Here is a 57671-nt window from a genome sequence, read left to right on the forward strand (position 1 = left end):
GAGGAGGTCGTAGTAGTACACCCGACGCCGTCGCGCGAGGAGCGGGGCGATGCGCCGCCACACGACGGAGGAGAACGGGGTGCCGTGCAGCAGCACCAGCGGTTCGCCCGTGCCGATCGCGTGCCAGCGCACGGGCTGTCCCTCGTACTCGAATACCTCCGGCAGCTCCCAGGAGTCGTCACCGAGCCGGTCCATGTGCATTGATCCTTTCGCGTGGGCGTCGATTTCACCCTGACACAGCCCCTGGGCTCATTCAACGAAGAATCATCCGGCCAGGTCGGCGTCCTCGAGCTGCCGGACGGCCATCGCCGTCTCGACGCCGTCGTCGTGCAGCACCTGGCGCATCCGGGAGAAGTCGACGTAGGCGGCGTCGAGGGGATACGTCGTCAGGCGGGACATCGCGGTGGCGAACTTGGCCATCGAGCTCTTGCCCGGAAGGAAGATCGCCAGCTCCTCGCGGGCCTCGAAGGTGTGCACCACCACGTCGTCAGGCAGGGCTGCCAGCGCCACCGCGGTGGCCTCGACGGGCACGGTCACCAGCCAGGGCGGCCCGTCGGCACCCTGCCGCTGCTCCTCGGTCCCGCGCGTCCAGCCACGCCAGGGCGTTCCGGAGACGACGCCGCCGCCCGACTCGACGGTCGCGACCAGATCGTCGAGGGCGGCGGCGAGCGTGGCCTCGGCCGCCGCCCAGTCGTACCGGTCGGGCCCGGCCTCGACCGTCACCAGCCGCGACACCACGGTGGCCTCAGGGACCTGCCGCAGGCGCGCCTCCGGCCGCGAGCCGACGAGCTCTCGCGCGTCGCTGATCGCCTCGTCCTGGAGCTGCCGCTGGGCCGCCACCTCGGCGGCGTGCTCCCGCAGCAGCGCGGGTGCCTCGCCCGGCTCGTCGAGGGCCCGCCGCACGAGCTTGACGCTCATCCCCGTGCCGCGCAGGATCGTGACCAGCATCGCCTGTTCGACCTGGTCGAACGTGTACGAGCGGTAGCCGGTCTGCGGGTCGACGTCGGCCGGGACCAGCAGTCCCTCGGAGTGGTAGTAGCGCAGGGTCTGGGGCGACAGGTAGCACATCTCGCTGAAGTCGCTGATGGTGAGCATGACTCCAGGATCGAGGTTGCAGCAGCCACAAGGTCAAGCGGGGGGCTCGAACCCGCTCACGGAACCAGCTCAGGGGACGTTGAACGTCACCGTCCGCACCGGGTTGTCGAACTCCGTCGTGCGCAGGGACACCTGCACCTCCCACTCGCCCCCGGTCGGCAGCACCACCTCGCCGGCGTAGACGCCCGGCCCGAGCGAGGCGACCTGCACCTCTCCGAGGTCCACCTCGCCGGACTTCAGGCTGAGCCGCGGCGCCTCGTAGCCCTCGGCGGGCTCCCCGAGCGCGTCGGTCATCGTGATGGTGAGGGTGGCCGGCCCGACGGCCGGCGGGTCCAGGGCGATCCGCGCCGAGATCTGGCCCAGCACCACCGGTTCCCCGGCGCTCGCGGCGGACTCCTCGGCGGACGTGACAGCCGTGGCGCTCTCCGGGCTCCGGTCCACCAGGAAGCCGGTGACCAGCAGGACCACGACCAGCACCCCTGCCTCCGCGAGCGCCGTCCTGACCAGCGGGGTGGAACGCGTCCGGACGCGCGGCATCAAGGCGAACCTGTTCCACGCGGCGATGCCGACGGCGACCAGCGCGGCGAGGACCTTCACGAGGAGCAGGGCACCGTAACCGGAGTCGAGGAGCGCGTCCCAGGACCCGGCGATCCGCCAGGCCAGGACCGTCCCGGCGACCACGAGCACCGCGAGCAGCCCGGCGGCCCAGGCCGAGAACCTGCCGAGCACGACGGCGCCGGAGTCGCCGCGCGCGAGGTCCCCGAGCACGAGGGCGATCGCCACGAGGCCGCCGAGCCACAGGGTTCCCGCGGCCAGGTGCAGCACGTCCACGCCGATCACCAGGGCCTCTGGCGTGGCGGCACGCGTGTGCCCGGTGAACGCGGGCGCGGTGACCGCGAGGGCGCTGCCGGCCAGCACGAGGCCCGCCCGGGTCCTGCCGGGGGCGGCGGACGCCGGGAGCGCCCCGGCAGCCAGCGCGAGCCCCGCCACGACAACCGCGGGGACGACGTACTCGGCGGGCGCGAGCGCCGACCAGGTGGAGCCCTCGGTGATCGCCGAGGCCGGCACGCCCAGCTGGTACAGCGCGACCAGCGGCACGGCCAGCCCCCAGCCGAGCGCGGCGACGCCGGCCGCGACGCGGGCGACCGGACGAAGCCGGGAGCGCGAGCGGTCGGCTCCGCCGTCGCGCGGCAGGAACAGGACCGTGAAGGCCGCCACCCCGGCGGCCACGAGGAGGCCCACGTAGCCCAGGCCGCGGACCAGGCCGAGCGCGAAGGGCGCGTCGGTGACCGCGTCGGCGTCGGCCGACGGCACGTCCACGACGTCGCTGGGGGCACCGACGGAGAAGCTCAGGGAGCCGCCGATCGGGTGCCCGTCCTCCGACACGAGGCGCCAGACGACCACCAGCGTGCCGTCGCCGACCTTCTCGTCGAGGTCCACGAAGAGCTCCGACCCGTGCACCGAGGCGGTGGAGGCGACCTCCTCCCCGGTCGCGTCGAACACCTTGATCCCCGTCGGGACGCCGATCACGGACTCGTTGAAGCCGAACGTGATCCGCTCGGGCGCGGTCTCCAGCACCGCGCCGTGCGCCGGGTCGGTGCGCACCAGGGTCGCGTGGGCGGAGGCGCTGACCGCCGGGCCGAGCAGCAGCGCGCAGACGACGGCGAGCAGGAGCAGCCAGCCGCCGGTGCGCCGCCCCACGCCCGGGGACGTCATGGGCGTCGCCGACGGCGCAGCAGGACCGCCCCGCCCGCCAGGACGCCCGCGGCCAGGACGCCGGCCGCACCGTAGGTGATCACGGGACTCCGCACCTCGGCGTCGGCGCTCTCGGTCCCCGGTTCGCCGGGCGTCACGACGAGGACGGGCGCCGGTCTCTCGAGCCCGTCGTGGCCCTCCCCGTGCTCGGCGACCTCGGTCCAGGCCGCCTCGCCCTGCTCGCACTGCTGGATGACCGGGAAGACGAGCGTCGCGCCCTCGTCGTCGGGCAGGCGCACGGAGAACTCGACCTCTGCGTGCTCGGTGTCCGGGAGCGGCTCGTCGGTCGTCCAGGTCAGGGCGTCCGCTGCCTGCTCGACCGTCCAGCGGTCGGTACCGGAGGCGGTCACGTCCGAGACGCCGTCGGGCATCCGGATGGAGATCGCCGTCGTCGCCGACCCGACGCACCCGTGCGGGATCTCGACCCGGAGCTCGGCCGTCGCGCCCGCCGCGGTGGTGGACGGGGTGATGGTCACGTGCGCCATCGCCGACGTCGCCCCGAGGGCCACAAGGCCGACGGCGGCGAGCCCGGACAGGGTCACGCGGCGAACGACCGTCGTGCGATTCATGGTGACTCCCGAGAGGTGGAGGGGCCCCCACACCAAACCAGCGGGTCGAACCACTGTCAAGAGTGTGAACTGAGGGCCAGAAATCATGGACTGCACTGCATGGTGCGCGTACCTTGGTTCATGTCAATGAACCAAGGTCGCACCCGTGAACACGTTGTGGTGTGCGGGGCGACCACCTCCGGAGGGAAGACATGCCCAACATCACCGTCGAGCTGCTGGCCGGCCGCACCCTCGAGCAGCGCCGCGAGTTCGCCAAGGCAGTCGCCGAGAACGCCGTCGAGATCCTGGGCGCCCGCCGCCAGGACGTCCGCATGGTCTTCAGCGAGATCACCCCCGACATCGTCGCCAACGGCGGCGTGCTCGCCAGCGAGGACGAGAGCCGCGCGGGCGTGGTCGCCGCCCTCGCGGACGACTGACGTCCGACTCGAAGAGAAGTAGGACAGCGTGGGCCCGGAGGATTCGTCCTCCGGGCCCACGCTGCTTCTACTTCAGCCTGAGCGTCACCCTGGTCTCCGCCGCGAGCACGAGCTCGCTGCCGAGGTAGGTCGCCGTCAGTGTCAGGTCCTTGCCCTTGGGCTGGGGCGTCTCGAGACGGACCTTCCCGTTCTCGAGCGTCCCGAGGAGTGTCTGACCGCCCTGGATCGCCACCCGCACCTGCCCGGTCACCCGGACGTCGTGCGGCGCGGTGAGCGACACGTCGATGACCGCCTTCTTCTTCGAGCCCTTCTTCGCCGTGATCTCCATGGTGGGCATCACCTTCTCCACCACTACCCGGACCTTCGACGACGACGCGCGGTGGTCGGCGTCGCCCCCGTAGCTCAGCGTCAGGTCGTAGACCCCCGGCCGGAGCGAGGTGGCCGGCAGGACGAGGGTTGCCCGTCCGTCCCCGATCGTGGCCGTCGCGAGCTCGGTGTCGCCGTTGCGCAGCTCGACCGAGCCCGTGGCCGTGTCCGGTGAGACCGCCACCGAGACCGTGCCCGCCGTGCCGTAGGTGATGGGCAGGGCCACCCCGGCCACCGCCGTCACCGCGGGTGACTTCACCGTGATGGTCACCGTGGCCGCCGCGGAGAGGTCTTCCCCGTCGTCGGCCCGGTAGGTGAAGACGTCCTTGCCGGAGAACCCGGCGTCGGAGGTGTAGGTGAAGGACCCGTCCGCCTCCAGCGTGACCTCGCCGTTGGCGGGCTGGGTCACCCCGGTGGCGGTCAGCACGTTGCCGTCGGCATCGGTGTCGTTGGCCAGCACGCCCGGCGCCGGGAGCGTGAGCGGTTGCCCGCCCACCGCCGCGTAGGCGTCGTTCGCCGCCTCCGGTGCCGTGTTGACCGGCGGCTGCTCACCCTCTTCGACGGTGATGGTCACGGTCGTCGCCGCCGACGTCGCCGCGCCGTCGGACGCCTTGTAGGTGAACGTGTCCGTCCCGAAGTACCCGCTGTCGGGCGTATAGGTGAACGAGCCGTCGGCCTCCAGCGCGACCTCACCGTTGGCCGGCTGCGTGAGCCCGGTAGCGGTCAGGTCGTCGCCGTCGACGTCGGTGTCGTTCGCCAGGAGCCCCGGCGCCTCCACGGACAGCGGCTCGTCCTCGACGGTGCCGTAGGCGTCTGCGGCGCCCACCGGCGCCGTGTTCGACGCCGGGCCGGCGTGCAGGTCGCCCACCTGTTCGGCGGTCAGCTCGTACCCGAACATCCGGAAGTCGTCGACCAGGCCGTCCCAGCGGGCGTCCGGCCAGCTCGTGCCGCCGATGAGGTTCGTCGTCGTCTGCCCGCCAACGCCGATGTCACCGATGCTGACGGTGAAGTCGTCGCGCGTGGCCTGCAGCTCGCCGTCGAAGTAGATCTTCCCGACCGACCCGCTCTGGGTGAACACCACGTGCGTCCACTCGTTGAGCGGGAGGTCGTTGCCCTGGCCCAGCACCAGACGCTCCTGGGCGCTGCCCGGGGTGCCCGGCGCCTTGAACGTCGCGGCGAAGCCGGTGGCCCCGCTGGTCTGGGTGTTGGACTGCAGCAGGAAGAACGTGTCGGTGCTGCTGCCGATCTGCAGCAGCGGCACCCACGTGGGCAGGGCGTCCGGACGGGCCCAGATCGACACGCTGAACTGGTCGTCCATGCCCGCGTCGATGTTGTCCGGCAGCTCTACCTGGTTGCCCGTACCCGACGCGCCGCCGGGCAGGTTGATGCCCGTACCGAACCGCCCGTCCGGGGTCCAGCCGGCAGACCCGCCGAGCGTCGCCGCCCCCACGGAGCTGTCCAGGCCGGTGTTGGCCGCCGTCGTGCCCTGGCCCTCGTCGAAGGCGTAGTGGATCGGCGTCCCCTCACCGGGCGGCGGTCGCTCGACCGTGTGCTTGACGGTCTGCGCGGAGTCGCGCCACCCGTCGTCGGCGAGGAAGCGGACCTGCACGTCGTGCTCACCCGGGGAGAGCGCGACGTCGGCGAACGACACCGCCCCGGCGGCCACGTCGGCCTGACCGCCCACGCGGGCCCCGTCGACCCACAGCTCGGCGACGCCCGCCGGGGCTCCGCCGCTCGCGGCCGCGAAGGCTCCGGTGACGGTCACCGGCTCGGCGAACGGCGACGGGGAGACCGGCTCGACCGTGACCGTGGTGGTCGTGGCGAGCGCGGTGCCGTCGTCGTACAGGGCGGCGATCTCGGCGTCGCCGAGCGTCGAGGTGTAGACGCGGACGTCGTCCATGAGGCCGTCGTACGCCGGGTCCGGGAACCCGTTGCGGCCCAGCCAGTTGTTGGCCGTCGGCCCGACGTCGGACATGTCGATCGTCAGGTCGTCGCGCGACGCGATCGGGTCGCCGTTGAGGTAGAGCGTGCCGGTCGCACCCTGCCGGGTGAACGCGACGTGGTTCCACTCGCCGGCCACCACGTCACGGGTCGGCGTGGCGTAGACCCGTTCCTGCAGCGCGGCGCCCTTGGCCTTGAACGTCGCCGCGAGCCCGGTCGCCCCTGCGGCGTTGGTCTGCATCTGGATCTGGAAGAAGCTGCCCGCGTCCGCGAGCCCGTCCCCGAGGTGGAACAGACCGATCCAGCTCGCCTTGGTGTCGGGCCGCACCCAGAACGAGGTGGTGAAGTCCGTCTCGCCCTGGAGCAGGTTGTCCGGCAGGTCCGCCGCGTTGGCGTTGGTGCCGCCCGTCAGATCGAGCGCGTCGCCGAAGACGCCGTTCTCGCTCCAGCCGGTAGCGCCGGTCAGGGTGGCGGCGCCCACCGCCGTGTCGGTCCCGCTGTTGGCGGCCCGGGTCCCGGTGCCCTCCTCGAACTCGTAGTGGACCGGGACGTCGGAGGCACCCGGGTCGGAGCCCACGATCACCACGTCGTCGATCATGACCCCCGCGCCGGAGTCCCCGGCGGCGATGGTCAGGTCCTGCGACCGGGCCCCCGCGGTGAAGGTGCCGACGTACGTGCCGAACTTGCTCTGCGACGACAGGTCCGGCGCTGCCGACAGGGTCGTCGACAGGTCGCCGATAGTGAGGTCCGCCGTGCCGGGTGCGGTGCCGGCGGACCGGCTGTCGCGGGCGTAGCGCAGCGAGAGGCGGTACTCACGCCCCGGGTCGAGACCCTTGACCGTGCGCGTCAGGCTGCCCTCGCTGCCCACACCGAGGTGATAGCCCGTGGCGCCGAGGCCGCCCTGGCTGGAGGCCGCGGCGCGGACCAGCTGGACCTCGCTGTCGACCTCCCACGGGGACATCCGGCCGTTGCCGGGCTCGACGTCCACCACTGCCGGCGGGTTGGCGGAGCGCCACTCGGCCGGGATGCGCGGGTACTCGAGCTGGTCGACCAGGTGCGGGGCGCGGGCGTCCATCTCGACGGTCGGGTCGATCTGGACGATGTCGGCCACCGACGGCGTGCCGTCCTCGTCGAAGACGAACAGCATGTACGCGCCGGGCGGGGCGTAGGTGCCGTCGACCGGCGTCTCGATGGTGAGGTCGCCGCCCTCCTGGGCGAACGCCAGGTCCTGGAAGTTCTGGTCGTTGTTGAACCCGTGCGTCACCGAGCCGTTGCGGACCAGCGTGACGCGGGAGACCCCGGCGTCGGCCTGCACGTCGAAGGTGCCGTCGTAGCCCACCTTCTTCGGGACGCCCGAGACCTGAGGACGCTCCGCCGGCTGGTTGCCGTCGAAGAGGTAGGACGGCGAGTAGAACTCCACGTCCGTGTAGTTGCGCGGGCCCGGCGTGCCGCCGCCGCCCACCATCAGGCGGCCGTCGGGCAGGAGCAGAGCCGTCGAGTGGTAGAGCCGGGCGTGCTCGTAGGGCACGTCCACCACCGTCCACTCACCGGTGTCGGGGTCCCAGATCTCGGCGGTGGTGACGTAGCCGCCGTTGCCGTTGTTGTCCCGCGAGCCGCCCGTGACGATCACGTCGCCGTCGGGCAGCACCGTGGAGGTGGCCCAGTGCCGCTGGTGCTTCATCGGCTCGGTCGCCTCGACCACCGGGGCGTCGGTGCCGCCGGTGATGTCGACGGTGAGGCCGGCGCGAGCACCGGCCGGTCCCCCGCCGTTGGCCCACCAGCCGCCGCCCACCTGCAGGATCTTGCCCGGGCGGTACATGGTCGCCGTCGACGTGGCGCCCACCGGGTTGCCGAGCCCGCCCTGGTTGGCGACGTCCGCGGGCAGGGTGCCCCGGAGCGTGATCTCGCCGTCGCCCGAGGGGTCGAGCTCGTACATCTGGGTGCCGGTGATGTTGAAGACGTTGCCGCTGCCCGGCGCGACGAACGCGCGCGGGTACCACCAGCGGTTCTCGTCGGGTCCGTTGCCGTTGCCGCCGTCGCCGTACGCGGCGGCGCTGGTGGCGCCCTCCAGCAGCTTCCAGGAGCTGCCCTCGTCCGGGGTGTAGATCTCCGGGGTCAGCACGCCGGGGCCACCGGGGCCGCCCTTGAGGCTGCCGCCCTGGACGACGACGGAGCCGTCGGGCAGCGTGGTCCCCGTGGGGTACCAGCGCGGGAAGTTCATCGGGGCCTCGGTGCGCAGGCCCTGGTTCGTCGTGTAGCTGGTGACACCGAGCGACCCGTCGTTGGGCGCGTTGCCGCCCAGGCTGTCGTCGCCGCCGACGGTCATCGTGGCCCGCCGGTGCGGCATCTGCACCTGCATCGAGCAGAACAGGTCGGTGTAGGTCGAGTTCGTGACGACGTTGTCGCTCACGTTCGCGGTGGTGCGCGGCTCCGCCGGGTCCCAGACGTCGATCTCCATCTGGCCGCCCTGCGTGACGCACGAGTTGCCGCCGAAGTCGTAGGGCGTGCTGTCGGTGCAGCCCGACGAGACGCTGCCGAACGACTGGACCTTGCCGTCGGACGTCAGCGCCGCGTTGATCGGGACCAGCGGCCAGGGCGTGACGCCGCTCCAGGAGCCCTGCTCGGACTTGTCCGGGGGCGAGCAGTCGGCCGGCAGCAGGCCCGAGGAGTAGGCCAGGCCGTTCTTCATCTGCGTGCGGATCGGGGCCTCGGAGTACGCCGAGCCCTCGTGTCCCATCCCGGAGTACCAGGAGCGGCCCTCGTCGATCTCCTGACACCAGGTGATCGGGTGGTTGGTGCCGTTGTTGCCGCCGCCGTACGACGACTCGTCGGCGTTCAGCAGGGTGCGCACGTTGGGCGCGGGGTTGACCAGCCAGTCGTACCATTCGTCGCTGCGCGTGAAGTCGGCGGGCAGCCCCTGGGTCAGCGGGTGCGCGGCGTCCTTGACCACCACCCGGCCCGGGCGGACCGCGGGGTTCTCGGGGTGTCCCTCGGACATCGCGCCCACGAGCCGGGCGTAGAACGGGTTCACGTCGTGCTCGCTCTGCCCGACCGACCAGCCCGCGTAGTGCAGGCCCATGTACCCGCCGCCGCCGCGGATGTAGGCCTCGAGCGCCGCACGCTGGGCCACGTTGAACAGGACGCCTCCGGTCTGGGCGAAGGCGACCGTGTCCTTGGTCGCGAGGTTCTCCGTGGTGAAGGCGGCGGGGTCCTCGGTCTCCTGGATCTCGACCGGCTGGTCGTACTCGACGCCCAGGTCCGTGACGAGGTCGCGGATGGCCTGGCGGGCCTGGACGTGGGAGGCGTGGAAGTTGGGCTTGTAGAACAGCAGGACGCGCAGGACTCCATCGTCGACGGAGCCGACGGCGGCCTGCGCGGACGTGTCGGGGGCGGCCTGCGCCACGCCGCTCGCGAGGGGTAGGGCCACCGCGAGGGCGGCCAGCATGGCCGTCAGGCGCGCGGGCGCCCGGCGGGGGCGGCGCGCGGGGCGCCGCAGGTCAGGTCTGCGCAACAGGTTCATCGTTGAATCCCTTTTCGCACGTGGTTGTGTGGGGGTATGACGGCGACCCGGGCGGCCGGCCCGTGGAAGGCCGGCCGCCCGGACCGCGACGCACGGTCAGCGCAGCTCTGCGATGACCGTCTTCAGCTCCGTGTAGTCGTCCAGGCCGAACGACCCCAGCTCGCGGCCCCAGCCGGACTGCTTGAAGCCGCCCCGCGGGAGGGTGACGTCGTCCGCGTGCCAGGTGTTGAGCCAGACCGTGCCGGCCCGCAGCTTGCTCCCGACCCGGTGGGCGGTGCTGAGGTCGCGCGACCACACGCCTGCCGCCAGGCCGTAGACCGTGTTGTTGGCCGCCGCGACGACCTCGTCCTCGGTGTCGAACGGGATGGCGGTGATGACGGGTCCGAAGATCTCGTCGGTCTGGACGGCCATCTGCTCGGTGACACCGGTGATGAGGGTCGGCGCGAAGAAGTAGCCGTTCTCGGCGGCCGGGTCGGCGCTGCCCGCGGCGAGCGTGGCGCCGTCGGCCACCGCCCCGCGGACGTAGCCCATGACCTTCTCGTGCTGCTCCTGCGAGACGAGCGGCCCCATCGTGGTCGCCGGGTCGAACGCGTCTCCGACCTTGATGGCCCTGGCCGCCGCGGCGACACCCTCGATCACCTGGTCGAACACCTCACGCTGGACGTACAGGCGCGAGCCGTTGACGCAGCACTGGCCCTCGTTGAAGTAGCCGGCCAGCGCGGCGCCGGCGATCGCGGCGTCGAGGTCGGCGTCCGCGAAGATGATGTTGGGCGCCTTGCCGCCGAGCTCCAGCGACACCTTCTTGAGGTTCTTCGACGCGCCGGCGGCGATCTTCTTGCCCACCTCGGTGCTGCCCGTGAAGGCGACCTTGTCGACGCCGGGGTGGTCGACCAGCGCCGCGCCCGCGTCCCCGAACCCGGGCAGGATGTTGACGACACCGGCCGGGACGCCGGCCTCCAGCAGCAACTCGCCGAGCCGGAGCGCGGTGAGCGGGGTCTGCTCGGCCGGCTTGAGCACGATCGTGTTGCCCGCCGTGATGGACGGGACGATCTTGAACGCCGCCATGGTCAGCGGGAAGTTCCACGGCACGATGCCCGCGACGACGCCGATCGCCTCGCGGCGGGTGTAGGCGTGGAAGTCGCGGCCGGGCACCGACATCGGGATCGTCGTGCCCTCCATCTTGGTGGCCCAGCCCGCGAAGTACCGGAACAGCTCGGCGGCCACGCCGACGTCGCCCCGCGCGGACGCGAGGCTCTTGCCGTTGTCGAGCGACTCGAGCTGCGCGAACTCCTCGGTGCGCTCGTCGATCATGTCGCCGATACGCCACAGCAGGTGCGAGCGGTCGCGCGGGGTCATCGTCGACCAGGGGCCCGACTCGAACGCGTTGCGCGCGGCCACGACCGCCCGGTCGGCGTCGACCGCGGAGGCCTGGGCGACGTGGACGAGGACCTCCGCCGTCGCGGGGTTGACCGTCGCGAAGGTCTGGCCGTCCTTGGCGTCCACCCATTCGCCGTCGATCAGCAGCTGCCGGGGCGAGGAGAGGAAGGAGGAGACGGCGGGCAGGAGCTGGGGATTCTCGGACATGAGAGCCTTCCGTGGTTTTCTAGGGTTCGAGGTCGTTCGTGGGGCTGAGACATGGCGGCGCGGCTACTTGATGATCAGGACCTTCGATCGGTCGAGGGTGAGCGCGACGGCGGCGACGATGATCGCGCCGTAGAGGATCTGCTCCCAGGCCGACGGGACGCCGACGATCGGCAGCCCGACCCGGAGCAGCGTCACCACGAGCGCACCGGCGAGGCTGCGCCACAGCGAGCCGTGGCCGCCGGTGATGGCGGTCCCGCCCACCACGATGGCAGCGACCGCCGGCAGCAGCAGGTTGTCGGCCATCGACGGGCTGCCGCTGAAGTTCCGGGAGACCAGCATGACGGCGGCCAGGCCGGCGCACGCACCGGAGACGGTGAACGCGGCGACCTTGACCAGGTCGACCGGCGCACCGCCCAGCCGGGCCGCCGACTCGGAGTAGCCGGTGGCGCGGACCCAGGTCTCGAGCGGGGTGAGCCGGAGCACCAGCGAGATGACCGCGACGACCACCAGCGCGACCACGAACGCCATCGGCACCACGCCGCCCACGTAGAGGGTGAGCCAGTTGGTGGTGTCCCGGTCGACCACCCGGATCGGCCCGGCGTCGGAGATCACCAGGGCGATCGCGGAGAAGATGCTCATGCCGCCCAGGGTGACGATGAACGAGGGGATGCGGAGCAGCACGTGGGTGACGCCCTGCAGCGCCCCGATCGCGGCGGTGGCCGCGATGATCGCGACGGTGGTGAGCCCCCCGAGGTCGGGCAGCCACAGCGCGAAGAAGACTGTCGCGAGCGAGCAGAGCGCGGCGATCGACAGGTCGATGCCGCCGCACAGGACCACCAGGGTGGCACCGGCCGCGAGCACGACGAGCGGCGCCGAGGTGCGGACCGCCGCGGTGAGGCTGTTCAGCGTCAGGAAGCTGGGGTCGGCGATCGTCAGCGCTGTCAGCAGCACGACGAGCGCGATGACCGGCATGAACGACGTCAGGCGCTGGCCGAGGGTGGGGCGCGCCAGGACGACGGCGTCGGGGGCCGGCGTCGTGAGGACGGGTGCGGACACGGTCAGACCATCTCCTTGACGAGGTCGAGCGGGGTCGGCTTGCCCCCGGCGGGGGCGGCGACCTCGGTGGTGGCCCGGCCGTCGCTCATCACGATGATCCGGTCGGACATCCCTATCGCCTCCTCGAGGCTGTCGGCGAGCAGCACCGTGGCGACGCCGCCGGCCGCGAGCTCCCGCATCAGGCGGTACACCTCCGAGCGGGCCCCGATGTCGAGCCCGCGGGTCGGGTGGTCGAGCAGCAGCAGGCGGACGTCGCCGGCCACCAGCCAGCGGGCCAGCACCACCTTCTGCTGGTTGCCGCCCGACAGGCGCTGGATCGCGGTGCCCCGGTGCGGGGTGCGGATCGAGAGCCGCTCGATCCACCTGTCCACCAGCGTGGCCTGCTTGCGCGGCCGCACCACGGGGCCGGTGCAGCGCGCCTGCTGCTTGGTGAGGGTCATGTTGTCGGCCACCGACATCGGACCCACCATGCCCTCGGTCTTGCGCTCGGCCGGCACGTAGCCGACGCCGGCGGCGCAGGCCGCGCGGGTGCCGGACAGGTCGAGCCGCTCGCCGTCGAGCACCACCTCGCCCGCCGTGGTGGGCTCGGCGCCGAACAGCGCCCGGCACACGTCCTCGCGGCCCGAGCCGTGGACGCCGACGATGCCGACGATCTCGCCCGCGTGCACGTCGAGGTCGACGTCGCGGAAGGTCTTGCCGGTCAGGCCGCGGACCACGAGGCGGGGCCTGCGGGGTTCGTCCGAGCGCTCGTCGGCCCCCTCGTGCGACCCCTCGGCGGCCCCGCCGTGGTAGTGGTCGTCGGACCCGGTGGAGCCGATCATCATGCGGTGCAGCTCGGCCGGGGCGGCGTCCGCGGCGGGCAGCTCCCCCACCGACCGGCCGCCGCGCAGCACTGCCACGCGGTCGCAGACGTCGAGCACCTCGTCGAGCCGGTGCGAGACGAAGACGACCGACGCGAACTCGCGCAGCCTGCGCACCTGGGTGAACAGGGTCTCGATCTCCTTCGACTCCAGCACCGAGGTGGGCTCGTCGAGGATGATCACCGGCGGGTGGGACGTGCGCTCCTCGATGCGGAGCACCTTGGCGATCTCGACCATCTGCCGGTCGGCGAAGCTCAGGGTGTCGGTGCGGGCGAGGGGGTCGATGTGCGACCCGATCTTGTCGAGCTGTTCCTGCGCGAGCCTGCGCATCGTGCTCCAGCGGTAGACGCCGCGGCGCACGCCGGGCCCCTCGCTGCCGAGCACTATGTTCTCGGCGGCGGTGAGGTTGGGCACCAGCGACTGCTCCTGGAACACCATGCCGATGCCGTGGTCGGCGGCGTCCATGATGCTCCGCAGCCGCACCTTCTCGCCGCGCACCCAGATCTCGCCGCCGTCCGGCCGCACCAGGCCGACCAGGGCCTTGAGCAGCGTGGACTTGCCCGCGCCGTTCTCGCCGGCCAGGCCGAGCACCTCGTGCTGGCGCACGACCAGGTCGACGCCGTCGAGCGCCTTGACGCCCGGGTAGTGCTTGACCAGGCCGCGCACCTCGAGCGCGGGCACGGGTGCCGGTGTCCTCGGCTCGGGCTGGGCCTGCAGGTCGGTGGTCATTTGGTCACCTGGTTCCTACGACGCTGTGGGATGACGGCGGCCGCGACGGCCGCGACGACGATGAGGCCCTGGACCCCGCCCTGCCAGTAGGGGCTCACCCCTACCTGGACCAGGCCGTTGGTGAGGACGGTCACGAGCAGCACCCCGACGGTGGAGTGCAGGATGCCGCCGCGGCCGCCGATGAGCAGCGTGCCACCGACGACGGCGGCGGTGATGGCAGAGAAGTCGTAGCCCCGGCCTGCCTGGACGAGCCCCGCGCCGAGCTGGCTCGTGACCAGCACGCCGGCGAGGCCGTAGAACGCACCGGCCATCGTGAAGACCGCCACCTTGTACGGCGCGACCCGCACGCCGGACAGCGCCAGCACCTCTTCGGCGCCGCCGATCGCGAACGCGTACCGGCCCAGGCGCGTGTAGCGCTGCACGAGCCAGCCCACGAGCACGCAGGCCAGCGCGATCCACGTCAGGCGGGCCAGGCCCAGGAACCGCTCGACCGCCCAGCCCTCGAGCATCGGGTCGGAGACGTTGGGCTGCACCCCCGCGAACATGAGGGTGGCCAGGCCGAGACCCACCGCGGAGATGCCGAGGGTCGTCATGAACGACGGCACCTTCAGCACGACCAGAGCGAGCCCGCTGAGACAGCCGAGGGCGGCAGCCAGGAGGACGGCGACGGCGACCGCGAGCAGCCCCAGGTCGTTGTCGTTGCGGTTGTTGGCCGCCAGGAGGGCGACCGTGATCGCGGCCGCCCCCATGATGCCGGGTGCGGACAGGTCGATCGACCCCATCATCAGCACGAAGCTGATGCCGCAGGTCACGACCGCGAGCACCGCCGCGGCGTCCAGGACGTTCTGCACGTTCGAGACGGTCCGGAAGTCAGGGCTGAGGACTGCGAAGACGCCGAAGATCACGACCAGGGCGATCGGCGGACCGGCGTCCCGCAGTGACACCCCCCGCCGAGGCCGGGGGCGCTGCGCAGGGTCGGTGCCGACTTCTGTGCCGGCCCCTGCGCCGGCCCCTGTGCCTGTCTCGGTGGGGGGTGCCATGGTCACGAGATCGCGCCCTGCGACCGGCTGAAGAGGTTGTCGCAGGCGAAGTCGTCCGCGCTGACCTCCGGGGAGACGAAGTCGGCGACGTTGTCCTGCCCGATGAGGAACTGCTCGGCGAACCAGGCGCGGTCCTCGTCGGCGATGTCCTCGGCGGCGAGCTCGCCGGTGGCCACGCAGTAGCCGATGGCGAGGCCGATACCGCCCTGCCACGGGCCGTCGCTGGAGACGGTCGCCGTCATGGTGCCGTCCTGGATCGCGGTGAGCGCGTCCGGCACGGCGTCGATGCCGACCACCGCGACGTCGTCACGGCCGGCCTGCTGCAGCGCCTCGAGCGCGCCGAGCGCCATGTCGTCGTTCGCGGCCCAGATGCCCTTGACATCGTCGCCGTGCTTGGTGAGCAGCGTCTTGGTCACCTCCAGCGCCTCCGCGCGGGAGAAGTTGGCGGTCTGGTCGTCGAGCAGCTCGACGTCCGTGTTGGCCGCGAGAGACTCCTCGAGCCCGGCGAACCGGTCCTTGGCGGCGCCGGTGTCCAGGATGCCCTGCAGGGCCACGATGCCGCCCGAGCCGCCGATGGCCTCGGCCAGCGCGTCGCCGATCTGCTTGCCCGACTCCACGCCGTCGTAGGTGATGTGGGACAGCCACCGGTCGTAGTCGGTGACGTTCAGGTCGGCCGGCTTGTTCCACTGGGTGACGAGGTAGGCGCCCGCCTCCTCGGCCCCCTCCACGATGGGCGGGGTGTCGGAGTCGCCGTTGGGCAGGATGTTCATGACGAGGCACTCGGTGTCGCCCGCGAGCAGCTGGCTGATCTGCTCCTGCTGGCGCGTCGAGTCGCCGTCGTAGGTCAGGCGCTCCTGGGTGAGGCCGACCTGCTCGGCGAACGCGTCGCCGCCGTCCAGCCAGGCGGCCTCGTAGGGGTTGGACTCGTTGCGGACCTGGCCGACCAGGGTCACGTCCGCGGGGTCGCAGGCGGCGGCGCCGTCCCCGCCGGCGGCAGCGCCACCGCCGGCCTGTTCGGTGCAGCCCGTGAGGGTGGCGGCCGCCAGGGCGACGCCGATGACGGCGGCCGCGTGCCGGGCGGTGCTGTGTCGAGCGGTGGTGTGTCGAGAGGTGAACTTCATTGTCGTTCCTCTGTTTCGTTCTGTGCCGGTGACCGGCGGTGGGACTGATGGGAGAGGTGGGTCAGCGAGCCATCCAGCCGCCGTCCACGGCCAGGACGTGGCCGTTGACGTAGTCGGCGGCGGGCGAGCTGAGGAAGACGGCCGCTCCGGCGATGTCCTCGGCGGTGCCCCAGCGGCCGGCCGGGATGCGGTCGAGGATGGAGCGCGAGCGGTCCGCGTCCTCGCGGAGCGCCGTGGTGTTGTCGGTGACCATGTAGCCCGGCGCGATGGCGTTGACCTGGACGCCGTGGGGTCCCCACTCGTTGGCCAGCGCCTTGGTCACCCCGGCCACGCCGTGCTTGCTGGCGGCGTACGACACCACGCGCAGGCCGCCCTGGAAGGACAGCAGGCTCGCGATGCTGACGACCTTGCCGTGGCCCCGTTCGACCATCGGCCGGCCGAGCTGCTGGGTGAGGAAGAAGAGCCCGTTGAGGTTGACGTCGAGCACCCGCTGCCAGGACTCGCGGCCGACGGCGACGGAGTCTGCGCGGTCGATGATCCCGGCGTTGTTGATCACGATGTCGACCTGGCGCGAGTCGTTCAGCTCGGCGCTGACCCGCTCGACCGCGTCGAGGTCGCTCACGTCCAGGTCGACGACGTCGGCCTCCACGCCGAGGTCGGCGGCCAGATCGCGAGTGGTGTCCTGGTTGCCCGGCCGGCCGAGCAGGACGACGTCGGCGCCCGCCCGGGCGAGCCCGAGCGTGATCGCCCGGCCGAGGCCACGCCCGGCGCCGGTCACCACAGCGCGCCTGCCGTGCAGGTCGAAGGGCGAGCGCGCCTGGGTGGCCTGGGTGGCCGTCCCGGCAGCCGGGTCGGTGGTCACAGGTCCTCCAGCGGCACGGGGCTCAGGTCGGTGTAGGCGTTGTTCTCGCCGGCCATCGCCCAGATGAAGGCGTACGACCCGGTGCCGGCGCCGGAGTGGATCGACCACGGCGGGGAGATGACGGCCTCACGGTTGCGGAGCACGAGGTGGCGGGTGGCGCCGGGCTCGCCCATGAAATGGAAGACGCGGTCCTGCTCGTCGAGGTCGACGTAGCAGTAGATCTCGGTGCGGCGGCCGTGCAGGTGCGGCGGGAACGTGTTCCAGACCGAGCCGCCGGACACGACGGTGACGCCGAACTGGAGCACCGAGGACTCCACGTCCTGGCCCCAGACGTAGCGGAAGAGATTGCGCTCGTTGGCCGCCTCGGCCGAGCCGAGCGCGACGGGCTCCACCTCGCTGTGGACGAGCGCCCGGGTCGGGTAGGTCGCGTGGGCCGGGGCGGACACGAAGTAGAAGGCCGCGTCGGCACCGACGAAGGACACCTCGCTCCCCCTGCCGACGAAGAGGCCGTCGAGGTGGTCGAGCTCGAACTTCTCGTCGTCGACCACGACGTGGCCGGCAGCGCCCACGTTGACGACGCCGAGCTCGCGACGCTCGAGATGGGCCTCGGTGCCCAGTACGTCGGACCAGGCCGGGAGCCCGACCTGACCGGTCCCGGGAACCGCACCGCCGATCACCATCCGGTCGTCGTGGGTGTACGTGCCCCGGACCTCTCCGCTCACGAAGAGGTCTCCGACCAGGAAGTTCTCGCGCAGGTCCGCAGTAGTAGCAGTCTCCGCACTGGACGGAGATGTCGAATATCGAACCTGGATCACGCAGTCACCCCTCAATTTGTGAACTGTGTTCGTCTATGTGAACCTGCCCGACGATAGACGTGATCACGCTCACTGGTCAAGGGGTGGAAACCTGTCCATATATGCGAACTAGCGGTAGTGTTGTTTCACCCCGGGGACCGCCACGGTGGTGCGCCACGGTGGTGCGCAGAAGGACAGAGGAGAGCGTTCATGCAGCTTCAGAAGGAACTCCGCAAGGAGGTCGCCGGCTCCGCCGACGCCGGACCGGTCAAGTCCGCGGCCCGCGCCCTGGACCTGCTGGACGACATCGCAGCCAACGGCCCCGGAACCCAGCTGCAGCTCTCGACCCGCCTCAGCATCCCCAAGAGCAGCCTCCACGCCCTGCTGCGGACCATGGTCGACCGGGGCTGGCTGCAGACCGACCCCACCGGGAGCGTCTACCAGCTCGGCATCCACTCGCTCGTCGTGAGCTCGGCCTACCTCGACGGCGACCCGGTGCTGGCCCGCGCCACGTCCGTCCTCGACGAGGTGGCCGCCGCCACCCAGGAGACCGTGCACCTCGGCCGCCTCGACGGCGCCGACGTCATCTACACCGCCAAGCGCGAGTCGGTGCACCCGCTGCGCATGCACTCCGCCGTCGGACGCCGCCTGCCCGCGTACGCCACCTCGCTGGGGCGCGCCCTGCTCGCCGAGATGCCCGCCGAGTCCCGGGTCGACCTGGTGCCCGAGTCGATCGCCGCGATCACGCCGAACACGACCACCGACAAGGACGCCGTGCTCGAGATCATCGACCGCGCGGCCTACCAGGGCTACGCCACGGAGAGCGAGGAGTCGTGCATGGGCGTGCGCTGCTTCGGCGTCGCGCTCCCCTTCGGCCTCCACGCCGTCGACGCCATGAGCGTCGCCGTGCCGATCAGCCGCCTCGGCGACGGGCGCGAGGACCTCATCATCGAGACCCTGCTCAGCGTGAAGTCGCGCCTGGCGGCCGTGCACAACAACAGCCTGGTGCGCTGAGCGGGCGCCCGCCGAACCGCAAGTTAGCCGTCCGGCTGGCCGCCGAACCGAAGGTCACACGTCGATCGGACCGGTGATCAACTCGCAGGTTTCGGTTGGCCATCCGGATCAGCCCCTAACTTTCGGTTCGGCGCCCTCGGCAACCGAGCCTGATCGTCAGCCGCCGTTCCTCTCCGCGTCACCCCGGCGCCAGCATGCCCCGCCACGATGCGAGGCGTGGAAAACAAGCTCTCGCGCCGGTCCCTGCTCCAGGCTGCCGCGGCCGTCCCGATCCTGTCAGCAGCCGCAGCGACCGCAGCACCGACGACGGCCGTCGCCGCGACGGCACCCGCCGCGCCCACCACGTCGAGCGGGGGCCGCCCCGACACGGCGGACCCGCGGTTCACGATCGCCGTCCTGCCCGACACCCAGTACCTCCTGGACGACGGCGGCTCCGACGCCGAACCGGTCGCCGCGACGCTGCGCCACCTCGTGCGCGAGCAGGCGCGGGACAACATCGTCTTCATGGCGCACCTCGGCGACGTCACCGAGCACGGCACGGTGACCGAGATGCGGGCGGCGAGCCGCGCGTTCGACGCCGCCGGCCGCCTGCCCTACAGCGTGCTGGCCGGCAACCACGACGTCAGTGGCGACGACCAGCGGGGTGACACGCCCTACCTGCGCGCCTTCGGGCCGCAGCGGTTCTCCCGGATGAAGACCTACGGTGGCCCCTCCCCCGACGGTTACAACAGCTACCACGTCGTCCGTGGCGGTGCCCGGGAGTGGCTGGTCCTGGCGCTGGACTGGCGCGCCTCCGACGCCGGGCTCGCCTGGGCGCAGGGCGTGCTGGACGAGCACGCCGGGCTGCCCGCGATCCTGACCACGCACGACCTCGTCCGGGCCGAGGACGACGGCACCGCCCAGCTCTCCGACAACGGGCAGCGCCTCTGGGACCGCCTGATCCGGGGCAACGACCAGATCTTCCTCGCGCTCGGCGGGCACTACTGGCCGTCGGGCCGCACGACCATGACGAACGACGCCGGCCACCCCGTGCACCTGCACATCACCAACTACCAGGACCGCTACTACGGCGGCGCGGGCATGGTGCGGTACTACTCGTTCGACCTGGACCGCGGTGTGATCGACGTCGAGACGTTCTCGCCCTGGCTGGGAGCGAAGCGGGACCCCACGCCCCTGGAGTCGGAGCACGTAGAGCTCAGCGGCGACGTCGACCGGTTCACCGTCGAGATCGACTTCGACGAGCGCTTCGCCGCGTTCGCCCCGCCCGTGCTGCCCGTGCCGCTCCCGCCGTCGGCGGTCATGCCGCGCGGCACCGTCGCGTACTGGCGGTTCGACGAGGCCGGGCTTACCGCTCCGGGGGCCGACGGCGCCCCGGTCGCACCGGGCACCGTCGCACGCGACCTCACCGGGAACGGCAACGACCTCACCTCCTCGCTGCTGCACGCCAGCGGCCCGGAGACCCTGACCTGGTCGGCCGAGCACCACGACGCCCAGCCGGCCCACGCGAGCCTGCGCTTCGACGGCGGCAAGGGGCCCGACCGCGGCGCGGTGCTGCGGACCGGCCCGAACGCTCCGGTGAACAGCGCGAAGTTCGAGTCCGGCTACACGATCGAGACGTTCCTCAAGCTGCCCGAACCCTTCGAAGGGGATCACGCCTGGATGGGCATCCTCAGCTGGGAGGGCCGCGCGGGCGACGCCGGCAAGCACAGCGGCTGGTCCGACGACGAGCCGACGTGCAGCCTGAACCTCTCGGGCGAGCGGTTCCTGCAGTTCGTCGTCTACCCCGTTCCGGGCGACGCCGACCCGACCTCGTGGAGCCACGCGATCCCGGTCGGCCGCTGGATGCACGTCGCGCTCGTCAACGACGGCCGGCACACGGTGATGTACGTCGACGGGTCGAAGATCGTGCGCAACGCCGCCGAGGAGTCACGCGGCATCTCCACGCTCGGCAAGCCGTTCGCCATCGGCGGCACCCAGTACGACGAGAAGTACGAGCAGGGCTTCTACGGCTGGATCGGCGACACGCGGATCGTCTCGCGCGCGCTGCGGCCCGACCAGTTCCTCACGGCCAGGAGGCACTGAGGCGGGACCAGAGAATCACCCCCTCCGAACTCATTGCCTCCCGTGCGTCGAAGCGGTTACGCTCAGGCGCGCCATATCAATGCATAGCCATCATTGATCTCGCGCGTCGAAGCGGTTGCACTCGGGCGCGCACAGCCATCCTCTTGCCGAACGCTGACAGTGCTGTCAGCAACAGAAGGGTCGAACCGATGAAGCGTCGATCACTCCTCCTGGCCGCCCTCGCGGCTCCGCTCGCCGTCGCCGGCGTCACGCTCGCTCCGCCCGCCCCGGCCCAGGCCGCTACCTGGTCCTCCTCCGACCGGTGGGGCAGCTGGAACAACGGTGGGTACACGCTCTACAACAACATCTGGGGCGGCGGCCACGGAGCACAGACGATCTGGGCCAACTCCTACAACAACTGGGGCGTGTGGGCCAACCACCCGAACACCGGCGGCATCAAGTCCTACCCGAACGTGTCCTACAACCTCGGCCGGGACGTCTGGAACATGGGCAACGTCAACAGCCAAGCCAACGTCACCGTGCCCTCGGGCGGCTCCGGGCTGGCGTACAACACCGCCTACGACGTGTGGGGCAACGGGCACGACCACGAGATCATGATCTGGACGCAGTGGACGTCCAACGTCGGCCCGATCGGCAGCTACATCACCACCGTCACCCTCGGTGGACGCCGCTGGAGGTACTACCAGGGCCACAACGGCGGCAACCACGTCTACAGCTTCCTCGCGGAGTCCCAGAGCACCAACGCGTGGGTCGACATCACCGCCCACTGCCAGTGGCTGGTCAGCCAGGGCCGCATGCCGCGGGTGCGGATCGACCAGATCCAGTTCGGCTGGGAGATCACCTCGTCCTCGGGCGGCCGCGACTTCCGGTTGAACTCCTACTCGCTGAACCGATAGCTCACTGAACCGATAGGCCACGGCCGCACGGTGAAGCTGCCTCGGCCCGGCCGGGGCAGCTTCACCTCAAAGATCACCACGGGTTCCAGGGGTGATAAGTCCGAACCACCTGGACAAGAGCTCGGTGCGGGCTGAACATCAACAGATGAGCAACAGTGATGACGCTGTGGCAGAGGTAATCCCGCCCGTTCCTGGTTCCGGAGCCGGCATATCGGCTCGCGAGACATACCGCCATCTGCGGCTCATGCTCGTGACGCTACCGGCCCTGATGTTTCTCGCGATCCTGATCCTCGCCTTCACCGGGCACGTGGAGGGGTCCATCAGCGCGTACTACCTGGGTCCGATCCGCGACATATTCGTGGGCGCGATGGTGGGCACGGCCGTGTGCCTCGTCGTCTATCGAGGCTTCCCGGCATTCGAGGACTACACCCTCAACGTCGCCGGCTTCTATGCGATCTTCGTTGCCTTCGTGCCGACCGGCCTCGCCGAGAGTCTCGCTTCTCTCGGCGCCGAGGAGCGCCAGGAAGCGGTGAACGCACTTCGCATCACCATCGGTGCCGTCATCGCGGTCACCATGGTCTTTGTCGTTCTTGAACGACGGTTCGGCCACTGGTCGATCCCTGATCTGCTGGAACGACAGACAACACGATGGGTGTTCATCGTCACGAACGTGCTGGGCCTGGCGTTTCTCGCTCTCGTTCTTGTGAACGGATTTGCGAACGACAGTTTCCAGGGCATCCATCTTGCCGCGGCGGTTCTGTTGTTCCTGAGCCTGGCGGGCGCTGTGGCCAGCCACGCCTGGCCGGGCACTTTCGGCGGAACGGGGACCGGCGTCAAGGCGTATCGGACGATCTTCTTCCTGATGCTGACCGGGCTCCTGGTCGCCGTCGTGCTCTGGCGTCTGGGGTCGGAGTACACAGCGCTCGTCCTCGAGGCGTGGGAGATCGCATGCTTCTGCGCCTTCTGGGTCATGGAGGCCAGGCGCACGTGGCCGGCGACCGCCTGATCGAGTAGTCGGGCACTCCCTTCTCGTGTACCGGGCGCAGGGCGCGAGAGGATGAGCACATGCCCGCACCCGTCCGCCCCGGCCTGGCCGTCACCCCCGCGCTGACCATCCCCCGGGCAGAGCTCACAGAGCGGTTCTCGCGCGCCTCCGGCCCGGGCGGCCAGGGCGTGAACACGACCGACTCGCGCGTCGAGCTGTCCTGGGACGTCGGCCGGTCCGCCGTCCTGAGCGATACGCAGCGCGAGCGCGTCACGGACCGGCTCGCGGAGCGGCTGGTCGACGGCGTCCTCACCGTCGTCGCCTCGGAGAACCGGGAGCAGCGGCGCAACCGGGACGCCGCAGCCAAGCGCCTCGCGGCTCTCGTGGCCGACGCCCTCGCCCCTCCGCCGCGGACCCGCCGCCCCACGCGCGCGACGCGGGGCTCGCAGGAACGGCGGCTGACCGCCAAGAAGCAGCGGTCCACGACCAAGCAGCTGCGCTCGTCCAAGCCCCGGCGTGAGGACTGACGGTCGCAGTCCCCCAGTATTGGCCTTGCTTCCCTGTGCCAGTCTTCGACGGTGAACACGACCGACGTCGCACGTGCGATCGCAGCGGCAACCTCGATCGCCGCATCGCTCGACCTGCCGGCCGACGACGCAGTGGTTCTCCACAACTCGAACAAGCTGTCGCTGCGGCTGACGCCGTGCGACGTCTTCGCCCGGGTCGCCCCCGAGGGAGAAGAGGTCGCACAGTTCGAGGTCGAGCTGGCTCAGCGGCTCACCGCGGTCGGCAGCCCGGTGGGCTGGCTGGAGCCCCGGGCGGACCCGCGGGTGTACCGGCGCGACGGTTTCGCGGTGACGCTGTGGACCTACTACGAGCCGGCGTCACCGCCAGCCTCGCCGGCCGGGTACGCCGAGGCGCTGGAGCGGCTGCACACCGGCATGCGCGCGGTCGACCTGCCGAGCCCGAGGTTCACGGACCGGATCACCGAGGCGGAGGACGTCGTCGCCGACCCCGCCCGCTCGCCGGAGCTCGCCGACGCGGACCGGGCGCTGCTCGGCAGCAGGCTGGCGAGCCTGCGACAGGCGATAGTCGGCCGCGGCGCGGCAGAGCAGCTGCTCCACGGCGAGCCGCATCCGGGCAACGTGCTCAGCACGAAGGACGGCCCGTTGTTCATCGACCTCGAGACCTGCTGCCGTGGACCCGTCGAGTTCGACCTCGCGCACGCTCCCGTGGCGGTCGGCGAGCACTACCCCGGCGTCGACCATGGGCTGCTCGACGACTGCCGGCAGCTCGTCATCGCCATGATCGCGACGTGGCGCTGGGAGCTCGGTGACCAGTTCCCGAACGGGAGGCGGTTCGGCGAGGAGTGCCTGCGCCTGCTGCGTGCCGGTCCGCCCTGGCCGGCGCTCGGCACGCTCACCGAGGAGGTGGACGGTCCGTAGCCGGACCGTCCGTAGCGATCGCGTGTCAGGCTGGGGAGATGGCGAACCGTCTGGCGACCGCGACCAGCCCGTACCTCCTCCAGCACGCGAACAATCCCGTCGACTGGCGGGAGTGGGGCGAGGAGGCGTTCGCCGAGGCCCGGCGCCGCGACGTCCCGGTGCTGCTGTCCGTCGGGTACGCCGCGTGCCACTGGTGCCACGTCATGGCGCACGAGTCGTTCGAGGACGCGGGCGTGGCCGCGGCGGTCAACGACCGCTTCGTCGCGGTGAAGGTGGACCGTGAGGAGCGGCCCGACGTCGACGCCGTCTACATGAGCGCGACCACCGCGCTCACCGGACAGGGCGGCTGGCCCATGACCTGCTTCCTCACCCCGGACGGCGACCCCTTCTACTGCGGCACCTACTACCCCCGCGACCACTTCCTGGCGCTGCTCGACGGCGTCGCGGAGGCCTGGGCGGAGCGCCGGGACGCCGTCGAGCAGCAGGGCGCGGCGATCACCGAGGCGGTGACCCAGGCGTCCACGCGCCTGACCCCCGACAGGCTGGACGACGACGACCTCGCCACCGCGGTGCGCGTCCTGGCCCGTGAGGCCGACCCGGTGCACGGCGGGTTCGGCCGCGCGCCCAAGTTCCCGCCGTCCATGACGCTGGAGCACCTGCTGCGCCACCACGCCCGCACCGGCGACGCCGACGCGCTGCGGATCGTCGAGCGCGCGTGCGAGGCCATGGCCCGCGGCGGCATCTACGACCAGCTCGCGGGCGGGTTCGCGCGCTACGCGGTGGACGCGGCCTGGGTGGTGCCCCACTTCGAGAAGATGCTGTACGACAACGCACAGCTCCTGCGGGTCTACCTGCACCTCTATCGCACGACCGGTTCGCCGCTCGCCGCACGGGTCGCCCGCGAGACGGCCGACTTCCTCCTGACCGACCTGCGCACGCCCGAGGGCGGCTTCGCCTCGGCGCTCGACGCCGACACCGAAGGTGTGGAGGGCCTCACCTACGTCTGGACCCCGGCACAGCTCGTGGAGGTCCTCGGGCCCGACGACGGCGCCCGCGCCGCGGAGCTCCTGTCCGTCACGCCGGAGGGCACCTTCGAGGAGGGCGCCTCGACGCTCCAGCTGCCCGAGGACCCCGACCCCGGCTGGTGGGCCGCGGTGCGCGCCCGGCTCGCCGAGGCCCGGTCGGCGCGGCCCCAGCCCGCCCGCGACGACAAGGTGGTCACCGCGTGGAACGGCCTGGCGATCGCCGCCCTCGCGGAGTCGGGGGTGCTGCTCGGCGAACCGGACCACCTCGCCGCCGCCCGGCAGTGCGCTGAGCTCGTCCTCCGCCTCCACCTCGTCGACGGACGCCTGCGGCGGGCGTCGCGCGGCGGCGTCGTCGGCTCCGCCCCCGGCGTCGCCGCCGACCTCGGCGACCTCGCCGAAGGTCTCCTCGCCCTGCACCAGGCGACCGGCGAGACGCGCTGGCTCGACGCCGCGAGCGCCCTGCTCGACCTCGCGCAGAGCCGGTTCGGCGACGGCGCCGGCGGCTTCTTCGACGTGGCCGACGACGCCGAACGCCTCGTGAGCCGGCCGAAGGACGCCACCGACGCGGCCGAGCCGGCGGGCCAGTCGGCGCTCGCCGGCGCGCTGTGCGCCTACGCCGCGCTGACCGGCTCGCCCCGGCACCGTGCGGCGGCCGAGACCGCGGTGGCTGCGGCCGGCTCACTGGCCAGGCAGGCGCCACGGTTCGCCGGCTGGACCCTCGCCGTCGCGGAGGCGCTCGCCACCGGCCCGCTGCAGGTCGCCGTCGTCGGGCCCGACGACGAGGCGCGCGCCGCTCTCGAACGAGTGGCCAGGGGCGCGACGTCGGCGGGGCTCGTGGTCGCCGTCGGCGAGCCGGACGCCCCCGGCGTGCCCCTGCTCGCCGACCGGCCGCTCGTCGACGGGCGCCCGGCGGCCTACGTGTGCAGGGGGTTCGTGTGCGACCGGCCGGTGACGTCCGCCGAGGAGCTGGCGGCGGCGCTCAGGATCTGACGGGGCGGGCCAGGTCGCCGGGCACACCTGTTCAGGCCGCCCGCTCCCGGTGCCGCCGGACGCCCGCACGGTTGGCGCACCGCACGGAGCAGTACCGCTGGCGCCCGTTGCGGGTCACGTCGACCACCACGTTGGTGCAGGGCTCGGACGCGCAGCGCCCCAGCCGGTGCATCCCGCGCGTGACCAGGTGGAGCGAGGTTCCCACGCTGATGACGGCGCGCAGGACCGAGGACAGCACCTGGTCGTCGTCCCGGTAGTGGAGGTGCCACCCCTCACCGTCGTGGTCGGTGAGCCGCGGGTAGGCCGCGACCGCCGCCATCTGCGCGTTCAGCAGTGCGGCACGACCCGCGGGATCGGGCGTGTCCACGATGCGCAGCCAGTCGTCGATGACGAGGCGCGAGCGCGGGTGGTCCTCGGGCTCCTCCTGGAACTCCATCGTCATGCCGAACTCGCGGGTCCGCGCCTCGATCCCGGCACGGTCGTCGGGCCAGTCGTCGGCGAGGGATCCGGCGAGCAGGACCGCGTACTCGCCGTAAGGGTTGAGGTGCATAAGGCCATTACAGCATCGTGGGGGGCATGACGACGATCGACACCCGTCCCGCCCCCCGGACCAGTAGCCAGGGGAGCCGGCACGAGCACTCGTGGGCGACGGAGTCACGCCACGCGACCTCCGCGGGACACGTGGTCTACGTGCGCTGCACGGCGTGCGGCAGCCACCGGGTGGACCTGCAGGGACACCGGGAGATGCCGCCCGCGCCGCTGACCCGGGTGGTCGGCAGCGCGTCCTGAGCCAAGGGCTGACGGCGTTCGGGGCTCGTGTCAGTGGCCCGTGCAAGCATCGGGTATGGACAACATTCAGCTTCTTCACCCGGACGGGCTGGTCTCCAGCCCTGCCTTCAGCCACGTCGCCGTCGTGCCGCCGGGAGCGACCACGATCTACGTCGGCGGCCAGAACTCCGTCGATGCGGACGGCTCGCTCGTCGGCGGGGACGACGTCGCCGCGCAGTCCGTCCGCGCCGTGGAGAACGTCGGGACCGCGCTCGCCGCGGCCGGTGCCACCTTTGCCGACGTCATCCAGTGGACGGTGCTCTTCGTCGACGGCGTCGACCTCGCGGCAGCGTACGGGGCGATCGCTCCCCTGCTCGCGTCCGACGAACCGCCCCTCGTGCTCGGAGCTCGCGTCGCGGGTCTGGGCGTGCCGGGTGCGCTCATCGAGGTCAGCGCGATAGCCGCCGTGCTGCGCTGACTCCGGGCGCACGCTCGTAGCCGGCCGGCCGGATCATGAGCTCGGCGCGGCCGCCGGTCAGCGACGCGACCACACCGTCAGCGGCTGAGCTCGATCAGCGCGAGCAGCGCCCGTCCATACGCGTCGACAGGCTCCGGGGCAGCGAACACGCGCGGCCGGCCGAGGAGCTCGACGTCCACCTCGTAGCCGCCGTCGGCCCGGCGCAGCGCGCGGAAGCTCGACCGCAGGAGCGTGCGCAGCTGGTCCTCGCGCGGCAGCCAGAGAGCGTCCTCGATGGCCACCGAGTCGAGTGCCCACTCGGTGGTGCCGTTGAAGCCGAGGACCGTTCCGGTCGGGAACTCGTGCGCCTCGATGGTCATGGTGCTCACGGTGAAGACGTCGCCCGCGAGCTCGGGCGCGGCGATACGGAACTGGTCGCCGTCGACCGGCTTCCAGACCAGGCCGGCGCCACGCAGCTGAGCGGCAAGCTCGGTGGAGATCATCGACCCATTCTCCCCTCACGGGAGAACGGGTCGGACGAGAACGGGGTTATGTTCGCAATCGACGATCCAGTGAACACAACCCCGTTCTCGCCCGTCGACGGCTTGCCCGTCAGAACCGCTCCAGGGTTGGCGTGGTGGTGTCAGCACCTCGGCGGGGCCACAGCGCGATGGCAAGGCCGGCCAGGACGCTCGCGATGTGCAGCCCGTTGTCCGCCGCGTTGATGTTGAGGACGTTGATGTCCGGGTTGCTCACCGCGAACAGGCCGAAGACGAACGTCGCGCCGTAGCCGACGACGAGCAGCCAGCCGAACGTCCGTGCCCGGCCCGCCGCCGACCACAGGGCGAGGCCCAGGAGCCCGATCAGGATGTGCACGATGTTGTGCAGGGGATTGACGGCGAACCCGAGCAGCGTCTGGCTGTGGTCGTGCTCGGCGAACCCGCTGAACCCGGTCACGAGGAAGCCCGCTGCCCCCACCAGGAGGTAGACCGCGCCGATCGCGAGGGCGAGCCACTGGTGCGGTGCCCGGGTGCGCGTCAAGGACGTGGACTGAGTCATGGCACTTCTCCAATCTGTGTCGTGCGTTGGGTTCGGAGCCACGGCACGACCGGATGGGAGAGAACGCGACCGGACCAGGGAAGGAGCAGGTCGGTGCCGCCATCCCCCGGATGACGGCACCGACCGTGGCGCGGACCCGGCCTACTGCCCGGTGAACACGAACGGTGAGCCCGGCTCCTTCTCGATGTCCCCGTCACGGGAGTCGGTGACCGTCACGTTCGACAGGATGGCGTTGCCGCGAGCGCCGGCCATCGCGAGGATGCCGGAGCCGTTGTTGGACCCGTCGATCCGCACGTTCGTGATCCGGACGTCGGGCATGTTCCCGCCGCCGTTCTTGAACTGGATGCCGTCGTAGGTGGAGTCGTAGATGTCGGTGTCACGGATGGTGACGCCGGTGATGTCGTGCGTCTGCGGGAAGATCGTGATCGCCCCGAACTCCTGGTCCTCGTTCCAGAACGCGCCGCCGGTGCGGTGCAGGCCGTTGTTGGCGATGAGCGTCGTCCCCGAGAACGGCAGGGGGTCGTGGTCGGTCGCCAGCATGATGCCCGGGTAGTTCATGGTGTCGGAGATCAGGTTGTTCTCGATGGAGTTGTCGTAGCCGCCGTAGATCGCTATACCGTTGGCGCGCCACGGCAGCTGCACCGTGTTGTTGCGGAACGCGTTGTCGTGCCCGATGTCGACGTTGCGGTCCTTGACGTACGGGTTGGCCCAGACGGCGAGCGCGTCGTCGCCCGTGTTGCGGAACGACGAGTTGAACACGAGCGAGTTGCGCGTCCCGTTGCTGAAGTTGATGCCGTCCGCGTAGGTGTTGCGGATGCGGACGCCGGAGAACTCGACGCCGTCGCCGGGTCCCCACAGCTCGGGGATGTTGGTGTAGTCGCGTCCGACCCAGACGCCGACGTTCGCGTGCTCGATCCAGACGTTGGTGATCTTCGTGTCCTTGCCGAACCGGCCGTTCAGGCCGACGCCGCCCTCCTCCTGACCGTTGTTCCCGCGGATGTCGCCGGAGCCGAAGATCGCGATGTCGGAGATCTGGACGTTGTCGTCGATGTCGAACCCGAAGTTGCCCTCGTGCGGGTGGTTGATGACGCCCGGGGCGAGGTGCGGCTTGATCAGGCTGTAGAGCTGCGAGTGCCACATGCCCGCGCCGCGGATCGTGACGTCGCTGATGCCGACCTGGTTGTGCGTGCCGCGGTTGAGCGGGTCGTCGGTGAGGATCTTCTTCTCCTGGCGCCACTGCCCCGCCGGGATCCACACGCAGTCGATGTCACCGTTCTGGTCGGCGGTCACGGCGGCCTGGATGGCGGCCGTGTCCTCCAGGCCGTCGTTCGGCACCGCGCCGTACTCGGTGATCGAGGTGCAGCTGGCCGGCTTCGAGGCGGCCGGCGCGACCTGCTCGAGCTCGATCAGGTCGATGACGTAGAACGCGGCGTCGTCCCCGGCGTCGCGCTGGAGCTTGAACTCCGTGCCCGCCGGGAACGACCGGCCGAGCAGCGCGTGCGACTCGTCGAAGAGACGGCGGGCGTCACCGCCCGGGGTGTTGACCAGGCCTTCGGGCTGGTCGGTGGTCCCGTACAGCCACGAGTGCTTGGACGACAGCGTCAGCTTCTGCACGAACGTGCCGTTCGCATACAGGCTGATCGTCTTCTCCTGGCCACCGCCGCCCGCGGCGTCGGGGATCGAGTTCCGCACGACTATCGAGTTGGTCGGGGCCGTGGACGTGAACTCCACGTTCTGGCCGGTGCTGTTCAGCCGAACGGACTCGCGCCCCGACGACTCGGTGGCGAAGTTGGTGTGCCCGAACGTACGCAGCGGGTCGGCCTGCAGGAGCGTGCCCGTGTAGTCGCCGTCCTCCGCCTCGTAGGTGGTGTACGGCACGGCGGCGCCGCGGCCCACGGTGACGGCCAGCTGCCCTGCGTTGTTGTCCTCGTTCGTCTCGTCGACGACGTCGGTGGCGTCGGCCGTGGCGGTCACCGTCACCCCGCCGTTCGTCGCGGTCCACGAGCCCGACGGCGTGACCGAGACGGTCTGGCCGGCGGGGACCGCCGGCGTCGTGCCGTTCAGCGTGCTGGAGCCCGCGACGACGCGCGTCACGGACCCGGCCGCGGCCGGCTCGTTGCCACGGTTGCGCACCTGGACGGTGAAGGTCACCGCCGCGCCGACGGCGGGGTTGGCCGGGTTCGAGGACACGGAGACGACCTCGAGGTCGGGCCCGGGCGCCTCGCCCACGACGAGCTTCGCCGTCGCCGTGAAAGCGTTGTCGGTCTCGCTCTGCTCGACCACTGTGTTCGCCGGGTCGACGACCGCTCCGACCGTGTACTCCCCCGCCGGCCGGGTGCCCGCCGCGACCGGGACCTGGGCGGTAGCGCCCGGCTGCAGGGCGCCGACGTCCGCCGAGCCCACGGTGGTGCCGCCGAGCTTCGCGTCGACAGCGGTGCCCGCCGACGCCCGGTCACCGGTGTTCTGCACGGTCGCCGTGAGTGTCACGGGCGTGGTCGCCGTGGGCGACGCCGGGGACGCCGTCACAGCGGTGATCGTGAGGTTCGGGTTGGGCGCCGGGGCGCCGTAGACCTCGAGCTCGGCGACCTGGCCGTTGCCCGCGCCGGTGTTGCCCGTGAAGCGCAGTCGGACGTCGGTCACGGTGCCCGTCACCGGGACGTTCACGAGGTTGCCGCTCGCGGGCGCGAACGCATACCCGGCGGACGCCTTGAGCTCCTGCCACGCCGCGGTGCCGGAGCGGCCCCAGACCGAGAACGTCTGCGTGCGTGCGCCCCACGCCCCGTCGGGGTTCAGGCGCACCCGCACGCTGCTGACCTGCGTCGGCGCGGCGAGGGAGACGTCGAGCGTCGACGGGTACTGCCCGCCCGCACCCTCCCAGTACGTGCCGACCTGCCCGTCCACGGCGTTCGCCGCGACGTACGACCACTCGGTGGACGACGCCGCAGCGGGCCGGTCCTTCGCGTAGTTGGTGCCGGTCGGGTCCGGCGGGTCGGTGGGGTCCGGATCGGTCGGGTCGGTGGGGTCGCCCGTCGGCGTGCCCCAGACCTGCAGCTCGGCGACCTGGCCGTTGCCCGCGCCGGTGTTGGAGGTGAAGGCGAGGCGCACCTCGTCCACCTCTGTGTCCGTCCCCGAGCCGAGCGTGATCTCCACCTTGTTGCCGCTCGCCGGGTCGAAGCGATGGGCCGCCGACTCCTTGAGCGTACGGAACGACGACTCGCCGTCGGACCGCCCGAGCACGCTGAACGTCTGCGTGCGCGGCTCCCACACGGCGGCCGGCGGCACGCTGACGACCACGCGCTCGACGTCGGCCGCCGCGCCCAGGTCGACGGTGAGGTGCGCCGGGTACTGGCCGCCCGCGCCCTCCCAGTAGGAGCTCGCGTTCCCGTCGTTGGCGTTGCCCGCGACGTAGGCCTGCGTCACCGACGACGCGGCGATCGGCTTGCCGAGCGCAAGGTCGGTGGCCTCCGCCGCGGCATACGCGACGGCGCCGAGGCCGAGCGGCGCGACGAGCGCCAGCGCGACGCCCGCCACGACGGTGTTCTTTCGGGCGCGGTGGTTCCAGCCCGTGTTCCAGGCCAAGTTCCAGGGGATTCTCATGAACGTCCTCGTTCTCCCGCCGAGGCGGGCTCGTCCAGCCGCGGGGCAGCATTGCCCGGCGAGAGTAGAAAGTTGCAGCGTGCGCACTGCTTTGTGCTCATCGTCTGTCAATTTCTTGCGGCTTGCTGTACGGACGTTACGAGACCGCGCACCGGGCGTCAAGGGTGCGGCAGGGCTGACGCGAGCCTGACGCAGGCACGACGAGGGCGGGGGCGGTGGGCGGAGCGCTCGTCAGAGCACCCCTCCCACCGCCCCCGCCCGGATCGCTCGGTCGGACGCCGGTCGCCGGCTGCGGATCAGCGCATCCGGACCCGCACCTCCTTGCTCGACGTCTCGCCGTGCTGGTTGGTGGCCACGACGGCGATCCGGTGCGTGCCCCGCCCGACGCCGGTGACATCGAGCGTCGCCTCCTGCTTCCTGGGCGTGCGGTCCACCAGCTCCACCGTCCGCACCACCTCGCCGTCGAGCAGCAGCGCCATGCGCTGCGCGTTGGCGCCGTGGGCGATCCTGGCCACCACCTCGATCCGTCCGTCCTCGGCGTCCTTGACGCGGACCGAGACCTTGCCCGGCACCCCGCGCGCCGGACCCGGCACCCGCTCGGCGTCCGCCGCCGCGCTCGTGTACGCGAGGCGCGGCGCGGGCGGCGTCGTCATCCCCTCGCCGATGAAGTACGAGGTGTGCGGGGGCTGGTTGTAGCCGGTGTTCTGCCAGGTCACCGCCGTGCGGTACTGCGGGTCGGACATGAGCGTCCGCAGTCGGTGCTCGGTCGGGATGACCGTCGTGGCGATCCGCAGCGCCGTCGAGTCCGCGGTGCGGGTGACGAGCTCCTCGCGCCAGTCACCGAAGAGGTCCGCCTGGAGGGACGGCGTGCCCTTCGTGCTGTTGTTCGAGAGCGTGCCCTCGGCCCGGTAGAGCTCCACCTCGCGGCCGTTCTCGTAGTCCCACTTCGCGATGGTCGGCACCCCGGTGGAGGTTGCGACGTCCCAGTCGTGGTTGCCGATCTCCGCCAGCAGGTCCCCGTCCCAGAAGGTCAGGAAGTTCGCCGCCGGGATGCTCTCCGAGATGAGCTCACCCGAGGAGGACCTGAGCTGACCCACCGGCGAGTTCCACGCGGCGTCGCCGCCGACCGCCCAGCCCTCGGCGCCGTCGTGCCGTGGGTCGATGTCCCCCATGGCGGCGCGTCCCGTGTCGCGCACTGCGGGGATAGACCAGATGGTCTCCCCCGTCTCGGCGTCCCGGAAGGTCGCCCCGGCGTTGCCGGACTGCCCCATGCTCTCGTGGGCGGCGAACTGCTCGAGCCCCGGTCGCGCCGGGTCGAAGTCGGACACGTGCATGGCGTCGCCGTGCCCGAGCCCGGTGTTGTGCAGCACGGAACCGTCGTCGTCGATCGTCATCGACCCGAAGACGATCTCGTCCTTCTGGTCGCCGTCCGCATCGGCGGTCTGCATGTCGTGGTTGCCCTGGCCGCGGTACTCGTCGCCCGCGACGTCCGAGTCGAACACCCAGCGCTGGGTGAGCTCCTCGCCGTCGAAGTCGAACGCCGCGATCACCGTCCGCGTGTAGTAGCCGCGGCTGAACACCATCGACGGGCGCTCCCCGTCGAGGTAGGCGGTCGTCGCCAGGAACCGGTCCACGCGGTTGCCGTAGCCGTCACCCCACGAGCCGACGTCGCCGCGCGGCGGCACGTAGTCGATGGTGTCGAGCGCGACACCGGTAGCGCCGTCGAACACCGTAAGGAACTCCGGCCCGGACAGCACGTAGCCGGCCGACGTCCGGAAGTCCGCCCGGGCGTCCCCGATGACCGTCCCGTCGGCGTCGGTCGTGCCGTCGGCGGTCTTCATCGCCACCTCGGCCCGCCCGTCGCCGTCGTAGTCGAACACCTGGAACTGCGTGTAGTGGGCGCCCGAGCGGATGTTGTGGCCGAGGTCGATGCGCCACAGCCTGGAGCCGTCGAGCTCGTAGGCGTCCAGGTAGGTGTTGCCCGTGTAGCCCGCCTGCGAGTTGTCCTTCGCGTTGGACGGGTACCACTTGACGACGTACTCGTACTCGCCGTCACCGTCGAGGTCCGCCACCGAGGCGTCGTTCGCGGAGTAGGTGTACGGCTGGCCGTCCTTCGTGGTGCCGTCCGCCGGCTTGTCGAGCGGGATGTCCAGGGTCTGGCCGTCCCACGGCGTGAACTCCTCGGTGGCCCAGTGCTCGATCCCGTCCGCGACGGTCGCCACGCGGTAGGTGGCGTCCGCGGTGCCGTGGGCGTCGAGCAGGTTCGTCGTGCCGGTCAGCGGCCGGGCGGTGATCCGTCGGCCGTCGCGGTAGACGTGGAACGCGACGTCCTGCGGGTCGTCGCCCTGCATGCGCCAGCCGACGTGGACGCCGTCTGTGCCCGACCCTGTGCCCGACCCTGCTCCCGCCACAGCGACCGGCTGCCGCCCGATGCGCTCGGTCTGCCGGGACAGGTTCGTCACGGCGGCGGAGGCGACGGTGTCCGAGAGCTCGGAGACACCACCCGCGTTCACCGCCGCGACCGCGTAGGTGTACTCGACGGTGGTGAGCACGTCGGTGTCGGTGTACCCGGGTTGGGCGGTGCGGGCGAGCAGCACCTGGTCGCCCGACCTGTCGGTCCGGTAGACGTGGTAGAACAGCGCGCCCTCCACCGGCTCCCAGGCGAGCGAGACGGCGTGCTTCTCGACGTCGGCCACCGCGAGGCCCGACGGCGTCGGAGCGGTCGGCACGTCGGGGTCGACCGTCGTGAGCTCCACCTCGTTGGACGGGACGGACTCGTTGTCCGCGCCGTCGAGCGCCACGACCGTGTAGGTGTACCGGAGGCCGACGTCGGCCGACGTGTCGACGTACGAGGCGTCCGTGACGTCCGCGATCGCCGTCGGCTCGGCGGCGCCCTCGGCGTGGCGGTAGACGCGGTAGCCGACGACGTCGCGCGCCGGCTCCCACGACAGGGGCACGGAGACGTCCGTGCCGTCGATGCTGACGTCGCCGGCGACGAGTGCGGTCGGCGCGTAGAGCAGCGAGGTGATCTGCAGGCCGTTCAGCCAGCCGTCGGCGACCAGGTCGATGTGCCCGTCGGTGACGACCACGGGCTGGATCACCTTGTTCGACGTGCCGCCGCGCGGGGCGTTGGCGGAACCGTGGTCGACGCCCTCGACGGTGACGCCGAGGCGTGCGGTGCCGATCCGGTCGCCCCAGATCACCTCGACGGCGTAGGTGCCGTTCGGGACGTCGAACCGCAGGGGCGTCGCGGCGCTCGGCAGCAGGAAGTCGCGCTGGAGGTCGTCGAGACCCTCTTCGCCGGCCCCGCGGTCCCGGCCGCCCGGGCCGGTGTCCGAGGTGAAGCCGTGGCCCAGCCGCTCGGTGTAGAGGGTGTTCTGGTCGAGGGCGGTGTAGCCGGCCTTCGTGGGATTCCCGGCGAGCTGGAGGTCGAACCGCAGCAGCGGCGCCTTGGTCGTGAACGTCACGACGTCCGACGGCGCGGACTCACCGCGCCCGTTGACCGCCACCACCCGCAGGTCGTAGGCGGTGCCCTCGCTGAGGCCGGTGATGTCCGCCAGGCCGAGCGTCGATGTGGTGACCAGGGCGAAGTCCGACTCGGGTGCGGCGGCGGTCTTGGCGTACACCCGGTAGATGTCGGCGCCGTCGACCTCCGTCCAGCTCAGCGTGGCACCGGAGGCGGTGATGCTGCCCGCGACCACGCCGGCCGGCTTCTCGGGCACGGAGGCCGGCGGCTCGGCGTCGACCACCTCACCGGCGAGCGGTACGTCCAGCTCCGCGGTGTCACGGGCGACGAGGCGGGCCATCTGGATGGCCCCGTAACCCTGGAAGTGGGTGTCGTCGGCTGTGCCGTCGGGCCGGTTCGGGTAGACGCCTGCCGGGACGTGCAGGAATACCGACTTCGCCTCCTCCGGGCCGATCTCGGTCAGGTACTGGCGGCTGGACGCCGACAGGTCGACCAGCGGCGTGTCGGTCTCCGCCGCGAGCGCTGCCGCCTGCTCGACGTACTGCGGGAACGAGACGTTCGCCTGTCCGGAGCTGTCGTAGCTGCGCCGTGAGACCGGGGTGACGACGATCGGCGTCGCCCCGCGCTGGCGGGCGCCCTCGATGTAGGTGCGGAGGTAGTCGCGGTAGTCGGCGGGCGCCGCGTAGCGGTCGTCGACGCCGTAGGAGTTGTCGTTGTGGCCGAACTGCACGTAGAGGTAGTCGCCCGGCCTGATCTGCGTCAGCACCGCGTCGAGGCGGCCCTGGCTGATGAAGTTCTTCGACGACCGGCCGCCGATGGAGTGGTTGGCGACGACCACGTCGTCGGACAGGAACCTGTCGATCATCTGCCCCCAGCCTGCCTGCGGCGCCCAGAACGGGTCGTACGTCTGCACCGTCGAGTCGCCGGTGAGGTAGACGGTGGGCTTCGGCCCCGCCGCGCGCGGCGACGTCCGCGTGAGGGTCAGGGCGGCGAGGTTCGCGGCGCCGCCGGAGAGCTCGAGGTTGAGCTGGCCGTCGACCAGCGCGAGGTCGAACTCCATCTCGAGGTACTCGCCGGCGGGCTTCTGGGTCGGCTGGACCTTGACCATCTGCTCGGCGGTGAGTGCGATGTCGGTGGCGCCCTGGGCGTCGCCCGCGACCAGGCGCACCCGGTAGTCGCCGTTCGGCAGGTCGGCGACGAGCTCGGTGTCACCGACGGTGACGAAGTCGGAGCGCAGGGCATCGGCGCCGCCACGGTCGGTGGCGGTGACCTGGCCGGGGTCGACGAACCCGATCCGCTGGTCGACACCGTACCTGGTGCCGGCGTCGATGCCGGTAGCACCCGCGGCGACGGCGCCGCTGCCCAGGTCGAGGGTGAGCACCCCGCTGTCGGGGAACTCCGGCTCGGGAACCCCGTCGCCGACCAGGGTCCCGACGGCGGCGGCGGACGGCGCGGACTCGCCGTCGGCGCCGATCGCACGCACGCGGTAGTAGCTGACCTCGGTGGTGTCGGCCTCCGCATCGGTGGCGAACACGGTCCGCGCGTCGGTGCGCGCGATCTCCGTGTACTCGCCGCCGAGCGTGTCGCTCCGGGTCAGGACGTAGCCCGTGGCGTCCGGCACCGCGTTCCAGCGGAGACCGAGCGCGCCGGGCGCGGCGTGCGCGACGCGCACCGACGTCGGCGGGACGGGGGCTGCCGCGGCCGCGATCGCCGGCGCGAGCGGCAGCACGAGCGCCGCGGCGGCCAGGCCCGCGACGATCGGTCGGACAGGGCGGGACTGCGGCAGTGCTCTTGTACCCGGAGCGCTCTGACCCGGGGCTCTCGAACCTCGGCGGTAAGCGCTTTCTAGCGTGGCGAGAGTGCGCCATCGAAGCTGCAGCATGGGATCACCTTGTCGTCTCGTCGTCGAGTCGGACCGGACCGGACAAGCCCCGGCGTTGGGGCCCATCAGCAGGGATTGTATGGATTCAATTCTGGCCAGGCAGTCATCTTGCCGCGCGCGCCCGACGTTGTAAAGAGTCGGTCAGCGGCGGTAGCGCAGCCAGATGACCGCGTCTCCGAAGACCTCGGCGCCTCAGAGGCGCAGCGTCCGGGCGGACGTCGAGCCCGAGCCGCACCAGCGCTGCCCGGCGCTCTCCTCGGGGCGCCGGGGCCTCGTCCGGACCTCTTCGCTAGCCATCCGGCACCGTGCCAGCCAGGCGGCCTGGCGTCAGCCAGGCGGCCTGGCGTCAGCCGGACATCTCGCAAAGTCGCAGCACGTTGCCGTACGGATCGACGAGCTCGATGGTCGGCCCGCCCGGGGCATCGCGGTCGATACCAGGCCGAAGCCGCGCATGCGGGCGGCGAGACAGCTCCGCGTGGAGCGCGTCGACGCTGGCGACAGGCACCCAGACCACCGTCCCCGGCGTCCCGTCGCCGTGGTGCTCGGACAGGTCCAGCACCGCCTGGCCACGGCGTATCCGCAGGTACAGAGGCAGCCCAGGCTCGAAGCGGTGCTCCCACTCGACGCCGAACCCGAGGTAGTCCACGTAGAACTCTCGTGCGCGCATCTCGTCCTGGATGCGGAGCACCGGGACGGCGCGCCCGAACTCTGTCGGCCCGGAGCCGGGCGGCGCCGACGGCCCCGCCTGCGACGCCGCTGAGTGCCCCGCCGGCAGCCGCGCGGACGCGGTGTTCCAGTCGACGAAGCCGAGCTGCGCGGCGACGATCTCCAGCGCACGGCCGTGGCTGATGGAGACGTCAGTAGCCGCGAGCGTCCGGCGCAACGCGCGGGCGGCCGTCTTCGCTTCGTCAAGTGTCAGGTTCACGAGTTCATCGCTATCCCGGTGCCGTGAGCGTGGTCGGTGCCCGCACTGCCGTCCGGGGCACCGTGGTAGGCACGAGAACCTCTGACATGGCGTCTTCGTCGATGCATTCACCAGACCGATCATCTCGGCGCGGGCGGCGGGCTCATCGAGTGCCCGGGTAGAGATTAGCAAGCCAGCGGCCGGCCCACCGGGCGGCGTGCACTGGCAGGGTCCCCGACTGGGTAGTTGGGGTCCGTCGCCACCCTCAAAGAGTTATCCACAGATTTGAAATCCATCGCGCGGATCGCACGAGTGTTCGAGATAATAGATACATCGAAGGAGTGAGAACTAGAGGCGAGCGGGGGTGGGCACGATGGAGCAGACGACGAACAGTGGAGCCGCTGGTGGCCTGCCTGCTGCGGTCTCGATCGAGGACGTGCTGGCTCTGATCGAGAACGCGGTCGACGAGCTGACCACCCAGAGCACCCCGGAGACTCTCACCGGGTGGGACGCGCCGAGCATCAACCGCCTGGTCGAAGCCCACACCCGCATCCGTCGGCTCACCGGCCGTCTGGACGGTGTCCGGTACACCCTGCTGCCCCGGATCGAGGACGAGGGCTCCTGGCGCTCGGGTGGCATGACTCGCACGTTCACGACCTGGCTGCGCCTGCGCGAAGGCATCTCCGCGCACACGGCAGGCAAGGACATGACGATCGCGCGCCGTCTCGCGACCGCGCTCCCCGTGACCCGGGAACGCCTGGTCGCCGGAACCCTCGGTGTCGACCACGCGAGAGTGATGACGGAAGTCGCGCCCACGAGCGAGACCCGCACCGATGCGCTGGCGTGGCTGATCGATACCCGTACCGGGTACACCACGACACCCGAACAGTTCGTGCAGACTGTCGCGGTCGACTTCCCCGACCCGGCCGAGGACCCGGACGGGGCGCGCACCCGGGAGCTGGTCACCCAGGTCCTGGAGACCGCGGTCACGGAGGGGACCCTGGTCACGGGTGAGGGCATAGTGCTGCGCGAGGCTGGTGTGTTGAACGCGGACCAGTTCCGCACGGTCGCGCGCCGGTTCGCGACCATCACCGACCCCGACACCGACGACCTCGATGACGACAAGGCAGCCCACGGTGAGTTCTTCGACCTGGCCAAGACGTTCGGTGGGTACCACGTGGCCGGGTTCCTCACCGACGAGCACGGCCTCCTGGTCAGCACCGCGATCAACGCGGTCCTGGGCGCCCCGTCCGCGGACGACGCCCGGACCACGACGCAGCGCCGCGCACAAGGCCTCGCGGATGTCGCCCGGGTGGTCCTGGACACGAACCAGGCCTCCCCGGGAGCGTTGATCGCACCCCACCTGAACGTCACGGTGTCGTGGAACGAGTTCGTCACCCAGGTCACCCGCACCCGCGACGGGCTGTGCCTGACCTGCGGACACGCCACACCCGGACGCGGCCACCGCCTCGGCGCGGGCCCGAGCCCAGCAAGCGGCGCACCACCTGCCGGAAGCCCGACCGGGAGCCTCACCGGTAGTCCGGATGGCGTCCCGGGTGGAGGCCTGGGTGGCTGGAGTGCTGTGGGAGCAACCGTGTCCGGGTTCTTGTCACCCGGCGGCCCCGTGTTCACCGAGACCGGCGAGCGCGCACCACGTGCCCTCGTGCGCCGCCTCGCGTGCCACAGCGCCATCACCCGGATCGTGTTCGGACCCGACGGCGCCGTCCTCGATGTCGGACGTGCGCAGCGGACGGTGTCTGGGCAGATGCGCCGCGCCGTCATCGCGAGGGACCAGCACTGCGTCTGGCCAGGATGCGACCAGCCGCCGTCACGCTGCGAGGTCCACCACGCGATCACCCACTGGGCCGACGGCGGAAACACGTCCGTGACCAACAGTGCGCTGTTGTGCTGGTACCACCACCAGCTCGTGGACGCCAAGGGCATCACCATGCACTGGACCGGCAAGACCACCACCGACACCACGGCCGGTGCCCTGCTGGAGACCGGGTGGGCCTTCACCGACGCTCGCGGACACCGCATCCGACTACCCGAACCCATCGAAGCCCCACCACCCGATGCCGAAGTCGCCTGACCAGTCAGGCACGACGGCCCACCAAGCCCACCGAAAGCCTTCCCGCACCGTCCGGCGCCCACTCACCCGACCCGCCGCCGACGTCCGCTGGGGCGGCCTGACCAAGGATCAGCCAGGCACACCCGAAGCCCGGTCCGATGTCAACGCTCCGTCCACCGGTTCGTCATGCATGCAGGGTCGGCCGGTAGACGAGCTCCTGGATGTCGCCGTCGAGCGTCAGGTGCTCGATCAGCTCGAGGTCGAAGTCGACAGCACCCTGAAAGATCGGGTCCAGGCCGGTCCGGCCGGTGATCACCGGGAAGAGCGTGACCCGGATCCGGTCGACCAGGCCCGCGGCCATCAGCGCCCGGTTCATCGACAAGCTCCCGTGCGAGCACAGCGGCACCTCTGACTCCTCCTTGAGCCGGGCGACGACGTCGACCGCGTCGCCGCCCGCCACCTGCGCGTCGGGCCAGTCGAGGGGGCCCTCCAACGTGCTGGACACCACCGTCGTCGGCAGGTTCCGCATCCGGGTAACCCACGGGTCGCGCACGTCGGAGTCCCCGGAGCTCTCGGCCAGCATCTGCGCGAACGCCCGGTATGTGTTGGCCCCGAGGACCAACCGCTGCTCCTGTGAGTAGAGGGCGAGCCGGTGCTCCAGGAGCTCCGGGCCCTGCTTGCCCCAGTAGCCTGTCCAGTCGCCGCCGGCGGCGCCGAAGCCGTCGAGGCTGGAGAACACGTCGAACGTGTAGGTAGTGGTCATGATGGTCTCCTGGAAATGGTTGATCAGGTACGTCGATACAGACCGGAGGTCGCGGCGGATCTCATCGCTGGCGGACGGCACGAGAGGACACAGCGTGACGAACGAGCTGACGACCGAATCAGGTGGCCTCGCCGGCCGCGGCCGGCTGCTGCGGCTGGGTGCTCCGCGCGACACGTCGGCGGTGCGGCACCTGGTGACGTTCCTCGTGGCAAGTGTCGTGACCGTGCTGGCCACGCGCGCGTACCTGGCCGCTGCAGGCTACCCGCAGATCGGCGGTGGCGATCTGCATGTCGCTCACGTCCTGTGGGGCGGGCTGCTCATGGCGCTGGCGATGATGCTGCTGCTGTCCTACGTCGGCCCCGTGCCACGGTCCCTCGGCGCGGCGCTCGGCGGCGTCGGCTTCGGGTTGTTCATCGACGAGGTCGGCAAGTTCGTGACCGCCGACAACGACTACTTCTACGCACCGACCGCAGCGATCATCTACTTCGTCACCGTGGTGCTCGTCCTCATCGTCGAAGGGCTGCACGGCCGTCGTGCCCACCATCCGGCCGAGTACCTCGCCGTGGCGGCCGACCGCCTCACCGCGGGGCTGGCCGGCGGGTTCACCCCGACGGCCCGCGCCGAGGCACAGGAGCTCGCCGCCAAGGGCGCCGGCGAGCCCGGCGCCCGCCTGGTCGCCGAGCTGGTCGACGCGGTGCCCGACGACGACACCGACCTGCCGGACCCCGTCCGCGGCGGCGTCGACCGCGTCGTGCGCTGGCTGGACGCGCTCGTGGACCGGGCCTGGGCGGCATGGCTGCTGATCTGCGTCCTGGTGCTGGTGGGCGCCGCCGAGGCGATGGTGGGGCTGAGCGTCGTCCGCGGTGAGGTGCCGGGGCTGCCCCAGTGGACCGGCTTCGCGATCCTCGCCGCCGTCGGCGCGTCAGTGGTGCTGCTGGTCGTGGGCATCGTCGTCGGCCGCAACAACCATCTGCACGGCGCCGTCTGGATGCGCCGCGCGGTACTCATCAGCCTGCTGTTCACGCAGCTCCTGGTGTTCCGCGCACTGCGGTGGACGGCGGCGTTCGGGCTGGTTCTGGACGTGCTGGCGTTCATGGCGCTGGAGGTGGCGCTCCGCGAGGAGCGGATGGTCAGGGCACGCAGGGCCTGACCATCCGCTCTGGCCATCCGCTCAGACCCGAGACCGGGCCAGGAGCCACACGAAGTACGGCGCACCGAGCAGCGCGACCGCCAGCCCCGCGGGGAGCTGGGCCGGTGCGATGACCGTTCGCCCGAGCGTGTCGGCCAGGCCGAGGAACACGGCGCCGAGCAGCATCGCCACGGGCAGGACCCGTGCATGCCTGCCGCCCACCAGGGCACGTGCCGCATGCGGAGCGACCAGGCCCACGAACCCCACGACGCCGACTGCCGTCACGCTCGTCGCAGCCAGCACCGCCGCCACCGCGAGCACGAGCAGCCTGCTGCGTTCCAGCCGGACGCCCACGAGGCGAGGGGTGTCGTCGTCGACCGCGAGCAGGTCCAGCTCACGTCGCACCATCACCGCGAGGGGCACGGCGAGCGCCAGCACGATGATGACGGGCAGGACCTGGGAGAAGTCACGCCCGTAGGTCGTGCCGGACAGCCAGGTGTAGATGCGCGGCGTGTTCCAGGGGTCGGAGTTCAGCAGCAGGAACGTCGTCAGCGCCGTGGTCAGGTATCCCAGGCCGATGCCGATGAGCACCAGCCGGTCGGCGTGCAGGCCCCCGCGCCAGGCCAGCAGGTAGACGACCCCGAAGGCCAGCAGACCTCCGACGACGGCGGCCACGAGCATGGCGCCGTTGCTCGCCGCTATCCCGTTGCCCCAGGTGGTGCCGGCCACGGCGGTCACGACGATCACCGCGCCGAGGCCCGCTCCCCCGGTGATGCCGAGGATGCCCGGCTCGGCCAGGGGGTTGCGGGCCGTCGCCTGCACCATCGTCCCGGCGAGCGCGAGCGCGGCCCCTGCGACGAGCGCCGCCAGCACGCGCGGCGCGCGCTCATCGAGCGCGAACCGCACCACGGCGGGGCCCTGGTCCTGCAGCCACAGAGCGATGTCGCCGGTGCGGAGCCAGGTGGATCCGGCGAGCATGCCCAGCAGCGCCACGCCTGCCGCGAGGGCGACGCACACGGTCAGCACCACGGCGAAGCGCCGGCTGCTGCGGGGTCCGGTCGCCGCGGCCGGAGGGGTCCGGGACGGTCCGGCGTCGCGCAGGCGGCGGGCCAGCAGCACCATGATCAGGGCACCGGCGAGCGTCGTCGCGACGCCGGTGGGTACGCTGAGCGCGTCCTCGGCGCCGAGCAGGGCGCGGACGACGGCGTCGGCGAGCACGACGACGAAGGCCCCGAGCAGGCCCGCGGCGGGCAGCAGTATCGCGTGCCTGTGCAGCGCCGGGACCACCCTGGCGAGCAGCCTGGCGACCACCGGCGCGGCGAGGCCGACGAACCCGATGGGCCCCGCGAGGGTCACCGCCGCGGCGGTGAGCAGGACCGCGAGGAGCACGCCGACGGCGCGGGTCGACCGCACCGGGACGCCCAGCGCCCCGGCGGTGTCGTCACCGAGGCCGAGCACGTCGAGCCGCCGGGAGATCAACAGGCCGCCGACGGTCGCCAGCACGACTATCGGCAGCGCGCGCCAGAACGCCGTCAGGTTGAGCTGGCTCAGGGAGCCGCTGCCCCAGGCGAACAGCCCGGTCGTCTCGGCCTGGAACAAGATGAGCAGGGCGGAGGCCGCCGCCTGGAGGGCCAGCGCGACGGCGGACCCGGCGAGCACCAGGCGGGTGGTGGCCGATCCGGCACCCCCGGAGAGCCCGAGCACGAGCGCCGCGGCGGCGATGCCCCCGGCGAACGCGACGGCGCCCGAGGCCCACAGCGGCACGGCCAGACCGAAGGCCGCCACGACTACCACCGCGAGGTAGGAGCCCGCGGTCACCGCAAGCGTGTCCGGCGAGGCCAGGGCGTTGCGAGCGATCGACTGGAAGAGCGCGCCGGCAACACCGAGGGCGAACCCGACGGCCACGCCTGCCGCGAGGCGCGGCAGACGGGAGCCGACGAGGATGTCCCGGACCGCCGCGGCGTCGCTCGCGCCCTGCCCACTGAGCTGCCCACTTAGCTGCCCGGTGAGCAGCCGCAGCAGGTCCCCCACTCCGACGCCGGACGTACCCTGCGTCAGGTGCCAGGCGCCGACGACGAGCACCGCCAGCGCGAGCGCCACCAGGATGGCAGCACCCGACGCCCAGGCGGCGGGGCGCGACGTCGGCGCCTGAGCGAGGGTTTCCGTCGCGGACGGCGACTGCGTGACGGTCATCGGATCACCGGTCATCGGATCACTTCGTGAAGATGTCGACGTAGGCGTTGACCACCTTCTCGGAGGAGCGCGGGCCGCCGAACGTCCAGATGTGCTCCGGGAACGCGTGCGAACGGTCCTCGGTGACGGCGGGCAGGTTCGCCCAGACGTCGTTCTTGGTCAGCTCGGCGGTCCAGTCGGTGTCGCCCTCCTTGGTGCCGGTGTACAGGAGAGTGGAGTCACCGACCGCCGTCATGCCCTCGATGTCGGACTGGCCCAGGCCGTAGGCGGGATCGACCTCTCCGGTCCAGGCGTTGGTCAGGCCGAGCTCCTCGCCGAGCTCGCCGATCAGTGAACCCTGGCCGAACGGGCGCAGGGTGACGTTGCCGCCGTCGACCCAGCCGTCGAAGTACACGAAGTCGGTGTGCTCCGGCGCCGCCTCGGCGATCTTCGCCTTGGCGTCGGCAAGGTGCTGCTCGAACTCCTCGGTGACCGCCGCCGCGCGCTCGGTGCGGCCGGTCGCCTGCGCGATGAGGTCGAAGGTGGTGAGCATGTTCTGGATCGGGTCGGCGGCGTCCGCGCCCTTGGTGGCCAGCACCGGCACGTCGTAGGCCTCGAGCTTGGCGATGATCTCGTCGTCGGGCGTGTAGGCCTCGATGATGACGAGGTCGGGGTCCGTGGCGTACAGGGCGTCGAGGTTCGGCTCGCCGCGCGTGCCGACGTCGGTAACACCCTCGGGCAGCTCCTCGGCGTTGTTCCAGGTGGTGTAGCCCTCGGTGTCGGCGACGGCCACCGGGTTCACGCAGAGGGTGAGCGCGTCCTCGACCTGCTGCCACTCGAGCACCGCCACGCGCTCGGCAGGCTTGTCGAGCTCGACCGTGCGGCCGAACGAGTCCGTCAGCGAGACCGGACCGGTCTCCGTCCTGACGTCGGCACAGTCGCCGGAGGTGGCCTCGCTCGGCGCCGGCGCGGCGGCGCCGGGGTCGGTGGTGCCGCAGCCCGCGAACGCCAGCGGCAGGATCAGAGCGGCGCCCGCCAGGGACACCTTGGTGCGCAGAGACATGGGACTCCTTGAGTTTCGTGACACGTCGTGTCGGTGCAGTCGCGCGGGAGCGCAGTTCGGTCGCGCAGGAGCGCGTGGTACGTGGTCCGGCGGCAGTCGGACGCTGTGGGCGTGGTCAGCGGGTCCGGCCGTGGTGGCGACCGCGCGGGTGCACGCGCACCCGTCCGGTGTCCGGGTCGGTGGTGACGTCGATCGGCAGGCCGTAGGCGAGCGACAGGTGTTCCGCCGTGAGCACCTGCGCGGGGGGTCCAGAGGCGAGCACGCGACCTTGGTGCAGCAGGACGACGGCGTCGGCCACCGACGCGGCGTGGTCCAGGTCGTGCAGCACTATGCCGACAGCGGTCCCGTGCTCCTCCGCCAGGTCCCGCACGAGATCGAGCGTCTCCACCTGATAGCGCAGATCGAGGTGGTTGGTGGGCTCGTCCAGCAGCACCACGCCGGTCTCCTGCGCCAGGCATGTGGCGAGCCAGACCCGCTGCACCTCACCGCCGGAGAGCTGGTCGACGCCCCGGCGGGCCATGGTGGTGACACCGGTGATGGCCATCGCGCGGTCGATGGCGGCGTGGTCGGCGGCGGTGAGCGGCGCGAACCGCCGACGGTGCGGGTGCCTGCCGAACGCCACGACGTCGCGCACCTCGAGCCCTGCCGGGTGCGGCCGGGACTGGGCGAGCAGCGTGACGCGCAGGGCGAACTCGCGCGCGGACAGCGGAGCGGCGTCGACTGCGTCGTCGGGCGTCGCACCGAGGTTGACGGATCCCTGCTGGACCGGGTGCAGCCGAGCGAGCGAGCGAAGCACCGTGGACTTGCCGGACCCGTTCGGGCCGACGAGCGCGGTCACGACGCCGGGCGTCAGCTGGACGGCGACGCCGTGCACGACGGTGGTGCGCTGGTAGCCCAGGACGAGGTCGTCGCCACGGAGAACGGTAGGGGCGGTCACGGAGGTAAGCCTAACCTTACAGAGACGGCACTCGGACAGCCGTCCAGTACCCGGTCAGCCGCCACCCCCGCGGACGCACAGCCGCCCCTGCGCACGGCTTTGTTGTGGGCGTGATCGTTGCGGCTAGAACGGGCACACAGCCGCAACGATCACGCCCACGACAAAGGCGTTACGCAGTGAGGACTCGCGCCCCCTGCTGGGCGAGGACGCTGAGCTCCGCGGCCTTGAACGCGTGCTCCTGCGTCATAGCGGTCTGGGTGCGCTCCAGGCAGTCGAGGACGAGCTGGCCGAAGTACGGGAACCCGACCTTCCCCTCCGCCACGATGTGGTGCTCGCCCTTGCCGTCGACGAGGAACACGTGGCCAGGGCCCTGATCCGTGGCGACGTTGGCGTACTTGCGCAACTCCAGGTAGCCCTCGGTGCCGAGCACGAACGTGCGCCCGTCGCCCCACGTGCTCAGGCCGTCCGGAGTGAACCAGTCCACGCGGACGTAGCCGCTGGCGCCGGTGTCCATGACGATGGACGCCTCACCGAAGTCGTCGAGTCCCGGGTGCTCGGGGTGGTTGTAGTTGGCGATCGCCGAGTAGCCGACCTCGGCGTCCTTGGCGCCCGCGAAGTGGAGCATCTGCTCGAAGTTGTGGCTGCCGATGTCGCACAGGATCCCGCCGTACTTCTCCTTCTCGTAGAACCAGTCCGGGCGGCCGGTGCCCAGGCGGTGCGGCCCGAGGCCCATGACCTGCAGCACCCGGCCGATCGCGCCCTGGTCGATGAGCTGGCCGGCCAGGACCGCCGCCTCGACGTGGATCCGCTCGGAGTAGTAGACGGCGTACTTGCGCCCGGTCCGCGCGGTCGCCTCCCGGGCCGCCGCGAGCTGGTCGAGGGTGGTCAGCGGAGCCTTGTCCACGAAGTAGTCCTTGCCCGCCTCGATGGCCCGCAGGCCGAGCGCGCAACGCTCGGACGTGACCGGTGCGCCGGCGACGAGGCGGACGTCGTCGTCGCCGAGGATCTCGTCCTCGGCGCGCGCGACCCGCACGTCAGGGAACTTGTCGCGGAACTCCGCCACCTTCGCCGGGTCCGGGTCGTACACCCACTTGAGCGTCGCGCCGGCGCTGATCAGGCCCTCGCACATGCCGTAGATGTGCCCGTGGTCCAGGCCCACCGCGGCGAAGGAGAAGTCTCCGGCACCCACCACGGGTGCGGGGATCGGTTCTGGCGCATAGGCGGCGCCGCTGGTCGTCGTCATGAGATCTCTGGTCCTGTTCGTTCAGGGCTTCGTTCAGGGCTTCGTTCGGGCCTTCGTGCAGGGCTTTCGTTCCTGGAGCAGGTCAGCCGTCGCCGGCTGTACCGCCGGCCGAGCTGCCGGCCGAGCTGCCGACGGTGATGTCACCGGGCAGGTCGGCCACCGTCGCCGTCTTCTCGAAGAAGTGCGGCGCGCGATGGACGAGCGTGCCCGCGCGGTAGTACGGGTCGTCCGGCGGGAGCGGCAGATCGACCGTCCGCCGCTCGATACCCGCCTCGTAGATCGCGGTCACGAGCTCGATCGCGCGGCGTCCGTCCGCGCCGTCCACCAGCGGACGACGGCGTTCGCGCACCGCACCGAGCACGTCGCCGATCTGCCCGGGGTGGCCCTCGTGCTCCAGCGGGCGGTGCGCCGCGGCGAGCGCCTCGATCTTGGCCACCAGGGCGGGGTCTCCGCCGGGGGCGGGGAACCCGTTGGGCTCGGCGACATCGGCGATCACCTTCCACGGCTGGGACACCCGCGCGTGCCGGCCCTGGAGGACTATCGCCTGCTCCTCGCCGTGGTGCACCACCGAGCTGGTCACCTCGGCCAGTGCCCGGTCGTACTGCAGCACGGCCACGGAGAGGTCCTCGACCTCCGAGTTCTCGTGCTGGGCGTTGGTCAGCACCGCGGTGACGGCACTGGGCGCGCCGAGCATCCAGGAGGTGAGGTCCAGGTGGTGGATCGCGTGGTTGAGGGTGCACCCGCCGCCCTCACGCTCCCACGTGCCCCGCCACCACAGGTCGTAGTAGGCGGTGCCGCGCCACCAGGACGAGGAGACCTGGGCGTGCGAGACAGGGCCGATCAGGCCCGAGTCCAGCACCTCCTTCAGGGTGGCCATGTCGTCGCGGAAGCGGTTCTGCGCCACGACGGACAGGATCCGGTCGTTCTCTGCGGCGGCCGCGATCATCGCGTCGCACTCCTCGAGCGACGGCGCCATCGGCTTCTCGACGAGCACGTCGACGCCGGCGCGCAGGGCGGCGATCGTCAGCTCGGCGTGGGTGGACGGCGGTGTCGCGATGCTGACGAGATCCAGATCCTCGGCCGCGAGCAGGTCCTCGACGCGCTCGTACGCCCGCGCGGAGGCGAGGCCGAGCTCCGCGCCCAGCGCGGCGGCCTTGCCCGGCGCGATGTCGCACAGGGCGACGATCTCGCACTCGGCAGCGAACCGCTGGTAGCCGTCGATGTGGGTGCGGGAGATCCCGCCGGTCCCGATGATCCCGATCTTGAGCACTTGTTCCCCCGGATGCGACTTATACGTGTCACTGGTGATACGTGTCACTATGGTTGTGGCCGGGTAGGCCACTGTCAAGAGAGCTGTCCAGAGAGTGGAGCGTCGTGAGCACTGCAGTTCCCCCGACGAGCCGCGACGTCGCGCGCCTCGCGGGCGTCTCCCAGGCCACGGTGTCCTACGTGCTGACCGGGAAGGGCTCGATCTCCCCGGCCACCCGGGAGCGCGTCCTGCGGGCGGCCGAGTCGATCGGTTACCGCCCCAACCTCGCCGCCCGGTCGATGCGCACCCGGCGCTCCGGCCGGCTCGCGGTGATCACCGGCGTCGCCGCCGTCGGGAACCAGATGCGCATGCTCACCGGCGCGAGCCGTGCGGCCGCCGAGGCCGGCTACGCCATCGAGACCAGCAGCGTCGACGGCAGCGTCGCGGACCGGACCGAGCGCGTGCTCGAGCTGGCGGCCGGCGGTCAGTACGAGGGCATCCTGACGTTCGTCCCGGTGCTCCCCGAGGCGCTCTCGGACGGCGGGGACTCCCCTCCCGTCCTGGCCGCGACGGCGTTCGACGAGCAGATGCGCAGCTCGGGCGAGCTCGCCGAGGCCGACCTCATGGAGGTCCTCGTCCAGGCGCTCGTCGCGGCCGGTCATCGCCGGTTCCTGCACGTCGCCGGTTCCCAGGAGTTCGCCTCCGCGCGGGCGCGCCGCGACACCTACGTCGCCTGCCTGGAGCGCCTCGGTGCCGAGACGCAGGGACCGCAGGGACCGCAGGAGCCGCCCGGGGGGCACGAGCCGCTCGGGTCGCTGGGCGTGGTCGGCGGCGAGTGGTCCGCGGAGTCCGCGCGGGAGGCGATACTCGCGCTGCCCGACGACGCGCCCCCGGTCGCCGTGCTGGCCGCCAACGACATGCTGGCGATCGGCGTCCTGCGCGCCGCCGCCGAGCGCGGCTGGACGGTACCCGGCGACGTGGTGGTGACCGGGTGGGACAACGCGGCGTTCGGCGCCTACACGATGCCGTCGCTCACCACCGTCGACGTCGACTTCCAGGCGGCCGGGCACCATGCCATGCGGCTGCTGATCGCGGCGCTGCGGGGCGAGGAGCCGCCGGCCCGCGGTTCCGCCCTCCAGCGCATCGTCTGGCGGGAGTCGACGGGCGCCGCGGGTCCGCCGGGCTGACCGAACTCGACGAGCTCCCCTCTTGACCGGGCGCGCCGGTCGGCGGAACGTGAGAAGGGACGGCGGCGCCGTCCGGACGCTGCTGACGAGCACAGGGAGTCCGCCATGTACATCCGCAGTACCGAGATCCAGGGTGAGCCCGCCGAGATCGACGTCGGGCTGAGCCTCGTTCGTGAGGAGATCTTCCCGGCGGTCTCCGCGATGGACGGCTGTGTCGGGATGTCGATGCTGGTCGACCGGCACAGCGGCCGGTGCATCACCACGACGGCGTGGTCGTCCGAGGACGCGATGCAGGAGAGCGCCGCGGCCGTGCGCCCGCTGCGCGACCGTGCCGAGCGGGCGCTGGGCAGCGGGTCCGGCCGGTACGTCCACGAGTGGGAGGTCGCCGTCGTCCACCGGGACCACGCCGCACCCGAGGGCGCCTGCGCCCGCCTCACCTGGCTGAGCGGCGGCGACCTGCACATGGTCGACAACGCCGTCGACATGTTCCGGATGGTCGTCGTGCCCAAGATCCAGGAGCTGAGGGGCTTCTGCAGCGCCAGCCTGATGGTCGACCGGGAGACCGGCCGGGTCGTCGGCACCGCGGCCTTCGACAGCCGCGAGGCACTGGAGGCCGGCCGCGAGGCCACCACCGACATCCGCGAACGAGTCGTCGCGGAGCTGGGCGCCACCGTCGACAAAGTCGAGGAGATGGAGATCGCGTTCGCACACCTCCACGTACCCGAGATGGCCAGACGGCGGCGGGCGACGGGCGGCGGCGGGCAGCACCGACGTCGGACCGCGACACAGCCGGGCAGCGACACAGCCGGGCAGCCGTTCACCGCACGGCAACCCGGCACCGTTAGCGTGCGCCCGTGCCGAAACCTGCCGCAGCACCCGCACCGGAGCTCGCCGCGCTGCTCGCGATGGATCGTGCAGTGTCCTGAGCGTCCTGACCATCCTGCGGACCAGGTAGTTGCCGCGGCTAACCATCTGACAGGATGCCGGTGTGACGAGCACGGGCGGCCCAGGAGACGATCCGGACTTCCGCTTCCGCGACATCGCCGCCGTGGCGTACCTGCCGTCGGTGGTCAGCTCGGTCGGCCACGGAGCCGTCATGCCGGTGCTGGTGATCCACGCGGGCAACCTCGGCGCGACCACCGCGGTCGCCGCGTTCGTGGTCGCCCTCCTGGGTATCGGGCAGCTCGCCAACTCCCTGCCGTCGGGCGCGCTGGTGGCCCGCCTCGGCGAGCGCCGCACGCTCGTGATCGCGGGGCTCGTCGATGCGGCGGCGATGCTTGTCGCGTTCCTGGTGCCCTCGGTCTGGCTGCTGTGCCTGTGCGTGTTCGTCAGCGGCATGAGCTGGACGGCGTTCCTGCAGGCCCGGCAGGGATTCCTGATCGACGCCGTACCGGTCAGCCACCGGGCGCGCGCGATGGCACTGCTGGGCGGTTCGATGCGTCTCGGGGCCCTGGTCGGCCCGCTGCTGGGCGCCCTGCTGATCCACCTGTTCGGGGTGCGTTCGGTGTTCGTGCTCGCGGTGTGCGCGGCCCTCGGCTCGGCGCTGATCGTCACCCGCATGCCGGACTTCGGCCGGGTGACGCGCAGCGTCGCCCCGCTGTCCGTGCGCTCGGTGCTGTGGGAGCACCGGCGCACGCTGCTCACCCTCGGCGTGGCGGTCATCATCATCGGCGCCTCGCGTTCGGTACGCACGGGCCTGCTGCCCCTCTGGGCCGATCACATCCACATCTCCGCCGCGGTGGTCTCCCTGCTCTTCGCGGTGGCGGCGACCATCGACATCGCGCTCACCCTGCCGGGCGGCTGGCTGCTCGACACGCGCGGGCGGCAGGTTGTCGCGATCCCGGTGGTCCTCGCCGTCGGCGTCGGCTGCCTGCTGCTGCCGCTCACCGAATCCGCGCTCGGCGTCGGCCTGGTGATGGCGATCATCGCGGTCGGTAACGGGCTCGGCTCGGGGATCGTGATGACCCTCGGCGCCGACGCCGCGCCGCAGGAGGGTCGCGCGCAGTTCCTCGGCGGCTGGCGGCTGTGCGGGGACATCGGTAACACCGGCGGCCCGCTGCTCGTGTCCGCGGTGGCCGCGATCGCACCCCTGGCGGCCGCGCCGGTGGTCATCGGCGCGCTGGCGCTGGTGGGCGCGATCTGGGTGGGCCACTGGACGGGCAAGGCCGACCGCAAGCGCCGCGGGTAGCGCCGGCCACCGCCGAGGCCGTACGTGACGTCGCGGGAACCCCGGCCGTCTGACAGTCTCGGAAGAGGTAGTTGGAACAGCATCGGAAGAGACGGCTCAACGAGCAGCGGCTGCCGGGGCGGATCCGGCTGGGGAACGGGGGCTTACGTGATCAAGCGAAGGACTGGCACTACGTGGAGGACCGTGTGGGGGGCCGCGGGGGTCGCGGCACTCCTCGCGACGGCGGGATGTTCGGCCGCCGCGCGCGACGGCGCGGACGGCGCGGGTTCTCCGTCGGCAACCACGTCATCCGGCCCGACGGCGGCCGGGTCGCCCTCCCCCACCGACGCGGCGCCGGACCCAGGTGCGACGTCGGACACCAGCACGCCGGACGCCAGCACGCCGGACCCGGCCGACGGGGCGGCGTCATCCCCGCGGTGCCTGACCCCGGACCTGGCGGGAAGCCTCGAAGCGGCGGAGGGTGGCGGGTCCGCCGGCCACTACGAGCTGGAGATCGTGCTGGAGAACGAGGCGTCCGAGCCGTGCGTCCTGCAGGGCTGGCCGGGTGTCTCGTTCGTCGGTGACGGGGACGGCGCCCAGATCGGCGCGGCGGCGACGCTCGACCGGTCGAGCCCGCACGGCTCGGTGACGCTCGCCCCCGGGGCCTCTGCGCACGCGAACCTCTTGGTGGCCAACGCCCAGAACTTCGACGAGGGCTGCGAGCAGACCACCGCGGACGGGCTCCGCGTCTACCCGCCCGGCGAGAAGCGGTCGCTGTTCGTGCAGAACGACGAGCTCACGCTCCTGGCGTGCGCGAACCCGGACGACGAGCTGCTCGACGTCCAGGCCTTCCAGCCGGAGAGCTGACCGGTCCCGGCACCGTGACTTCGGTCAGTTGCCACTGGACGCGTGTCTGCTGCGGGCCACCCGCGAGGTCGGCACCTGGTGCGGGACTGCCGGCGTCACGAGGCGAGCCGACCAGCCCGCGCATTGATCAAATCAATCACCGGAGCCATCTGACTCCGCCTTGACCCTTGGGCCCACCATCCGTAGATTGCTGGCATTTCATCTGATGTTTGGGAAAGGGCGGGCATGGCCACGATCACAGGGGTCCGGGTAGAGGACGTGCGGTTCCCGACGTCGGCCACCGCCGACGGTTCCGACGCGATGAACAAGGACGGCGACTACTCGGCCGCCTACGTCGTGCTGGAGACGGACGCGCCGGACCCGGACAACCCCGGCGCCACGCTCGGCGGATACGGGCTGACGTTCACCATCGGCCGGGGCAACGACATAGTCGCCGAGGCCGCGCGCCAGCAGGCGGCAGCGCTCGTGGGCCGGGACGTCGACGAGCTCGCCGCGGACATGGGCGCCGTCTACCGGGACCTGACGTCCGACAGCCAGATGCGCTGGCTCGGGCCCGAGAAGGGTGTGGTGCACCTGTCGCTGGCCGCGGTGCTCAACGCGGCCTGGGACCTGGTCGCGCGCCGCGCGGGCAAGCCGCTGTGGCGCGTGCTGGTCGACATGACGCCGGAGGAGCTGGTCGACGTCGCCGACCTGCGCTACCTCTCCGACGCGCTGACCCGCGACGACGCGCTCAAGATCCTCCGGGAGCGCGAGGGCAGCAAGCAGGAGCGGATCGACCACCTGGAGCGGACCGGCTACCCGGTGTACACGACGTCGGCCGGGTGGCTCGGCTACAGCGACGACAAGCTCCGGCGGCTCTGCCAGGAGGCCGTCGACGCCGGATACCAGCACGTGAAGCTCAAGGTCGGGGCGAGCCTCGAAGAGGACGTGCGCCGGCTGTCGATCGCGCGCGAGGTGCTGGGCCCGGACCGCGCCCTGATGATCGACGCCAACCAGGTCTGGGACGTGCCGCAGGCGATCGAGTGGATGCGCGAGCTGGCCCGGTTCGACCCGCTGTGGATCGAGGAGCCGACGTCGCCCGACGACATCCTGGGCCACGCGGCCGTCCGCCGCGCCGTCGCGCCGATCGGGGTGGCGACGGGCGAGCACTGCCACAACCGCGTGATGTTCAAGCAGCTCTTCCAGGCCGAGGCGATCGACTACTGCCAGCTCGACACCGGGCGGCTCGCGAGCATCAACGAGATCGTCGCCGTGCTGCTGCTCGCGGCGAAGTTCGGGGTGCCGGTGTGCCCGCACGCGGGCGGCGTCGGCCTGTGCGAGATGGTGCAGCACGTCTCCGTGCTCGACTACGTGGCGATCGGCGGGGACCTCGACGGCCGCGTCACCGAGTACGTCGACCACCTGCACGAGCACTTCACGGACCCGTGCATCGTCGCCGACAAGGGCGCGGGCACCGCCTACGTGCTGCCGTCCCGGCCGGGCTACTCCACGCAGATGTACGAGGACTCCCTCGACCGGTTCAGGTTCCCGCAGGGGACCTACTGGGTACGCGACAGTTCTGTGCGCGACAGTTCTGTGCGCGATACTTCCGAGCATGTCCCGCACTGACGAGGTAGTCGACGGCATCCGCAGGATGATCCTCGACGGACAGCTCCGGCCCGGCGACCGGCTGCCCGTCGAGAAGGACCTGGCCGACACGCTCCAGGTCTCCCGCGGCTCGCTCCGGGAGGGCGTCCGCGCCCTGTCGATCCTCGGCGTCGTGCATACCCGCCAGGGTGACGGCACGTACGTCACCAGCCTTGATCCCGCCCGTCTGCTCTCCCCCATGGCGATGGTCCTGGACCTGCAGGACGACGGCGCCATGCCCGCCTTCCACAGCGTGCGCCGCGTGCTGGAGACGGAGGCGGCGGGGCTGGCCGCCACCCGGATGACCGACGACGCGGTGGCCGAGGCGCGCGCGATCCTGGACCGGGTCCCGGAGACCATGCACGGCGGGTCGGTGGACCACGACCGGTTCATCGAGATCGACATCGCGTTCCACCGCGTCATCGCGGCGCACACCGGCAACCCGGTGCTGGAGGCGCTCATCGAGTCGTTCGCGGGCCGCACCGTCCGGGCGCGGCTGTGGCGCGGTCTGCACACCGAGGGCATCGAGGAGCGCACGCACGGCGAGCACGAGGCCATCTGGCGCGCGCTCGCCGCTCGGGACCCGGAGGCGGCCCGGATCCGCATGGCGAGCCACCTGCTGGGCGTAGAGGACTCGCTCCCCAAGCCAGAAAACCTGAACGAGCTCCCCTGACCTGCCCACCTGTCAGACCCGCGCGCACGTGTCAGACGTACAGGTCATTCGGGTGACCTGTACGTCTGACACGTGCGCGCGGGTCTGACAAGTCGAGGGCTACTCGTACAGGACCGCCGCTATCGCCTCGTCGTCGATGTTGGTCTTGTCGTACCAGTAGAAGCCCGAGTCGATGACCGGCTCCAGCTCCTCGTCGTTGATGGCCGCCACGGCGGCCTTGACCGTCTCGTAGCCCATCTTGATCGGGTCCTGCGTGATCGCGCCGGCCATCAGCCCGTCCCGGATCGCGTCGGTCTGCGCCTTGCCCGAGTCGAAGCCGATCACCGTGAGCTCGCCCGACTTGTCGGTCTCCTGCACCGCTTTGACGACGCCGACGGCGGAGCCCTCGTTGGTGCCGTAGATGCCCTCGAGGTCGGGGTGGGCCTGCATGATCGCCTTCGCGGCGTCGGCGGACTTGAGCTGGTCGCCGTTCGCGTACTGCGTGTCGACGATCTCGATGTCGGGGGCGTTCTCCTCGATGTACTGCGTGAACCCCTCGACGCGCTGCTGCCCGGTCTGCGACGTCTGGTCGTGCGCGATGATCGCGATCTTGCCGCTGCCGACCAGCTCGGCCATGTGCTTGGCCGCCTCGGCCGACGCCGCCAGGTTGTCGGTGGACACCGTGGTCACCGGCACGTCCGACTCGACGCCGGAGTCGAACGCGATGACGGGGATCCCGCGCGAGGAGGCGTCGGTCATCATCGGGATGGACGCCTCGGAGTCGAGGGCCGCGAAGCCCAGCGCGTCCGGGCTCTTGTCGAGGGCCGTCTGGAGCATGGTGAGCTGCTTCTCGACCTCGGTCTCGGTCTCGGGTCCCTCGAACGTGACCTCGACGTCCAGCTCGGCCGCGGCGTCGTCGGCCCCCTGCTTGACCGCCTGCCAGAACTGGTGCTGGAAACCCTTGGAGACCAGGGCCACGTAGGGCTTGTCGCCCGCCCCGGGCTCCCCGCCGCCGCCCGAGGCGCACGCCGCGAGCCCGAGCAGCACGACGACGGATGTGGTGGCCGCCGCGGCCGCGGCGAACCGCCTGCGCATGGTGGTGTTGGTGTTCATGCCGGTCCATCTCCTTCGGTGGTCAGGTCAGGCTTCCTTGCCGCGCCGCAGGATGTCGGCGTACACCGCGAGCACGATCACTATGCCGACGGCGACCTTCTGCCACTCCTGCGGGATCGACATGATCCGCAGGCCGTTGGTGAGCGTCGCCATGATGAGCGCGCCGATCACGGTGCCGAGGATCGTGGCCTTGCCGCCCCGCAGCGAGGTTCCCCCGATGACGACGGCGGCGATCGCCTCGAGCTCGTACCCGAGGCCGAGTCCGGGCTGCGCGGAATTGAGCCGGGAGGCCATGACGACGCCGGCCAGACCCGTGAACAGCCCGGCGACCGTGTAGATGACCACCTTCCACCGCCGCACGTCGACGCCGGAGACCGCCGTCGCCTCCTCGTTGGAGCCGATGGAGAGCGCGTAGCGGCCGGTGAGCGTCTTGCTCAGCGTGACGCCGGCGATGACGGCGGCGACGAAGAAGATCAGGACGGCGTTGGGCAGCCCGGGGACCAGTTCCCCGGCGGCGAGCTGGTCGAACCCGCCCACCTCGCTGAAGTAGATCGGCTTCGTCCCGGAGATCACCAGCGAGAGCCCCTGCGCGACCATCATCATCGCCAGCGTCGCGATGAACGGCGGCAGCCGCAGGTACGAGACGTTCAGGCCGTTCAGCAGGCCGATCAGGGCACCGATCGCGAGACCGCCCAGCACGCCGACGACGAGCGGCAGGCCCAGGTTCGCCAGGAAGACGCCGGTCATCACCGAGCACAGGGTCATGCCGGTACCGACCGACAGGTCGATCCCGCCGGTCGCGATGACGAAGGTGGCGCCCAGCGCCATGATCCCGGTGACCGCCGTCGCGAGCAGGATGCCCTTCACGTTCGCCCAGTCGAGGAAGTACGGGCTGGCGAACGAGAAGAACGCGAAGATCGCCACCAGCCCCGCGAAGGCGAGGACCTGCTGCAGCTGCTGCCGGTTGCCGACCCTGTTGACTGCCCGAGTGGCACGCTTCGGAGCCGGGCCGGTCGTCGTGGTGCTCGGAGTAGTGCTGGGTGTCGTCATGCTGGGTCTCCGGTCTTGACGAGCGAGCGGTCGGCACCGAACCGCGTCGCGAGCTCCATGATGTCGTGCTGGGTCGCGTCGGCGTTGGCAAGGGTGCCGGTGAC

The 57671-nt window shown here is 71.4% G+C and carries 44 protein-coding genes (2 of these 44 only partly in view); 17 read left to right on the forward strand and 27 right to left on the reverse strand.

What is annotated here, in order from left to right; translation table 11 throughout:
- The 4 genes from ACQEVI_RS02185 to ACQEVI_RS02200 all read right to left on the reverse strand — a co-directional run.
- On the reverse strand, nucleotides 1-195 hold the 5' end (the start) of the coding sequence (locus ACQEVI_RS02185) for an alpha/beta fold hydrolase (RefSeq protein ID WP_432894189.1). It extends 663 nt beyond the left edge of the window; only the first 195 of its 858 coding nucleotides appear in the window; its start codon is at nucleotides 193-195; the stop codon falls past the left edge of the window.
- 69 nt (nucleotides 196-264) lie between these two features.
- Entirely contained in the window at nucleotides 265-1095 is an 831-nt protein-coding gene (locus ACQEVI_RS02190; RefSeq protein ID WP_432894191.1) for a MerR family transcriptional regulator, read from the reverse strand.
- Nucleotides 1096-1164: 69 nt separating this feature from the next.
- On the reverse strand, nucleotides 1165-2811 hold the full coding sequence (locus tag ACQEVI_RS02195) for a copper resistance protein CopC (protein WP_432894193.1): 1647 nt from the start codon (nucleotides 2809-2811) through the stop codon (nucleotides 1165-1167).
- Nucleotides 2808-3419 carry a YcnI family copper-binding membrane protein gene (locus ACQEVI_RS02200; protein WP_432894195.1) on the reverse strand — a complete coding sequence of 204 codons (612 nt, stop codon included), beginning with the start codon at nucleotides 3417-3419 and terminating at the stop codon, nucleotides 2808-2810. The genes ACQEVI_RS02195 and ACQEVI_RS02200 overlap by 4 nt, the downstream gene beginning before the upstream one ends.
- A 191-nt stretch (nucleotides 3420-3610) precedes the next feature.
- Here ACQEVI_RS02200 and ACQEVI_RS02205 point away from each other — a divergent pair, with 191 nt between their 5' ends.
- Nucleotides 3611-3835: a tautomerase family protein gene (locus ACQEVI_RS02205; RefSeq protein ID WP_432894197.1), complete on the forward strand. Its 225-nt coding sequence runs from the start codon at nucleotides 3611-3613 to the stop codon at nucleotides 3833-3835.
- 67 nt (nucleotides 3836-3902) lie between these two features.
- On the opposite strand, the gene ACQEVI_RS02210 is transcribed toward ACQEVI_RS02205, so the two are convergent.
- The 8 genes from ACQEVI_RS02210 to kduI all read right to left on the reverse strand — a co-directional run bounded on the left by ACQEVI_RS02210 (nucleotide 3903) and on the right by kduI (nucleotide 17729).
- Complete coding sequence (locus ACQEVI_RS02210) at nucleotides 3903-9662, reverse strand: LamG-like jellyroll fold domain-containing protein (RefSeq protein ID WP_432894199.1); 5760 nt, start codon at nucleotides 9660-9662, stop codon at nucleotides 3903-3905.
- Nucleotides 9663-9758: 96 nt separating this feature from the next.
- Nucleotides 9759-11246, reverse strand: coding sequence for an aldehyde dehydrogenase family protein (locus tag ACQEVI_RS02215; protein WP_432894201.1), 1488 nt, complete (start codon nucleotides 11244-11246; stop codon nucleotides 9759-9761).
- A 63-nt stretch (nucleotides 11247-11309) separates the two neighbouring features.
- Nucleotides 11310-12302: an ABC transporter permease gene (locus ACQEVI_RS02220; RefSeq protein ID WP_432894203.1), complete on the reverse strand. Its 993-nt coding sequence runs from the start codon at nucleotides 12300-12302 to the stop codon at nucleotides 11310-11312.
- Nucleotides 12303-12304: 2 nt separating this feature from the next.
- Complete coding sequence (locus tag ACQEVI_RS02225) at nucleotides 12305-13891, reverse strand: sugar ABC transporter ATP-binding protein (protein ID WP_432894205.1); 1587 nt, start codon at nucleotides 13889-13891, stop codon at nucleotides 12305-12307.
- On the reverse strand, nucleotides 13888-14835 hold the full coding sequence (locus ACQEVI_RS02230) for an ABC transporter permease (RefSeq protein WP_432894207.1): 948 nt from the start codon (nucleotides 14833-14835) through the stop codon (nucleotides 13888-13890). The genes ACQEVI_RS02225 and ACQEVI_RS02230 overlap by 4 nt, the downstream gene beginning before the upstream one ends.
- A gap of 98 nt (nucleotides 14836-14933) precedes the next feature.
- The gene (locus tag ACQEVI_RS02235; protein WP_432894209.1) at nucleotides 14934-16052 is read right to left on the reverse strand and encodes a sugar ABC transporter substrate-binding protein; all 1119 of its coding nucleotides are present in this window, start codon (nucleotides 16050-16052) and stop codon (nucleotides 14934-14936) included.
- 61 nt (nucleotides 16053-16113) lie between these two features.
- Complete coding sequence (locus ACQEVI_RS02240) at nucleotides 16114-16914, reverse strand: SDR family oxidoreductase (RefSeq protein WP_432894211.1); 801 nt, start codon at nucleotides 16912-16914, stop codon at nucleotides 16114-16116.
- Nucleotides 16911-17729: a 5-dehydro-4-deoxy-D-glucuronate isomerase gene (kduI, locus tag ACQEVI_RS02245; RefSeq protein ID WP_432894213.1), complete on the reverse strand. Its 819-nt coding sequence runs from the start codon at nucleotides 17727-17729 to the stop codon at nucleotides 16911-16913. Before kduI ends, ACQEVI_RS02240 begins: the two co-directional genes overlap by 4 nt.
- Before the next feature lie 189 nt (nucleotides 17730-17918).
- Here kduI and ACQEVI_RS02250 point away from each other — a divergent pair, with 189 nt between their 5' ends.
- From ACQEVI_RS02250 to ACQEVI_RS02280, 7 genes are all read left to right on the forward strand, one after another.
- Nucleotides 17919-18722, forward strand: coding sequence for an IclR family transcriptional regulator (locus tag ACQEVI_RS02250; protein WP_432894215.1), 804 nt, complete (start codon nucleotides 17919-17921; stop codon nucleotides 18720-18722).
- Between the two features lie 207 nt (nucleotides 18723-18929).
- Nucleotides 18930-20804, forward strand: coding sequence for a LamG-like jellyroll fold domain-containing protein (locus ACQEVI_RS02255; RefSeq protein WP_432894217.1), 1875 nt, complete (start codon nucleotides 18930-18932; stop codon nucleotides 20802-20804).
- 188 nt (nucleotides 20805-20992) lie between these two features.
- Entirely contained in the window at nucleotides 20993-21700 is a 708-nt protein-coding gene (locus ACQEVI_RS02260) for a GH12 family glycosyl hydrolase domain-containing protein (protein ID WP_432894219.1), read from the forward strand.
- Nucleotides 21701-21845: 145 nt separating this feature from the next.
- Nucleotides 21846-22706 (forward strand): hypothetical protein, encoded by an 861-nt coding sequence (locus tag ACQEVI_RS02265; protein WP_432894221.1) that lies wholly within the window; start codon nucleotides 21846-21848, stop codon nucleotides 22704-22706.
- Between the two features lie 59 nt (nucleotides 22707-22765).
- Nucleotides 22766-23212, forward strand: a complete 447-nt coding sequence (arfB, locus tag ACQEVI_RS02270) for an alternative ribosome rescue aminoacyl-tRNA hydrolase ArfB (RefSeq protein ID WP_432894223.1) — start codon at nucleotides 22766-22768, stop codon at nucleotides 23210-23212.
- Between the two features lie 51 nt (nucleotides 23213-23263).
- Entirely contained in the window at nucleotides 23264-24130 is an 867-nt protein-coding gene (locus tag ACQEVI_RS02275; protein ID WP_432894225.1) for a phosphotransferase, read from the forward strand.
- Nucleotides 24131-24168: 38 nt separating this feature from the next.
- Nucleotides 24169-26145, forward strand: coding sequence for a thioredoxin domain-containing protein (locus ACQEVI_RS02280; RefSeq protein ID WP_432894227.1), 1977 nt, complete (start codon nucleotides 24169-24171; stop codon nucleotides 26143-26145).
- A gap of 31 nt (nucleotides 26146-26176) precedes the next feature.
- On the opposite strand, the gene ACQEVI_RS02285 is transcribed toward ACQEVI_RS02280, so the two are convergent.
- The gene (locus ACQEVI_RS02285; RefSeq protein ID WP_432894229.1) at nucleotides 26177-26695 is read right to left on the reverse strand and encodes a CGNR zinc finger domain-containing protein; all 519 of its coding nucleotides are present in this window, start codon (nucleotides 26693-26695) and stop codon (nucleotides 26177-26179) included.
- Nucleotides 26696-26721: 26 nt separating this feature from the next.
- Here ACQEVI_RS02285 and ACQEVI_RS02290 point away from each other — a divergent pair, with 26 nt between their 5' ends.
- Both ACQEVI_RS02290 and ACQEVI_RS02295 read left to right on the forward strand, forming a co-directional pair.
- Entirely contained in the window at nucleotides 26722-26934 is a 213-nt protein-coding gene (locus ACQEVI_RS02290; RefSeq protein WP_432894231.1) for a hypothetical protein, read from the forward strand.
- Nucleotides 26935-26989: 55 nt separating this feature from the next.
- Nucleotides 26990-27391, forward strand: a complete 402-nt coding sequence (locus tag ACQEVI_RS02295) for a RidA family protein (RefSeq protein WP_432894233.1) — start codon at nucleotides 26990-26992, stop codon at nucleotides 27389-27391.
- Nucleotides 27392-27468: 77 nt separating this feature from the next.
- Here ACQEVI_RS02295 and ACQEVI_RS02300 read toward each other — a convergent pair whose 3' ends face one another.
- From ACQEVI_RS02300 to ACQEVI_RS02320, 5 genes are all read right to left on the reverse strand, one after another.
- Nucleotides 27469-27873 carry a pilus assembly protein CpaE gene (locus ACQEVI_RS02300; RefSeq protein ID WP_432894235.1) on the reverse strand — a complete coding sequence of 135 codons (405 nt, stop codon included), beginning with the start codon at nucleotides 27871-27873 and terminating at the stop codon, nucleotides 27469-27471.
- A gap of 109 nt (nucleotides 27874-27982) precedes the next feature.
- On the reverse strand, nucleotides 27983-28429 hold the full coding sequence (locus ACQEVI_RS02305; protein WP_432894237.1) for a DUF4383 domain-containing protein: 447 nt from the start codon (nucleotides 28427-28429) through the stop codon (nucleotides 27983-27985).
- A gap of 141 nt (nucleotides 28430-28570) precedes the next feature.
- Complete coding sequence (locus tag ACQEVI_RS02310; protein WP_432894239.1) at nucleotides 28571-32026, reverse strand: CARDB domain-containing protein; 3456 nt, start codon at nucleotides 32024-32026, stop codon at nucleotides 28571-28573.
- 296 nt (nucleotides 32027-32322) lie between these two features.
- Nucleotides 32323-37374, reverse strand: a complete 5052-nt coding sequence (locus ACQEVI_RS02315) for a fibronectin type III domain-containing protein (protein WP_432894241.1) — start codon at nucleotides 37372-37374, stop codon at nucleotides 32323-32325.
- A gap of 346 nt (nucleotides 37375-37720) precedes the next feature.
- Nucleotides 37721-38299 (reverse strand): glyoxalase superfamily protein, encoded by a 579-nt coding sequence (locus ACQEVI_RS02320; protein WP_432894243.1) that lies wholly within the window; start codon nucleotides 38297-38299, stop codon nucleotides 37721-37723.
- A 352-nt stretch (nucleotides 38300-38651) separates the two neighbouring features.
- On the opposite strand from ACQEVI_RS02320, the gene ACQEVI_RS02325 reads away from it, so the two are divergent.
- Nucleotides 38652-40370: a DUF222 domain-containing protein gene (locus ACQEVI_RS02325; protein ID WP_432894245.1), complete on the forward strand. Its 1719-nt coding sequence runs from the start codon at nucleotides 38652-38654 to the stop codon at nucleotides 40368-40370.
- Between the two features lie 163 nt (nucleotides 40371-40533).
- On the opposite strand, the gene ACQEVI_RS02330 is transcribed toward ACQEVI_RS02325, so the two are convergent.
- Complete coding sequence (locus tag ACQEVI_RS02330; protein ID WP_432894247.1) at nucleotides 40534-41112, reverse strand: dihydrofolate reductase family protein; 579 nt, start codon at nucleotides 41110-41112, stop codon at nucleotides 40534-40536.
- Between the two features lie 94 nt (nucleotides 41113-41206).
- Between ACQEVI_RS02330 and ACQEVI_RS02335 the strand changes: the two genes are divergently transcribed.
- The gene (locus tag ACQEVI_RS02335; RefSeq protein ID WP_432894249.1) at nucleotides 41207-42262 is read left to right on the forward strand and encodes a hypothetical protein; all 1056 of its coding nucleotides are present in this window, start codon (nucleotides 41207-41209) and stop codon (nucleotides 42260-42262) included.
- 21 nt (nucleotides 42263-42283) lie between these two features.
- On the opposite strand, the gene ACQEVI_RS02340 is transcribed toward ACQEVI_RS02335, so the two are convergent.
- The 5 genes from ACQEVI_RS02340 to ACQEVI_RS02360 form a co-directional block, all read right to left on the reverse strand.
- Nucleotides 42284-44449, reverse strand: coding sequence for an iron ABC transporter permease (locus ACQEVI_RS02340; RefSeq protein ID WP_432894251.1), 2166 nt, complete (start codon nucleotides 44447-44449; stop codon nucleotides 42284-42286).
- Nucleotides 44450-44453: 4 nt separating this feature from the next.
- Nucleotides 44454-45476 carry an ABC transporter substrate-binding protein gene (locus ACQEVI_RS02345; protein WP_432894253.1) on the reverse strand — a complete coding sequence of 341 codons (1023 nt, stop codon included), beginning with the start codon at nucleotides 45474-45476 and terminating at the stop codon, nucleotides 44454-44456.
- A gap of 115 nt (nucleotides 45477-45591) precedes the next feature.
- Entirely contained in the window at nucleotides 45592-46413 is an 822-nt protein-coding gene (locus ACQEVI_RS02350; RefSeq protein WP_432894255.1) for an ABC transporter ATP-binding protein, read from the reverse strand.
- Nucleotides 46414-46582: 169 nt separating this feature from the next.
- Nucleotides 46583-47656: a Gfo/Idh/MocA family protein gene (locus ACQEVI_RS02355; RefSeq protein WP_432894257.1), complete on the reverse strand. Its 1074-nt coding sequence runs from the start codon at nucleotides 47654-47656 to the stop codon at nucleotides 46583-46585.
- Nucleotides 47657-47738: 82 nt separating this feature from the next.
- The gene (locus ACQEVI_RS02360; RefSeq protein ID WP_432894259.1) at nucleotides 47739-48926 is read right to left on the reverse strand and encodes a Gfo/Idh/MocA family protein; all 1188 of its coding nucleotides are present in this window, start codon (nucleotides 48924-48926) and stop codon (nucleotides 47739-47741) included.
- Between the two features lie 104 nt (nucleotides 48927-49030).
- On the opposite strand from ACQEVI_RS02360, the gene ACQEVI_RS02365 reads away from it, so the two are divergent.
- From ACQEVI_RS02365 to ACQEVI_RS02385, 5 genes are all read left to right on the forward strand, one after another.
- A complete protein-coding gene (locus ACQEVI_RS02365) occupies nucleotides 49031-50092 on the forward strand; it encodes a LacI family DNA-binding transcriptional regulator (RefSeq protein ID WP_432894261.1) in 1062 nt (353 codons plus the stop codon).
- 988 nt (nucleotides 50093-51080) lie between these two features.
- A complete protein-coding gene (locus ACQEVI_RS02370) occupies nucleotides 51081-52280 on the forward strand; it encodes an MFS transporter (protein WP_432894263.1) in 1200 nt (399 codons plus the stop codon).
- Between the two features lie 183 nt (nucleotides 52281-52463).
- Complete coding sequence (locus tag ACQEVI_RS02375; protein WP_432894265.1) at nucleotides 52464-53126, forward strand: DUF4232 domain-containing protein; 663 nt, start codon at nucleotides 52464-52466, stop codon at nucleotides 53124-53126.
- A 225-nt stretch (nucleotides 53127-53351) separates the two neighbouring features.
- Complete coding sequence (locus tag ACQEVI_RS02380) at nucleotides 53352-54734, forward strand: enolase C-terminal domain-like protein (RefSeq protein WP_432894267.1); 1383 nt, start codon at nucleotides 53352-53354, stop codon at nucleotides 54732-54734.
- Nucleotides 54721-55425: a FadR/GntR family transcriptional regulator gene (locus tag ACQEVI_RS02385; RefSeq protein WP_432894269.1), complete on the forward strand. Its 705-nt coding sequence runs from the start codon at nucleotides 54721-54723 to the stop codon at nucleotides 55423-55425. The genes ACQEVI_RS02380 and ACQEVI_RS02385 overlap by 14 nt, the downstream gene beginning before the upstream one ends.
- Nucleotides 55426-55524: 99 nt before the next feature.
- Here the strand turns inward: ACQEVI_RS02385 and ACQEVI_RS02390 are convergent, their stop codons facing one another.
- The 3 genes in view from ACQEVI_RS02390 to ACQEVI_RS02400 are tightly spaced (at most 27 nt apart) and all read right to left on the reverse strand, a layout consistent with a single transcriptional unit that may run on beyond the window.
- A complete protein-coding gene (locus ACQEVI_RS02390) occupies nucleotides 55525-56517 on the reverse strand; it encodes an ABC transporter substrate-binding protein (RefSeq protein ID WP_432894271.1) in 993 nt (330 codons plus the stop codon).
- Nucleotides 56518-56544: 27 nt separating this feature from the next.
- On the reverse strand, nucleotides 56545-57567 hold the full coding sequence (locus ACQEVI_RS02395) for an ABC transporter permease (protein WP_432894273.1): 1023 nt from the start codon (nucleotides 57565-57567) through the stop codon (nucleotides 56545-56547).
- Nucleotides 57564-57671 carry the end of a sugar ABC transporter ATP-binding protein gene (locus ACQEVI_RS02400; protein ID WP_432894275.1) on the reverse strand. Its footprint extends 1440 nt past the window's final position, so 108 of the gene's 1548 nt are visible here — the last part of the coding sequence; its start codon lies beyond the right edge, outside the window — the gene reads right to left on this strand; it ends in the stop codon at nucleotides 57564-57566. Before ACQEVI_RS02400 ends, ACQEVI_RS02395 begins: the two co-directional genes overlap by 4 nt.

Source organism: Promicromonospora sp. CA-289599, from assembly GCF_050936155.1.
Classification (GTDB): Bacteria; Actinomycetota; Actinomycetes; order Actinomycetales; family Cellulomonadaceae; genus Promicromonospora.

Coding starts and splice junctions, on each gene's coding strand:
- ACQEVI_RS02310 (WP_432894239.1), bottom strand. CDS start 32,026: ATGAGAATCCCCTGGAACTTGGCCTGGAACACGGGCTGGAACCACCGC.
- ACQEVI_RS02355 (WP_432894257.1), bottom strand. CDS start 47,656: ATGACGACGACCAGCGGCGCCGCCTATGCGCCAGAACCGATCCCCGCA.
- ACQEVI_RS02225 (WP_432894205.1), bottom strand. CDS start 13,891: ATGACCACCGACCTGCAGGCCCAGCCCGAGCCGAGGACACCGGCACCC.
- arfB (WP_432894223.1), top strand. CDS start 22,766: ATGCCCGCACCCGTCCGCCCCGGCCTGGCCGTCACCCCCGCGCTGACC.
- ACQEVI_RS02195 (WP_432894193.1), bottom strand. CDS start 2,811: ATGACGTCCCCGGGCGTGGGGCGGCGCACCGGCGGCTGGCTGCTCCTG.
- ACQEVI_RS02235 (WP_432894209.1), bottom strand. CDS start 16,052: ATGAAGTTCACCTCTCGACACACCACCGCTCGACACAGCACCGCCCGG.
- ACQEVI_RS02315 (WP_432894241.1), bottom strand. CDS start 37,374: ATGCTGCAGCTTCGATGGCGCACTCTCGCCACGCTAGAAAGCGCTTAC.
- ACQEVI_RS02200 (WP_432894195.1), bottom strand. CDS start 3,419: ATGAATCGCACGACGGTCGTTCGCCGCGTGACCCTGTCCGGGCTCGCC.
- ACQEVI_RS02280 (WP_432894227.1), top strand. CDS start 24,169: ATGGCGAACCGTCTGGCGACCGCGACCAGCCCGTACCTCCTCCAGCAC.
- ACQEVI_RS02215 (WP_432894201.1), bottom strand. CDS start 11,246: ATGTCCGAGAATCCCCAGCTCCTGCCCGCCGTCTCCTCCTTCCTCTCC.
- ACQEVI_RS02305 (WP_432894237.1), bottom strand. CDS start 28,429: ATGACTCAGTCCACGTCCTTGACGCGCACCCGGGCACCGCACCAGTGG.
- ACQEVI_RS02255 (WP_432894217.1), top strand. CDS start 18,930: ATGCGAGGCGTGGAAAACAAGCTCTCGCGCCGGTCCCTGCTCCAGGCT.
- ACQEVI_RS02210 (WP_432894199.1), bottom strand. CDS start 9,662: ATGAACCTGTTGCGCAGACCTGACCTGCGGCGCCCCGCGCGCCGCCCC.
- ACQEVI_RS02345 (WP_432894253.1), bottom strand. CDS start 45,476: ATGTCTCTGCGCACCAAGGTGTCCCTGGCGGGCGCCGCTCTGATCCTG.
- ACQEVI_RS02265 (WP_432894221.1), top strand. CDS start 21,846: ATGAGCAACAGTGATGACGCTGTGGCAGAGGTAATCCCGCCCGTTCCT.
- ACQEVI_RS02380 (WP_432894267.1), top strand. CDS start 53,352: ATGGCCACGATCACAGGGGTCCGGGTAGAGGACGTGCGGTTCCCGACG.
- ACQEVI_RS02260 (WP_432894219.1), top strand. CDS start 20,993: ATGAAGCGTCGATCACTCCTCCTGGCCGCCCTCGCGGCTCCGCTCGCC.
- ACQEVI_RS02325 (WP_432894245.1), top strand. CDS start 38,652: ATGGAGCAGACGACGAACAGTGGAGCCGCTGGTGGCCTGCCTGCTGCG.
- ACQEVI_RS02385 (WP_432894269.1), top strand. CDS start 54,721: ATGTCCCGCACTGACGAGGTAGTCGACGGCATCCGCAGGATGATCCTC.
- ACQEVI_RS02390 (WP_432894271.1), bottom strand. CDS start 56,517: ATGAACACCAACACCACCATGCGCAGGCGGTTCGCCGCGGCCGCGGCG.
- ACQEVI_RS02300 (WP_432894235.1), bottom strand. CDS start 27,873: ATGATCTCCACCGAGCTTGCCGCTCAGCTGCGTGGCGCCGGCCTGGTC.
- ACQEVI_RS02285 (WP_432894229.1), bottom strand. CDS start 26,695: ATGCACCTCAACCCTTACGGCGAGTACGCGGTCCTGCTCGCCGGATCC.
- ACQEVI_RS02340 (WP_432894251.1), bottom strand. CDS start 44,449: ATGACCGGTGATCCGATGACCGTCACGCAGTCGCCGTCCGCGACGGAA.
- ACQEVI_RS02330 (WP_432894247.1), bottom strand. CDS start 41,112: ATGACCACTACCTACACGTTCGACGTGTTCTCCAGCCTCGACGGCTTC.
- ACQEVI_RS02295 (WP_432894233.1), top strand. CDS start 26,990: ATGGACAACATTCAGCTTCTTCACCCGGACGGGCTGGTCTCCAGCCCT.
- ACQEVI_RS02190 (WP_432894191.1), bottom strand. CDS start 1,095: ATGCTCACCATCAGCGACTTCAGCGAGATGTGCTACCTGTCGCCCCAG.
- ACQEVI_RS02205 (WP_432894197.1), top strand. CDS start 3,611: ATGCCCAACATCACCGTCGAGCTGCTGGCCGGCCGCACCCTCGAGCAG.
- ACQEVI_RS02250 (WP_432894215.1), top strand. CDS start 17,919: ATGCAGCTTCAGAAGGAACTCCGCAAGGAGGTCGCCGGCTCCGCCGAC.
- ACQEVI_RS02290 (WP_432894231.1), top strand. CDS start 26,722: ATGACGACGATCGACACCCGTCCCGCCCCCCGGACCAGTAGCCAGGGG.
- ACQEVI_RS02395 (WP_432894273.1), bottom strand. CDS start 57,567: ATGACGACACCCAGCACTACTCCGAGCACCACGACGACCGGCCCGGCT.